Raw genomic sequence first — 42975 nt, 5'->3', positions numbered from 1 at the left:
TCGGGTCGGCAAGCGAAGTCATCCGCGCTGCACTTCGCGCCTTCCAGCGCGAGGAAGAAGAACATGCCGAGCGCATGGCGTCGATCAGGGCGCGGGTGAAAGCTTCGATCGAGGACAAGAGGCCGGCTGTTCCGCTCGACGAGGCGATCGACCGGGTAAAGAATCGGATTTCGCAGATGGCGCCTCGAGATCAGAGATCGCATTCTCGCTAAGAACGACGATGAGACGCTGGATCATCATAGTCTCGCGGATCGTCAACATTTTCTATGGCGGTCGCGACTACGAGACGCTGATGCGCGATGGCGGCTCTAGCGAACCCTCATAGCAGCCATGACGATACAGCTATTCTGCAGCCTCGGCACTTGCCGCCGGCAGCCCCGGCTTGCCGGCCTCGCCTGGATTTCGCCTGACATAGGCGGCCTTCAGGCTCTCCGAGGTTTCGCGCGATCCGTCATGGCTCCAGCCAGGCGGCTTGATCAGATAGTTCAGGCGGTCGCTCAAGCTCAGCCCGGGTGCAAAGACATCCCTGAACATGCCGATCCATTCGTGGAACGCCACTTTCAACGGATTGAAGGTGCCGAGATTCTTGACGATGCCATAGCGCGGCCGGTCTTCCTCCAATTCCGCGACGAAGGTGCCGAACATGCGATCCCAGATGATCAGCGTGCCGGCATAGTTGGCGTCGAGATAGCGCGGATTGGTGGCGTGGTGGACGCGGTGGTGTGACGGCGTGTTGAAGATGAACTCGAACCAGCCCCACATCTTGCCGATCGTCTCGGTGTGGATCCAGAACTGCCAGACGAGGTTGAAGCCGAAGGTGAAAGCAATCACCGCCGGATGGAAGCCGAGCAGCACCAGTGGCGCCTGCAGCACGAACATGAAGGTGAACAGCCCGGTCCAGCTCTGCCGCAGCGCCGTCGACAGATTGTAGTGCTGGCTGGAATGGTGGTTGACGTGCTCGGCCCACACCCAGCGCACCCTGTGCGCAATGCGGTGGTAGACATAGTAGCGCAGGTCATCGAGCAGGAAGGCGGCCAGGAACACCCAGACGGACAGGCCGAGATTGAAGACGCGGAATTGCCACAGCCACAGCAGCGCCCAGTAGGACAACACCCCAAGCAGCAACCCGGCGACGACGTTGCCCGTGCCCATCATCAGGCTGGTCAAGGTGTCGCGCGTCTCGAATGAGCCCTTGGCGCGGCCGCTGCGCACCAGCCAAAGCTCGATCAGGATCGCGGCAACGAAGAATGGAATGGCCAGTTGGGTGACCTGCGGAAAATCGTAGCTGTCCATCACGCCGCCTCCCCAGCGGAATTCAGGTGTTGGGGCTCAAGCGCTTTCAGCAAGCCTTGCGCATCAGTTGCACTGGCAAAGCTGAAGCGGCCGCCCTTCCAGGTGAAATCGGCAAGCCGAAACGAGACCGTGTTTGCATTGTCAGCAGGCAAAGCGGTGGCGTCCCGAGGCGTGACGATGCGGGTCAAAAAGCAGTCCCCAATGCCGTGCACGATCCCGATGCGCCCTCGCCCGAGATCGAGGAACGCCGTACTGGCATCCGCCGTCAGGCGCACCACCGTCACCACTTCGTCGGGAAAATCCTCGGCGAAACGGCTCAGCGCCTGATCTGTGCCGGCGAGCGTGGCCGTCTTGCTGCCGCCGGTGAAATGCACGGCGGCGACCGACAGCGCAATGCCAAGGGCGACGATCGCGACCAGCAAAGGCAAGCTCATGGATGGGTATCTCCTCCGGGCTGGCCTGTCGTCTATGGCAACAGTTTTGGCCCGGAGACTCCCTAGCATGATTGACGTTTACGTCAAAGTACAGGCCAACCCTTGCTCGCGCGACGCAGCAACAGCCAATGCCGGTGCAAGGCCGACAGCCGCGCCACACGGTCCAGCGGCGAGCCGCTCTCCATTTTCGCCAGATAGGCACGCGACAGGGCCAGCGGCAGAAACGCCTGATACAACGAGACCGGCAGAGCCGATGCGCCTTGTTCGAAAGCGGAAAGATGGTCCCGCGCCAGCGCGATCATCGCCGCCACCGCGCGCTTCGCACCAGGGCCACCATCGCCGGTAACAAACTCCTCGGGCGACGAACCAGCAGCGGCCAGGATATCGGCGGGGACAAAACATTGCCCGCGTTTGCGGTGCAGCGGCAGCAGGAGCAGCAGGCCGGTGACCGCCTGTGCGCAGCCTGCCTTGCCCGCCAATTCGGCAAAACGCGGCGCCTCGTCGGGATCGAGCACCATGGCCGCAAGCTGGATGAGCGCGGCTGCCGTCTCGCCGCAATATCCTTCCAGATCGGTGCGCGATGGCATCGGGTCGTCGTAAAGGTCGAAAATGCGCGCATCGAGCATATTGTCGAACGCCTGCTTTGGCAGGCGGCAAGCGGAAATGGTCGCCTTCAGCACGTCGGCGACGGGGTGACCGATGCCCGTGCCATCATCTTCAGCAGCAATGACATCGCGCCACCATTGCAGCCGCACTTCGCCCGGCAGCGCCTCATGGATGCGATCGCGAATGGCCGCGATCTCGGCGTTGAAGGCGTAGAGCGAAAACAGCGCGTCACGTTTGTCGGCCGGCGCGTAAAGCGCGGTGAGGTAGCGGTCGTGGTCGGCGGCGCGCACCGCGTCCATGACGATTTTGGCATTTTCAGACATGTCAATCGACGGCAATGAGCGCGGCGGCCACGGCGCGGTCTTCCGCCAGAAGGACATTGTAGGTCCGCACCGCTGCACCCGTCGACATCGGGTCGGATGCAATGCCTGCCGCCTTCAGCGCGGCCCGCAGTGCCGCCGGCAATGGCCGGAGGTCCCGACCCATGCCGACCAGCAGGATTTCGACCTTGTCGGCTTCGGCCAGCAGCCTGTCGAAATCCACCGCCGTCAGCACCAAGGGATCCGCCGGTTCCCAGCCATGGATGCCGGACGGCAGACAGAGCAGCGAACCGCGATGCGACATGTCGGCGAAGCGGAAGCCGCCATTGCCATAGGCCTCGATCGGCGCGCGGCCGGGGAAATGCGCCTCGCGGATGACGATGCCTTTGCCGGTCACCGTTCTGTCACCCCTTCGGGGCCGCGCTTCAGGTCGCGACCGCCTTGCTGCCGCCGACCGGCTTCTCCTCGTCGGCTGCAGCCTGAGGCCGCAGCTTGAACAGGATCAGCAGCGGTGCCGCGATGAAGATCGACGAATAGGTGCCGAACACGACGCCGAACAGCATCGCCATGGTGAACGAACGGATCACCTCGCCGCCGAACAGCACCAGCGCCAGCAGCGCCAGGATTGTCGTCACCGAGGTCAGCGTCGTTCTCGACAGCGTCTCGTTGATGGCGTTGTTCAGGAGTTGCGGCAGCGGCATCCGCTTGTATTTTCGCAGATCCTCGCGGACACGGTCATAGACCACGATCGTATCGTTGAGCGAATAGCCGATGATGGTCAGGATCGCCGCCAGCGAGGACTGGTTGAATTCGAGCCCGGTGATGACGAAGAAGCCGATGGTCATGACCACATCGTGCACCGTCGCTATGATGGCGCCGACCGCGAACTGCCACTCGAAGCGGAACCAGACGTAGACCAGGATGCCGAGCAGCGCGACCAGCATGGCAATGGTGCCTTGCTTGGCCAACTCCCCGGAAACCGTCGGTCCAACCACTTCGACGCGGCGGAAATCATAATTGTCCTGCAGCTCGCCCCGAACCTTGTCGATGACCGTCTGTTCGGCATTCTCGCCGCCATCCTGGGTACCGACACGGATCAGCACGTCGTTCGGGTCGCCGAACTGCTGCACCTGGACTTCGCCAATGTTGAGTTCCGAGAGCCTGCCTCTGATATCGGCGATATCGGCGTTGCCGCTCTTGGCCTTCACCTCGATCAGCGAACCGCCCTTGAAGTCGATGCCATAATTGATGTCGACGGTCATGAACAGCACGACCGACAGGACCGACAGCAGGCTCGACAGCGCAAACGTCCAGCGGCGAATGCCCATGAAGGGGATCTTCGTGCCGGGCGGAACGAAGGTCACCGGCGCCCTCGGCAATTCCTTCGGGCGGGCCCGCCTCAACCAGATCGACACCAGCAGCCGGGTGAAGGTAAAGGCGGTGAAGACGGTGGTCAGGATGCCGATGGCGTAGGTGATGGCAAAGCCCTTCACCGGCCCGGTACCGAGATAGAACAGCACCACCGTGGCGATCAACGACGTGACGTTGGAATCGACGATGGTCGCCAGCGCCTTGGTGAAACCGGTATCGATCGCCTGGATCACGGAGCGGCCGTTTCGCCGCTCCTCGCGGATACGTTCGTAGATCAGCACGTTGGAATCGACCGCCATGCCGATGGTCAGCACAATACCGGCGATACCCGGCAAGGTCAGCGTCGCGCCAAGCAGCGACAACAGCCCGACGATCATCGCCACGTGCACCGCCAGCGCGATGTTGGCGAGGAAGCCGAGGAAGCCGTAGGCAACGAACATGAAGGCCACGACGAGGATCGAGCCGATGATGCCGGCGACCTTGCCGGCATGGATGGAATCCTGGCCGAGACCCGGACCGACGGTGCGCTCTTCGATCACCGTCAGCGTCGCCGGCAATGCGCCGGCGCGAAGCAGCACGGCGAGGTCATTGGCGCTCTGGGCGGTGAAATTGCCAGAGATCTGGCCGGTACCGCCGAGGATCGGCTCACGGATCTGCGGCGCCGAAATCACCTGATTGTCGAGGATGATGGCGAACAGCTTGCCGACATTCTGCGAGGTCGCCTGGCCGAAGCGCGCAGCACCCTTCGAATCGAAGCGGAACGAAACCACCGGCTCATTGTTCTGCGAATTGTATGTCGCCTGCGCATCGACGAGGTTTTCACCCGAGACGATGACGCGGTTTTCGATCAGATAGGGAACCGGCGGATCATCCTGCGAATACAGCACCGACGAGCCGGCGGGCGGGCGGCCGTTGAGCGCGTCCTGCACCGGCATCGACTGGTCGACCATCTGGAACGTCAGCTTGGCGGTCTGGCCGAGGATTTCCTTCAGCCTTTGCGGGTCCTGCAGACCCGGCACCTGGACAAGAATACGGTCGTCGCCCTGCCGCTGCACGATGGGTTCGGTCGTGCCGAGTTCGTTGACGCGACGTTCGACCACCTCGATCGACTGCGTCAATGCCGTCGATGTGCGGTATTTGATGCCGGCATCGGTGACGTTGAACTTGAGCAGGCCGGGCTCGGAATCGTCGAGCGTCATTTCCTGGATGGAGCCACCGGTGAACAGGCCGGCAGCGACCGGATCGGTCAGCGTCTTCAGCGCCGTCTTGGCGGCATCGAGTTGAGCGGGATCGGTGATGCGGACCTGCAAGGTCCGCCCCGTGCCGGCAAGGCCGGTATAGCCGATCTTGGCGTCACGCAGCAGTGTGCGAATTTCGTCGCGCGTCGTCTCCAGCCGGTCCTTGATCAGATCGTTCTGGTTCATCTCCAGCAGGATGTGCGAGCCGCCTTGCAGATCGAGGCCGAGTGTCATCTGCCGCTTCGGCACCCAGTTGGGCAGTTGCGCCAGCGTGCTGGCGGAGAACAGATTGGGCGCGGCGAGGATCACTGTGATGGCCACGGCCACCCAGATCAGGATCATCTTGAAGCGCGAAAAATACAGCATATGGCGTCGTCCGTCAGAGCGTGTCCGCGGATCGCTCCGCCTGAAATTCGGTTATTTCTTGGCGTTCTGGTTCGCCACCGGCTCGCCCTTGACACGCACATCGGCGATCGTCGAACGCAGTGCGGTCACCTTGGTGCCACCGCCGAGGTCGATCTCGAGCTCGTTGTCGTCGATCACCTTGGTCACCTTGCCGACGAAGCCGCCGCCAGTGACGACCGTGTCACCACGACGAACCGCGGCCAGCATCTCGCCACGCTTCTTCAGCTGCGTACGCTGCGGCCGGATGATCAGAAAATACATGATCACGAAAATCAGGACAAACGGCAAAATGCTGATGAACATGTCGGGAGAAGCCCCAACGCCTTGGGCGTATGCCGGTGTCACGAACATCGAGGTACTCCTGAATTTTGAAAACAGCCGCCAAACCGTCCTGTGACCTTTGGCGGCCCCTTGAAATTTGGCCGGAATATAGTCGGTAAAGTTGCCAATGCAACTGCGTGGCCGGCCAAATCGGCTGCTTTTCCGGCCTGTTGAGCCGTGTTAGAGCATGATCGCCAACAGCACGAGCCGGTTTTCGGAAAAGATCACGCTCGAACAAAAGGTTGCAACCGGTTTCGAACCCGACTGAATCGGCACACTCCCACGTCAAAACGCGAAAAACAAAAGACTGACATGACCGACAGCAGCATTGATGCCCTCAACAAGAAGCTCGACCGCCTGATCGAAGCGGTCGGCCGCCTCGCCCCGCCGCCGGTGCCTGAAACCGACCTCGGCGAGGCCGACTGCTTCGTCTGGCAGGCCGATCCGGGCTATCTGGAGCCGGTAAGCAAGGTCAACCGCGTCGACATCGGCCTGATCCGTGGCGTCGACCGCGTCCGCGACATCCTTGTCGACAACACCGAACGCTTCGCCGCCGGTTACGCGGCCAACAACGTGTTGTTGTGGGGCGCGCGCGGCATGGGCAAATCGTCGCTGGTCAAGGCCGTGCATGCGGAGATCAACGCCAGGGCCAGGTCCGACCTGCCATTGAAGCTGATCGAGATCCATCGCGAGGACATCGACACGCTGCCGAAGCTGATGGGCCTGCTGAAGGCCGCGCCCTTCCGCTTCATCCTGTTTTGCGACGACCTCTCATTTGACCACGACGATACCTCCTACAAGTCGCTGAAGGCAGCGCTCGAAGGCGGCGTCGAGGGCCGCCCGGCCAATGTCATCTTCTATGCCACCTCGAACCGCCGCCATCTGTTGCCGCGCGACATGATCGACAACGAGCGCTCGACCGCCATCAACCCGTCCGAAGCGGTCGAGGAAAAAGTGTCGCTGTCCGACCGGTTCGGCCTGTGGCTCGGCTTCCACAAATGTTCGCAGGACGAATATCTCGACATGATCGACGGCTATGTCCGCCATCACGACCTCGCAATCGATCCCGAGACGTTGCGGGCAGAGGCGCTGGAGTGGGCAACGACGCGCGGCAGCCGCTCGGGCCGCGTCGCCTGGCAGTTCACCCAGGACCTGGCTGGCCGTCTCGGCAAGCCGCTCAAGGATTGACCTGCACGCAAGCAACTGAAAAAGCCCGCTCCTTGCGGGGCGGGCTGAGCCGGCGGGCCGGACTGGAGGTCAGGCGGTCCGCAAAATCGCTTCTTTTCTTCTATTCGAGATAGCCCGACTATTCGAGATAGCCAGAGGGGTCGACCGGGGCGGAATTCTTGCGCACTTCGAAGTGCAGCTTCGGCGAGTCCGTCGTGCCGCTCATGCCCGACAGCGCGATTTCCTGACCGCGCTTGACCTTCTGGCCGCGCTGGACCTCGATCGAACTGGCGTGGCCATAGACGGTGACCAGGCCATTCTCGTGGCGCACCAGCACCGTGTTGCCGAATTCCTTGAGGCCATCGCCGGCGTAGATGACGACGCCGTTCTCGGCTGCCTTGACCGGCGTGCCGGTTGGCACGGCGATGTCGACGCCGTCCTTGCCGGACCCGAAACCGGAGATCACGCGGCCGCGCACCGGCCAGCGCATCTTGCCGATGCCGGTGGCGTCTGGCGCGACAGCGTCGTCGTCCTCGGCCTGCTGAATGACCTTCGAATCTTTCTTCGGCGGCGTGTAGGACGCCAGCGTTTCCGACGGCGTCGTCTTTGCCGCGGGCTGCGTGGTGGCCGTGGTCACCGGATCGACCTTCGCCGGCTTGGCGCTGGCGACGGTCGCGGCTCCGCCGGCCGGCACCTTCAAGGTCTGGCCGATCTTGAGCAAGCCGTTCTCCATGCCATTGGCCTGCTTCAGTGCAACGGTGCCGACGCCTGTCTTCCTGGCAATCGAGGAAAGCGTGTCGCCTGACTGGACCGTATAGGTGCCAGCAGCGCCGGTCGCCTTGGCCGCGGCCATCTGCGGCGCGGGCTTGGGCGCCTTGGGCTGGTTTGCGGCGGCCGAAGCATCAACCTGAGCCGCGGACTTGCCTTCCTTAGGCTTCGGCTGCTGCGGCAGGACGGCAACCTTGTCCGGCGCGGTGGCCGGCAGGTCGTGCTTGCCGTTTTTCGCCGGCTTGGCGTCGGCGACTTTCGGTTCCGATTTGCTGGAGTAAGCATAGGCCGGGATGATCAGCTTCTGGCCGGTCTTCAGCCCCTTGGTCGCGCTCAGCCCATTGACCTTCATGATCACGTCGGCCGGCACCTTGTAGCGCTGCGCCAGGCCGGAAATCGTCTCGCCATCCCTGACGACGATCTCGGTTGCATGCGGATTGCCAGCCGCGGCGACCCGCGGTGCGTCGGGCTGCGCGACCTTGAACGGCGATGCCGCCGGAGCGACGGTGCCGGTCGTGGTGGTCCGGTCGAGATGCGGCGCCGGGGCCAATGCGGTGCGTACCGGCTTTGAAGCAGTCGCCAGTGCGGGAGCCGGCTGTGCCTGGGCAACGGGCGGAGGCAGCGGCCGTGTCGAGACCGGCTCGAGACTGGAGCGGCTGACCGACTGAGTATGGCTGCCGTCGACCGGAGCGGCCGCGACATCGCCCGGATAGGGCTGCACGGCGTCCTGCTCTTGCTTGTTGATGATGGCGCGCTGATTGTTGGTCGACGAGGTAAAGACGTCATCGACACTGTTGAAGCGTGAAGCCTGGGAGCTGCACCCCGCCGCAACACCTGCGACCATGAGGACGGCGCAACCACGCATCAGATTGCGGCCATTTGTCTTCAAAACACTGAGTTGCATCGCACTGACCCGCACATACCCGGTACAAACTAGGTATGATTAAAGCGCGTTAATGTTACTCGTCGGTTAACCTCATGGAATCCGATGCAATTTTTCTTAAAATATTAGGGGGCGGACTAAATGACGGCGGCAAGGCTGCGCAGGATCGGCTGCAGGCGCACAAGGCCGATGTCCTCGCGTTCAAAACGGCTGCCGACCTTGGTCAGCTTGGCCAGCACCTGTTCGCCCTCTTCGGGTCCGATCGGAGCGATGACGATGCCGCCGCTCGACAACTGGTCGAGCAGGAAGCGCGGCAGGCTGTCGAAGGCCGCCCAGGCGACGATGCGATCGAACGGCGCTTCGTTCGGCAGACCGCCGGAACCATCCGCATGGCGCACGATGACATTGCCGATGCCGAGCGCCTCGAAACGCTGCCTGGCCTGCTCGACAAGCGTCTTGTAGCGATCGGTGGTGACGATCCGCGCCGCCAGCCGCGACATCACCGCCGCCGTATAGCCGGAGCCGGTGCCGATCTCGAGCACGCGGTTGCCCTGCTCGATGGCAAGTGCCGCGATCACCGCCGCCTGCAGGTCGGCACCCTCGATCGCCTCGCCGCATTCGATCGGCAGCATGCGGTCCGACCAGGCGATCGAATGGAACTGGGCGCCGAGGAAACCGCGCCGTGGCGTCGCCTCGAACGCGGCGATCAGCGGCTTCGGCACCGTCCCCCTGCCGCGCAAGCGCAGCAGAAAGGCGGCAAAACCTTCGCGGTCATCGATTGGGAGGCCCTGGTTCATGCAAGTGCCTTGCTCAGCTGGTCACGGATTTCATGCGCGGTGAGGTCGAGTTGCAATGGCGTCACCGACACAAGCCTGTTGCGCAAGGCATGGAGGTCGGTGCCTTGCTTGCCTTCGACCGGCTCGCGGCCGAAGCGCAGCCAGTAGTAAGGCAGGCCGCGCCCGTCGCGGCGCTCGTCGACCCACAGGCTGTGCACGAGCTTGCCTTGCGAGGTGACCACCGTGCCGGCGACTTCTTCGGGAAGGCAGTTGGGAAAATTGACGTTGAGCAGCACGCCGTCCGGCAGCGGTGCCGCGACCAATTTCTTCAGCAGCGCCGGCGCCAGCGCCTCTGTCGTCTCATAGGGAACGACGCGATCTTCGCCGACATAGCTGTAGCCCTGGCTGAGCGCGATCGAGCGGATGCCGAGCAGCGCGCCTTCCATGGCGCCGGCGACGGTTCCCGAATAGGTGACGTCGTCGGCGATGTTGGCGCCGGAATTGATGCCGGACAGGATCAGGTCGGGCGCGCCCGGCAGGATCTTCTTGACGCCCATGATGACGCAATCGGTCGGCGTGCCGCGCACGGCAAAATGCTTCTCGCCGATCTTGCGCAGCCGCAGCGGCTCCGAGATCGACAGCGAATGCGCATAGCCGGACTGGTCCTGCTCCGGCGCCACCACCCAGACATCGTCGGACAGCGTGCGCGCGACGCGTTCGAGCACCGCCAGGCCCTCGGCATGAATGCCGTCGTCGTTGGTCAGGAGAATCCGCATTATTTCGATTCGATCTTTTCCAGACCGCCCATGTAAGGCCGCAGCACTTCAGGAATGGTTACGCTGCCATCCTCGTTCTGGTAGTTTTCGATGACGGCTATGAGCGCGCGGCCAACGGCGGTGCCCGAGCCGTTCAGCGTATGGACGAAGCGGTTGCCCTTGCCATCCTTGTCCTTGTAGCGGGCGTCCATGCGCCGCGCCTGGAAGTCGCCACACACCGAACAGGACGAGATTTCGCGATAGGCATTCTGGCCGGGCAGCCAGACCTCGATGTCATAGGTCTTGCGCGCGCCAAAACCCATGTCGCCGGTGCACAGCGTCATGGTGCGGAACGGCAGGCCGAGCCGCTTCAGTACTTCCTCGGCGCATTGCGTCATCCGCTCATGCTCGGCGAGCGACGATTCCTGGTCGGTGATCGACACCAGCTCGACCTTGTAGAACTGGTGCTGGCGCAGCATGCCGCGCGTGTCGCGCCCGGCCGAGCCTGCTTCCGAGCGGAAGCACGGCGTCAGCGCGGTGTAGCGAAGCGGCAGCTTTTCATGCGCGGTGATCTCTTCGCGAACGAGATTGGTGAGCGGGACCTCGGCGGTGGGGATGAGCCAAAACTGCTCATGAGTCTCAGCACGCTCGTAAATCTCGTCCACCAACTCAAGGAAAGAAATCTTACCCTCTCGTAGGCGTTCGATATCACTATCCGTATGCTGAGCGAGAGCCTCCTTCCCCAACTTCGATCGTCCTGGGATATCAGCTCCAATAAAAAGGTCTTCCTTAAATTTTGGTAGCTGCCCCGTACCTCGCATGGCAGCATCGTTCACCAAGAGAGGTGGGTTTACCTCTTCATAGCCATGCTCGGTCGTGTGCAGGTCGAGCATGAACTGGCCGAGTGCACGCTCCATCCGCGCCAGCCCGCTCTTCAACACGGTGAAGCGCGAGCCCGACAGCTTTGCCGCGCGCTCGAAGTCCATCATGCCGAGCGCTTCGCCGATCTCGAAATGCTCCTTCACCCAGTTCGGGCGCGTCGGCACCTTGCCGACGATGTGCTTGACGACATTGTCGTGCTCGTCCTTGCCGACCGGCACATCGTCGAACGGGACGTTGGGCAGCACCGCCAGCGCGTCGTTCAGCGCCTTGTCGAGTTCGCGTTCACGCGCCTCGCCATTCTGGATGAAGGTCTTGATGTCGCCGACTTCGGCTTTCAGCTTTTCGGCAAGTGCTGCATCGCCCGAACGCATGGCATTGCCGATCTCCTTCGAGGCGGCGTTGCGGCGTTCCTGCTTGGTCTGCAACTCGGTGACGTGTTCGCGCCGCGCCTCGTCGCTGGCGATCAGCCCGTCGACCGTGGACTGTGCATCGTCGGCCGACCACGAGCGCTTGACCAGCGCCTCGACAAGGGCCTTCGGGTTGTCGCGAATCCACTTGATGTCAAGCATGGTCTGGAAGCTCCTGCGGTAGCATGTCGCCCAAAAGCGCATGGCGGTTTTTGCGCTACGATACGCTCAAGAATAAAGCCTGAAACACATCGTCGATTTTCTCGACGCGTTTCAGGCCAGAGGGCGTAAACCGCATCTTTGATCGATGCAAGATCGGGCGTGGTGAAGCCAGGGCTCGAGCTCGCTTTAGCGCGCTTTCGACCGGGGATGGCGAGAGCCTGAAATAAAAAACCCGCCTCGGCGGCGGGTCGCTGGCGCAAATCAGCACCATACCCAAATCGATAGCATAGTTGCCGTCACAAAGCAATGATTCCAGGCCCGCCGACCCCGGCGGGGCGCCGCGCAATCGCCTATGTGGAGGACACGTCCGCCGGCTTTTCGGCCACCTCTTCCGCCGCTTCCTGCTTCTCGCGCGCCACCCGCTGCTTTTCCTGATCGCGCTCGATCAGTCGGGCAGCCCAGATGGAGACCTCGTAGAGAAGGATGGTCGGAATGGCCAAACCGATCTGGCTCATCGGATCAGGCGGCGTCAGCACTGCCGCCACGACGAAGGCAATAACAATCGCCCATTTGCGCTTCTCGGCCAGCGCCTTGGACGACAGCATGCCGACCCGCGTCATCAGGCTGGTCACCACCGGCAACTGGAACACCAGGCCGAAGGAGAAGATCAGCGTCATGATCAGGCTGAGATATTCCGACACTTTCGGCAGCAGCGAAATCTGCACCTGATCGTCGGTGCCGGCCTGCTGCATGGCGAGGAAGAACCACATCACCATCGGCGTAAAGAAGAAATAGACCAACGAGGCGCCCATCAGGAACAGGACCGGCGATGCGATCAGGAACGGCAGGAAGGCGTTGCGTTCGTTCTTGTAGAGGCCAGGCGCAATGAACTTGTAGATCTGCGTGGCGATCAGCGGAAAGGCGATGACCATGCCGCCGAACATGGCGAGCTTGACCTGCGTGAAGAAGAATTCCTGCGGCGCCGTGTAGATCAGCTCGACCTTGTGCGGATCAAGCCCTGCCCACTTCGTCGCCCATTTGAACGGGACGACCAAAAGGTTGAACAGCTTCTTGGCGAAGAAGAAACACACCAGGAAGGCGACGAAGAAGCCACCGAGCGACCAGATCAGCCGTCGGCGCAGCTCGATCAGGTGCTCCATCAGCGGCGCCGACGATTTCTCGATCTCGTCCTTTTCCTTGTCCGAAACGCTCACTTGGCGGCTCCCGCCGTCTTTTTGGCCGCCGGCTTCTTCGCCGCGGCAGGCTTCGGTTCGGCTTTCGCCCCCGTCTTGGTCGCGACCGTCTTGGCCGCCATCGTCTTGGTCGCGACCGCGGTCGGCTTCGCGGTTTTGGTCGTGCCAGACTTTGCCGCCGTCGTCACCACCGTCGCCGGCGCCTTGGATACAGGCGTAGTCTTCACGATCGCCGCTTTCGCCGGCGCGGGAGCCTTTGCGCCATTTGCCGACGCCTTGGCAGGCGCTTTTGCGGCCGCCTTTGCCGGCGCAGCCTTGGCCACTTTCTTCGGCGCAAGCGCCTTCGCCGCCACAACCGGTTCCGTCGGCACTGACGCCGTCACCACCGATTCATCGGTCATTTCCGGAAAAATCGGCGCGGCCGGCGTCGCTTCCGGCCCGTTGACGCCCGGCATGGTCGTTGCGCCGTTCTTCAACGGTTCGGCCGCCTGCAGCGTCGAAGCGGCAGGCGTTGCCGGATCATCGGCCGGCTTCGGCTTCATCACCGCGTCGACGCCGGAGCGCACGTCGGCTGCCGCCTGTTCGAATGGATTGAGCTGCTTCTTGATCTCAGCCATCGGACTGAGGCCCCTCAGCTCGTCGACCGACTTCTTGACGTCGTCGAGCTCGGCTTCCTTCAACGCCTCGTTGAACTGTTTCTGGAAATCGGCCGCCATCGCGCGCAGCTTCGCCGTCGTGCGCCCGAAGGTGCGCAGCATATTGGGCAAATCCTTGGGCCCGACGACCACGATCATGACGATCGCGATGACCAGCATTTCGGTCCAGCCGACTTCAAACATGGCACTCTGTTCCGACTAGAACCTTTTGGCTCAGCTCTTGCTGGCTTTTTCCTTCGCGGCCGAAACGGTCTCGTCGGCACGATGTTCGACGGTGCGCTTGTCTTCGGCAACGTCGTCGTCGGCCATGCCCTTCTTGAAGCTCTTGATGCCTTTGGCCATGTCGCCCATCAGCTCGGGAATCTTGCCGCGGCCGAACACCAGCAGCACGATCACGAGCACGATCATCCAGTGCCAAATCGAAAATGAACCCATAGCAAATCTCTCTCGAATGTTTTCCCTGGCGATGATCTATGCGTTTTCGCGTTGGGATTCAAACACAACTGCGACAGAGTTTATGAAAGGGTAGCGGATGTCACGCATTTTCCGCGTGATGGCCCGCTACGAATCCGCGCATCCTCGACAGAATGGCCGCCATTGCCAGTCAATCTTCCGTGACGCGCGGCGTCAGCAGGCCGAGTTCCTCGAGATCGATATCGGTCAGCGCATCCTCGTCGTCGGTCAGCGCATCGGGATCGGACGGCGGCTGCGGAATGGAGAAATTCGACGGCATGCGGCCTGAAAGCAGTCCGGCCCCCTTCAGTTCCTCCATGCCGGGAAGATCGCGGATTTCCTCCAGCGCGAAATGGTCAAGGAAGGTCTCGGTCGTGCCATAGGTAACGGGGCGTCCCGGCGTTTTGCGCCGGCCGCGCATGCGTACCCATTCCGTTTCCAGCAGCGTATCGAGCGTGCCTTTCGAAGTTTCGACGCCTCTGATGTCCTCGATCTCGGCGCGCGTCACCGGCTGGTGATAGGCGATGATTGCCAGCACCTCGAGCGCCGCGCGCGACAGCTTGCGCTGCTGCACCGTGTCGCGGCTCATCAAGAAAGCCAGGTCGCCGGCGGTACGGAACGCCCAGCCATCGCCGACGTGGACCAGATTGACGCCGCGCCGTGCATAGATCTGCTGCAGGTCGGCCATCGCCGCGGCAATGTTGATGCCGTCGGGCAGGCGTGCCGCAAGCTGCTTTTCGCTGACAGGTTCGGCGCTGGCGAACACGATCGCCTCGGCCATGCGCACGGCTTCCGCCATATGCAGCCGTTCGGCCGGGTTCTGGACCTGCTCGCCCGGTTCCTGGGAAAACAGCTCCCCGTCCGCTTCGTCGTCGACCTTGAACGGGATAACCGAAGCGTTGGCGCGTTCGCTCATGATGCCACCTCGACTGCCTTGATTGCCTGCACGCGGCCGCGCAGATAGATCGGCGCGAACACTTCGTCCTGCCGCATGTCCATGCTGCCTTCACGCACCAGTTCCAGCGTGGCCGCGAACGAGCTCGCGATCGCGGTGCGCCGCTCCTCGGGGCTGGTCATGTATTCGATCAGAAAACTCTCCAGCGTCGCCCAGTCGCGCAGCGACCCAACCAGGCGGGTCAGGATATCGCGCGCGTCCTTGAGCGACCAGACACCACGCCTGGCGATCGTCACATTGTTGATCGCCTGCTTCTGCCGCTGCTGGGCATAGGCGGTCAAAAGATCGTAGAGCGACGCCGAATAGGCGTTACGCTTTTCGACGATGACCATTTCCGGCATGCCGCGCGCGAACACGTCGCGGCCGAGCCGGTTGCGGTTGACCAGACGCGCCGAGGCGTCGCGCATCGCCTCCAGCCGCTTCAGCCGGAACTGCAGCACCGCCGCCAGTTCCTCGCCGCTTTCGCCCTCGTCGCCCGGTTGCTTGGGGATCAGCAGCTTCGACTTGAGGAAGGCCAGCCACGCCGCCATCACCAGATAGTCGGCGGCAAGCTCGAGCCTGAGCGCCCTCGCCGTCTCGACAAAGGTTAGATATTGCTCGACCAGTGCCAGGATCGAGATCCGCGCCAGATCGACCTTCTGGGTGCGGGCAAGATGCAGCAGCAGATCGAGCGGACCTTCGAAGCCGGCCACGTCGACGACCAGCGACGGATCGCCGGTGACGCGCGAATCGTCGTTCTCGGCCCACAGACGGTCCATCGGTGCGGCCTTCGCGGCCTTGCTTTCCAATGTTTCCGCCACGTCCTCTCGCTTCCTTTGTCAGGCCACCGCATCGAAATAGGTGGCGAATTCTGCACGTATCTCGGTTTCTTCAGCCGCGTCGCTTTTCCTGATATAGGTCAGCGCCCGCTTGGCGCGCTCCAGCGACTTGCCTTCAAGCCCCGTGGTCCGCGATGCGATGCCGGCCATCTCCTCGAAAACGCCGTTGCAGTGAAGGACCAGATCGCAGCCCGCCGCAAGGATCGAGGCCGCCTTTGTCGGGAAATCCCCAGAAAGTGCCTTCATCGAGGTGTCGTCGCTCATCAGCAGCCCATCGAAGCCGATTTCGCGCCGGATGATCTCGTCGATGACCTTGCCGGAGGTGGTCGCCGGGTTCTTCGGGTCGATGGCGCTGTAGACGACATGCGCCGTCATCGCCATCGGCAGATGGTTGAGCTCCCGGAACGGGGCAAAATCATGCCGTTGCAGATCGCTGAGCGATGCGTCCACCGTCGGCAATTCGAAATGCGTGTCGGCAAAGGCGCGTCCGTGGCCCGGAATGTGCTTCATGACAGGCAGCACACCGCCCGACATCAGCCCTTCGGCGGCAGCACGGCCGAGTTCGATCACCGGTCGCGGCTCCTTGCCATAGGCGCGCGCGCCGATGACGTCGCTGGCGCCTTCGATCGGCACGTCGAGCACCGGCAGGCAATCCGCCGTGATGCCGTAGCGCAGCAGGTCGAAGGCATGCAGCCGCGCCATCAGCCATGCCGCGCGGGCGCCGGCGTCATGGTCGTCGCGCCACAGCGCGCCGAGCGCACCGCCGGCCGGATAATTTGGCGCCAGCGGCGGCCGAAGGCGCTGCACACGGCCGCCTTCCTGGTCGATGAACACCAGCGCGTCCGGACGCCCGATGCAGTCGCGCATCTCGGCGACCAGATCGCGGATCTGCTCGGTCTCGCCAATGTTGCGCGCAAACAGGATGAAGGCCCACGGGCATTCATTGCGATAGAAATTGATTTCTTCGCGAGTGAGCGATTTCCCGGCACAGCCGAGGATCATGGATTTTGATTCGGTCATGCCGGGAGTTTAGGGCTTCGCGCGATCAAAGGGAATCGCCCCCGGTCGCATGCGCTTGAAGACATATCTCTTCCACATGAAAAAGCCGGCGCTGTCTGGGACAGCGCCGGCTTTGATTGGTTGGATCGGCCGCTAGCGCGAGACGAAGCAGTTGCCGCCGGCAGCCTTGTAGCTGGTGCACAGGTTGATCGCGTCGTTGCGCGACTGTGCTGGCACGCGCACACGGTAGAACGTGCCCTTGCCGGCGATCTCCGCCTTGACGATGTTGGCGGTGCGGCCGGAAAGCACGCTGCCGTAGCGGCGCTGCAGATCCTGGTAGGTCGACTTGGCGCTTTCGACCGTCGGCTGCGAAGCGATCTGCATCGACCACGAACCACCGCCGACCGCTGTCGATGCCGGATCGATGGACGCAACCTGGTCAGGCTTGACCTCGCCGACGACGTCGACCGGCTGGTCGGACGGGCGCTGCGGCGCTACCGGAACCATGGCCGGGGTGTTGGCCGACTGCGCTTTGGCCTCAGCCTTGGGCTTGGCTGTCGCCGCCGGCTTGAGGGCCGGCTCATCGTCCGCCTGGGCGGTGGCCGGCGCCACGGTGCCGGTCTGGTCCGCATCGGCCTGGGCCGACGGGGCAACATGCTGCGGCGCAGGGTCGGACGGTTCAGCGGCCGCCACTTGCGGCGCAGCCGGCGCCGGGTCCTCACGCGGCACCAGCGAACCGTCTGACTTGACCACCATGGTCCTCACCTTGCGCGGCGCAACAGCGACGACATCGGCGTTGGTGCCCTTGTCGGCTTCCTGCAGCACCTGCGCGATGCGATCCTCGGATTTCGGCGCCGGCGCCGAGGTGTCGGCGGGCGCTGCGGTGTCGGCGGGCGCCGCGCTGGCGGTCGAAGCGGCATTGCCGTCATCGGTTCCAGCTGCCGCGGCATTCTGGTCAGTCGAAAGATCGATGGCGCGGGCAGGATCCTTCGCCTGCACATCCACCGGCTCTTCAGTGTTGGTGACCAGTTTTTCCTGGACCGGTTCGGCGGGCTTCGTCCCCTTGACCACCGCGTCGTAGACCTTGTTGTCCTGGTTCGGCACCACCGTGCCGCCCGGATTTTCCGGCTTGACCTTGATCGGTGCGTTGTCAGCCTTGACGATTACCGGTGCTTCGCTGCCGCCCTTGCCGCCGAAAGACAGCGCAAAGGCGCCGAGGCCGCCAGCGATCGCCACTGCGCCGACAATGGCGCCAATGAACAGGCCACGTCCGCGCGAAGGCTTCGCGGCCGCCCGCTCTCCGAGACCCGGAACAGCCATTGCCTCGTCCAGTTCGGGATCGTAGTCCAGGTCGTCGACGGTGAAATCATCCGCCTGTGAAACCGGCTGGCTGCCAGGCAAACTATTGAGGTCGAATTCAGCGGCATCGGCATAGGCGCCCGATGCTGTCGCACGGGCGGACGTTTCCATCGGCCGCGCCGTGTAGGTCCGCGCTTCCGGCTGATAGGCCGGCTTGATCCCGTCATAGCCCGGCTTGACCGCGTCGTAGGCCGGCTTGGGCTCCTCATGTCCAGGATTGAACCCGGCATTGTAGGATTCGTCGCTATAAGAGGCGCTGCTTGCCGGAGCAGGAGCAACCTCCACTGAATTCATCTCGGTGAGAAGGCTGGAGAATTCCGCGTCGAGATCGTCATAGCCAGGCGCCGCCGGCGCGTCTTCCTCGAAGTGAAGCTCCGGAATGTCGAGATCGTCCGCCAGCGCCACGACACGCTCGGGCACATCGACTGTCTCGACATCGGGCATGTCTTCGTAGCGCGCGGACTGTCGCGGTTGCGGCTCGGATACTGGGGCAGCATAGGCGACGGTCTCGGCCGGCTCGGTCGAATGGTAGGACGGCGCTGCGCTGACTGCTGGCGCCACGGCCCCGGGTGCTATCGAAGCGGTCGGCTGGGCGCTGAATGCCGGCTGCTGCGGAACCGGCGTCACGCGGCTCCACGAGCGGGTTGGCTCCGGCGATGTCGAACGCTCTGCCAGCCAATCGCGGGAATCGCCCTGATCGTGCCGGGAAGCGGCGGAATCATCCAGGCTCTTGGCCAAAGCCGCGTCGAACGCATCATTGTCGAAATCGACATCACCTTGCGCGGAGACATCCGCGCCCAGATCGTGATCCTGAAGGTCATCGAGCAGCTGATCGTCGAGATCGGGATCGGCGGCTTGGGCAGCATCAAGGCGATGCTGTTCCTCAGGCGCGTGTTCGTCGAGACTCCATTCGAGGTCACCGACAATATCGGCCGGCTCCTCGGTGGCCGTTGCAACTGCGGCGACTGGCGGCTGGGCGGCGAAAGCCGGCTGAGCCGTGACGGGCTCCCTGGCCACCGGCACCCCGCGCGCGGTCATGGCACCCAGCAGCGCATTCAACTCGTCTTCCAGGCTTCGTTCATCCGCGATCGGGGCGTGCACCGGCTCGGCCACAATGGCGGCTGGCACCGCCGGCTGGACGGTAGCGGCTGCAACCTCAGGGACCGGCTCCTCGGCCGTCTCGGCAAACGTGTCGCCGAAGTCCAGGTCGAACCCGTCATCCGACGCGCCTTCAGGGCTGGAAATCTCGCCCTTCGCGTCCGCGGCATCGGCGAGCACATCGTGCGCTTGCGGCTCATCCGCTTCCGGCTCGTGCGCTTCCGGCTCATCGAATGCGACAGGCTCTTCCGCGCGACTGTCAAAATCCATGTCGACATCAGCCATGGCGTCGTCGAAATCACCGGTAAAATGCTCGGCGGAGATCGCCTCGACGTCATGCGCGGTCGCTTGCGCCGGCACAGAATATTCGACCGGATCTGCAGCGGTGGAGGACTGTTCCGCCGCCCAATGGTCGTCGAGCATCAGCTCGTCTTCGAGCGAGATCGCAACCGCATCGCCCAATTCAGGATCGGCGGCCGGCTCGACCGAAGCAGGCGCGTCGGCAATGGCCGCGGCGTGCTGGACCTCGTCGGCTTCCTCGTCAATCCGGAAGTCCTGATCGAGCGACGCGGCAAGCTCGTCCTCCATCGGCTGATCGTCCTCGAAGGGCGAAACGTCTTCGAGCGAACTGGCAACGGCATTGTCGAAATCAGAACCGAAAGCCGGCTCGACGGTTGGCGCGGTTTCGGCAGCGCCCAAATCCGCATGGCTGGCGACATCCGCATGACCGGAGACGGCTGCGTGGTCGTCGACATCCGCCACGTCCAGATGGAAACCGTCGTCGAACGACACCGCAAGGTCGTCGTCCACCGCGCCGGCATCAGCCGTTTCGAACGTCGGCTCATGAGCCTCGGCAACCGGAGCGGCGTCGCTGTCGTCAGCGCCGAACTCGCCCATCAGTTCCTTCTCGAGGTCAATATCGAAATCGCTCTCCTGCGCCGGCTGATCGGCGACAGGTGCCTTCGGCGGGACGGGCGCTTGCGGCTTGACCGGCTGGCGCGGGTCGAATCCCATGATCCTGGTCAGTTCCGCGAACGGATCATCGTCAGCGATGTCGTTGTTGTCGGCTACTCTCAGCTGGGTTCTGTCTGCCATTATTGTTCCCGAACTCGCACTCATTCGGACGCCATGGACGTCGCGTAGGGTTGGCCCTTACCAGCGCAATGTGGGCAAAAGGTGACAGGTTTTTTAGTCAAACCTAACGCATTTCGGTGGGCGCAGCGGCTCCGATCAACGTCAGGCCGGACGTCAGAACGTCCGAAACAGCCTGCACCAGCCCTAGTCTGGCATGCGTCAATTGTCGGTCGTTAACCTTAACAAAACGTAAGTCCGGATTATCTGTGCCACGGTTCCAGTGTCCGTGGAAACTGGAAGCCAGGTCATAGAGGTAAAATGCCAGCCTATGCGGCTCGAGCGCAAGTGCCGCGGACTCGATCAGGCGCGGGTATTCGGCAAGCTTGCGGATAAGGGCGATCTCGCCCTCGTCGGTCAGCAAAGCACCGGCGGACGCCAGGCTGTTGCGATCGAAATTGGCCTCGCCTAGCTGCTCGCTGGCCTGCCTGAACACCGAATGGCAGCGCGCCGAGGCATACTGCACATAGAACACCGGGTTGTCCTTGGACTGCTCGGTCACCTTGGCAAAGTCGAAGTCGAGCGGCGCATCGTTCTTGCGATAGAGCATCATGAAGCGCACGGCATCCCGTCCCACCTCCTCGATGACTTCGCGAAGGGTCACAAAATTCCCGGTCCGCTTTCCCATCCGCACAGGTTCACCCTCGCGAAACAGCTTCACCAGCTGGCAAAGCAGCACGGTAAGCTTCACCCTATCGCCGGCAATCGCGCGCGCCAACGCCTCCAGCCGCTTGACATAACCGCCATGGTCGGCGCCGAGCACGTAGATCAGGTCGACGAAACCGCGATCGATCTTGTCCTTGAGATAGGCGACGTCGGCGGCGAAATAGGTGAACGAACCATCGGACTTGACCAGCGCCCGGTCCATGTCGTCGCCGACGGCGGTCGAGCGGAACAGCGTCTGCTCGCGATCCTCCCAGTCGTCGGGCTTCTCGCCCTTCGGCGGCGGCAGCTTGCCCTTGTAGATATGACCCTTCAGCGTCAGGTCGCTGATCGCCGAGCGGATCTTCTTTGCATTGTCGGCGTGCAGCGTGCGTTCCGAGAAGAACACGTCGTGATGGACGTTGAGCAAAGCCAGATCCTCGCGGATCATTGCCATCATCGCATCGATGGTGCGGTCCTTGACGATGGCCAGCGCCTCGTCTTCCGGCATCTGCAGCAGCGAGCGGCCAAACTCCCTGGCCAGCGCCTCGCCGACCGGGACCAGGTAATCGCCGGGATAGAGCCCGGGCGGAATCTCGCCGATATCGTCGCCCAGCGCCTCGCGGTAGCGCAGCACGACCGAACGGCCGAGCACGTCGATCTGCGAGCCAGCGTCGTTGATGACGTATTCCTTGGTCACGTCGTAGCCGGCGAAGGCCATCAGATTGGCGAGCGCGTCGCCAACCACGGCGCCCCGGCAATGGCCGACATGCATCGGGCCCGTCGGATTGGCCGAGACATATTCGACATTGGTTTTCCTGCCGCCGCCAACCGTCGAGCGGCCATAGTTGCGGCCTTCGCCAAGCAGCGCGGTCAGATGCGCCTGCCAGAAGCCATCCTTGAGCCTGAGATTGACGAAACCGGGACCGGCAACCTCTGTGGCGGCAACGTCCTTGTCCTCACGCAGCGCTTGCGCAAGTCTTTCGGCCAGCGCGCGCGGATTCTGGCCGGTCGGCTTGGCCAGCACCATCGCCGCATTGGTCGCCAGGTCGCCATGGCTGGCGTCGCGCGGCGGTTCGACGGCAATGCGCGACAGGTCCGGCGAAACGCCATCATTGTCTTTCAGATCAAGCGCTTCGACGGCTTTTATGATTCGCGCGGTGAAATCGGCGAAGATGTTCATTTGTGTGACTCTGGAGACTGACTCTGGCGGCTTTGTAGCGAATCCGGCTTGTTGGCCGGCAAAATCGAGCCCGCCCTAGCTCAAATCCGGAGTGCGGTCAAACAAACGCCGATGTTCCTTGAGTGCGTAGGTATCGGTCATGCCGGCCAGGAAGTCGGTCACGCTGCGCGCCTTGATGCGATCGTCGGCCCGATCCAGCCCTTCGCGCCAGCCGTCCGGCATGGCGCGCGGATCGGCGAAATAGGCATCGAACAGCTCTCTGACGATCTGCTCGGCGTCGGCGCGCACCCGCATCACCTCCTCGTGCCGGTAGAGATGCTTGTAGAGAAAGGCCTTCAGCTCTTTCTCGAAGGCAGCCATTTCGGTCGAAAAAGTCACCATCGTCTCGCCCGCCGACCTCACCGCGTCGGCGCTCCGCGGTCTGATCCGCTCCAGATTGGCAGTGGTGGAAACAATGACATCCTCGACCATCGCGGTGATCTGGCGCCGCATCAGTTCATGGCCGGTGCGCACGTCATCGAGAGCCGGATAACGTGCGCGCACGCCCTTCAGGATCGTTCCCGGCAGCGAAACCGTCTCCAGCATGTCCAGCGTCAGCAGCCCTGCCCGCAGCCCGTCGTCGATGTCATGAGTGTTGTAGGCGATATCGTCGGCAATCGCCGCGCATTGCGCCTCGATGCCGGCAAACCGGTCCAACTCGAGGTCGTGCAGTTCGGAATAATCACGGATCGCCTGCGGCACCGGGCCTTTCAGACCCTTTCCGTTGGCATCCGTCAGCGGTCCATTGTGCTTGACCAGGCCTTCTAGCGTTTCCCAGGTCAGGTTGAGCCCGTCGAATTCGGCGTAGCGCGCCTCCAGCCTTGTCACGATGCGCAGCGATTGCGCATTGTGGTCGAAGCCGCCCCAGGCTGCCATCTTCTCATTCAGCGCGTCCTCGCCCGTATGGCCGAAGGGCGTGTGGCCGAAATCATGCACCAGCGCCACGGCCTCGGCGAGATCCTCGTCGCCGCGCAACGCCCGCGCCAACGCACGCGCGATCTGCGCCACTTCGATCGAATGGGTCAGACGGGTGCGATAGTGGTCGCCTTCATGCGCGATGAAGACCTGCGTCTTGTGTTTGAGCCGCCGGAACGCCGTCGAATGAATGATGCGGTCACGATCGCGCTGGAATGGCGTGCGGGTCGGGCTCTCGACCTCGTCGAAAAGCCGCCCGCGCGACTTTGCCGGATCGCAGGCATAGGCCGCGCGTGGCCGATAGCCGAATCCGATGTCGCCCAACTCGTTGGTCATGATCGATGCCGCAGTTGTCTAGTTGGCTTGGCCCGGTTGACTTGGCCGCTCGCGCTTCATACCTATCATGTGAAACCGAAAGCAAGGTGACGCCCATGGGCGCGGATGCCAAGACTGCCATGAAAGTCGACATGACCGAGGCCGCCGCGAGGCGGATCGCCAAGATTGTCTCTGGCGAGGCCGGCAAGACGGCGCTGCGCGTTTCGGTCGAAGGCGGCGGTTGTTCCGGCTTTTCCTACAAGTTCGACCTGGTCGACACACGCAACGACGATGACGTCGCCATCGAGAAGGATGGCGCCACGGTGCTGATCGACGATCTGTCGCTGGTCTATATGGGCGGCTCGGTGATCGATTTCGTCGACGACCTGATGGGCCAGTCGTTCCAGATCAGGAACCCGAATGCCGTCGCCTCCTGCGGCTGCGGCACGAGCTTTTCCATATAGAAATGCCTGCAATCGGCGCGGTCCGTCAGATCGCGTTGTCGGCCGGGCGCAACCTTGACGCTACGCTGGCCTTCTGGCGCGATGTGCTCGGCATGAGCCTGCATGCGCGCTTCGATCCGCCGGGCATCGCTTTCATCATGGCTGGCGATGTGCGGCTGCTGTTCACCGACGGCATACCGGCCGGAACCGTCTATCTCGACATATCAGGCCTCGACGATTTCCACGCCGAGGCAAAAGCCGCAGGCGTCCCCTTCACCGCGCCGCCGACGCTCGTCCATCGTGACACCGAAGGCCAGTTCGGTCCGGCGGGGGAAAGCGAATGGATGGCCTTCCTAAAGGACCCGGCTGGCAATACGATCGGCCTGGTCGAACGCCACCCGCCGCAAGAGCCCCACTGAACAGCATCGAGACTGCCATGAAAATCGTTACCTGGAACATCAACGGCGTGCGCGCACGCATCGGCAACCTCACCCATTGGCTGAGCGAGAGCGCGCCCGACATCGTCTGCCTGCAGGAGATCAAGACAGTCGACGACCAGTTCCCGCGCGCCGAGATTGAGGCGCTTGGCTACAATGTCGAAACCCACGGCCAGAAGGGCTTCAATGGTGTCGCCATCCTGTCGAAACTGCGGTTCGACGAGGTCAATCGCGGCCTGCCCGGCGACGATGCCGACGAGCAGGCGCGTTTCATCGAAGGCGTTTTCTCGACCGACAAGGGCGCGCTGCGCGTCGTCTCACTCTATCTGCCGAACGGCAACCCGATCGATGACGAGAAGAAGTTCCCCTACAAGCTGTCCTGGATGGCGCGGCTGGAGCGTTGGGCGCAGGAGCGATTGAGGCTGGAAGAGGCCCTGGTTCTGGCCGGCGACTACAACGTCATTCCCGAGCCGATCGACGCGCGGTTTCCGGAAAACTGGCTGGGCGATGCGCTGTTCCAGCCGCAGACGCGGCAGGCCTTCCGCCGGCTGCTCAATCTTGGTTTCACCGAGGCGGTGCGCGCGGTCACCGACGCGCAGGACATCTACACGTTCTGGGACTATCAGGCCGGCGCCTGGCAGAAGAACAACGGCATCCGCATCGACCATCTGCTGCTGTCGCCGGAAGCCGCCAACCGGTTTTCTTCCGCCTCGATCGAAAAGCATGTGCGCGCCTGGGAAAAGCCGTCCGATCACGTGCCGGTGGCGATCGATCTCGCGCTGCAGCCTGCCTGACGGAGAGCCCCTGTCCTGACCCCGGACACGCCTGCGCTGGACCTCATATAGCCACATTCCGGCGCATGATGAGAGATCATCATGGCGGCCGGGGTTCCCATGACTATTCGAATCGCTCTTTGTCCGATCGGCTTGGCATTTGCCATGGCGGCTCCTGCAGCGGCCCTCGCCGATCAGGAATGCCTGGCCAACGGAAAATCGTACCAGGTCGGCCAGGTCGCCTGCCTGACGATTGCCGACCAGAGCCATCTGGCCCGCTGCGACATGGTGCTCAACAACACGTCGTGGACGAAGGTCGGGGATAGCTGCCCCGAAAATACGATTGGGCCGCATCTGCATGTGACGCCGATCTCGACGCCGGCCCCCAGCATGGTGCCGACGGAACCGACCGAGAACTGATCAACATCGAAATCGAATGCTGTCGATGAGGCCAGCGCGGCCGCGAGACTACTGGTCTGCGTTGCCGCCCTTGGTGAGGATGTCGTCAGCCAGCGAGATCGCGGTGCGGCGGTCGGCTTCGCCGGCGGTGGCAAATGCCTCTTCCTGCATGCCGCGGATCCACGGCTGATCGGCCGGCGAAGCGCGCTCGAGCGCGGCGGTCATCATCGCCAGGCCGCGAACGATCTTGCCGCTCTGGAACAACAAATGGCCCAGCGTCGCCTGCGCGCCGGCATGGCCCTTCTCGGCGGCAAGCTGGAACCAGCGCCCGGCCTGCTTGACGCTGGCCTTCACGCCGCCCTCGCCCTTCAGGAACATCTGACCCATCTCGAACTGCGCGTTCGGATTGCGGTAGTTGGCGGCGGCGCGCATGTAATATTCCTGGGCCGCCACCTCGTTCTCGGTGACCGGGCTGCCGGGAATGCCCTTGCGCAGATAGTCGCCCAGCGCCACCAGAGCGTCGGAGACGTAGCTTTCCTCGGGCGAGCCGGGCTCGACATCCTGGTCGACGATCTCGGAGAAGAACTTGAACGCCTCGTAGTCATCGCGCGCCACGCCATCGCCCTCGGCATACATGCGGGCAAGCTTCCAGGTGGCGCCGATCTGGCCGTTTTCGGCGGCGTATTTATAGGCCTCGGCGGCCTGTTCCTTGTGGCCGTTCTTGTAGGCGGAGAAGCCGAACTGGAACACCGCCCATGGGCTGGATTGCGGCTTCACGCCGGTCTTGTCGTCGAACACCTTGTCGTCGAAGGCCATAGCCTGGCCCACGGCGCCAAAGGTCGCGCCAAAAGTGGCGAACACGACCAGTGCCGAAAAGACAGACGACCTCAACAACTCAGATGTCCGCATAACAGTGTGTTTCTTTCGCACCGCCCGGATGGGTCACCGCGCCATCGCGCGCCGGCCCAACCGTCTGTGCATATTTCCATATCGCGCCCGACTGATAATCGGTCGTGCGCGCCTTCCAGGTCTTTGCCCTCGCCGCCAGTTCGCTGTCCGACAACGCCACCTCGATCGTGCCGTTCACCGCGTCGATCGAAATCACGTCGCCATCCCTGAGCAGCCCGATCGGGCCGCCCACGGCTGCCTCGGGCCCGACATGGCCGATGCAGAAGCCGCGCGTCGCGCCCGAGAAGCGGCCGTCGGTGATCAGCGCCACCTTGCCGCCCATGCCCTGGCCGTAGAGGGCTGCCGTCGTCGACAGCATTTCGCGCATGCCTGGGCCGCCGCGCGGCCCCTCGTAGCGAATGACGAGAACCTCGCCTTCCCTGTAGTTGCGATGCGTCACCGCCTCGAAACATTCCTCTTCCGAATCGAAGCAGCGCGCCGGGCCGGAGAACTTCAGCTCCGACATGCCGGCGACCTTGACGATCGCGCCTTCGGGGGCAAGGTTTCCCTTCAACCCCACGACACCGCCGGTTTGAGTAATGGGTCTGTTGGCCGGGCGGACCACATCCTGATGTTCATTCCAGGCAACGTGCTGCATGTTTTCGGCCAAAGTGCGGCCAGTCACGGTCAGGCAGTCGCCATGCAGATAGCCGTGGTCGAGCAGCGTCTTCATCAGCAACGGAATGCCGCCGGCCTCGAACATGTCCTTGGCGACATATTTGCCGCCCGGCTTGAGGTCGGCGATGTAAGGCGTCTTCTCGAAGATTTTCGCCACGTCGAACAGGTCGAACTTGATGCCGGCCTCGTGCGCGATCGCCGGCAGATGCAGCGCTGCGTTGGTCGAGCCGCCGGTGGCCGAAACCACGGTCGCCGCATTCTCCAGCGCCTTCAGCGTGACGATGTCGCGCGGCCGGATGTTTTTCGCGATCAGCTCCATGATCTTTTCGCCCGAGGCGAAATTGAAACGGTCGCGCATCTCGTAGGGTGCCGGCGCACCACAGGAATAGGGCAGCGCCAGACCGATCGCCTCGGCGACGGTGGCCATTGTGTTGGCGGTGAACTGGGCGCCGCAGGAGCCGGCCGACGGACAGGCGGCCTGCTCGATTTCAAGCAGTTCGGCATCGCCGATCGTGCCGACCGAGTGTTGGCCGACCGCCTCGAACACATCCTGCACGGTGATCTGCCTGCCGCGATAGCTGCCGGGCAGGATCGAGCCGCCATAGATGAAGATCGACGGCACGTTGAGACGCACCATGGCCATCATCATGCCGGGCAGCGACTTGTCGCAGCCGGCCAGCCCAACCAGCGCATCGTAGCAATGGCCGCGCATGGTGAGCTCGACTGAATCGGCGATGACCTCGCGCGACACCAGCGACGACTTCATGCCCTGGTGGCCCATGGCGATGCCGTCGGTGACGGTGATGGTGCAGAATTCGCGCGGCGTCCCGCTGGCGGCCGCGACGCCCTTCTTGACCACCTGCGCCTGGCGCATCAGCGAGATGTTGCAGGGGGCTGCTTCGTTCCAGCAGGATGCGACGCCGACCAGCGGTTGCGCGATCTCGGCCGCCGACAACCCCATCGCATAGAGATAAGAACGGTGCGGCGCACGCGCCGGACCGACGGTCACATGGCGGCTCGGGAGCTTGGCCTTGGAAATGACTTTGGCGTCCATACTCTTCCTTGCCGCGGGCGGTGCGGCCTGTCCCATCGCCGAGCCTTTTGGCACGTATCCCGAGACAACATCGAGGTGCGCCGGGTTTATGGCGGGAAATGGGCAATTTCCTTGGCCTGACTTCTAGCGCAGGGGTTGTTCAGAAAGTGTTGCCAAAACGTCACAATCGCACGAGGCCAAAGCGATGCGGCTTATATGCAACGCAGCTTGGATAAGCGGGCCGTCAACGACGCCAACTCAAACGAAAAAGGCCGGGCAATGCCCGGCCTTTCTATAAAACTTTCAAAGGCTTAGAACTTGATCTTAAGGCCGCCCGTAATCGCCGTGACCAGATCGTTGCCGAAGTCGTAGCTGACTTCCTCGCCGGCCACATAGCCGTTCTCACCAGCCACCGTTCCCGAGTGGCCGCTGGTCAGCACGCCGATCGCGCCGGCCAGACGAACCTCGATGTTGGGCTTGGGCGTGTAGGCGACGCCGCCGCCCACGGTCCAGGTATCGGTCTGCGAGCCGTAGCCATGCGAAGTGCCGCGATCCCAGGAAAGCTGGCCGGCCGCACTCCACTCGTCGTTGAACTTGTGGCCGATGCCGCCAGTGACGGTCCAGCCGTCACGATACATCAGGTCCAGCGAGGTGATCTGGCCGGAATGCAAAGCATCACCGGTGACGCATAGCGCCGAGGGAGTGCCCTGGACGCAAATCGGAACGCTCTGCAGCAGGCTCCAGTTGACCCACTTGAGCGAGCCGAAGGCGAGCCAGCCGGGCGCAATGCCTGACTGCAACTTCAGTTCGACCGTGTCCGGCATGTACTGCGTTGAGCCATAGATCGGCAGCACTGGCATGCCAACATGCGTCAGGTCCAGCGTGCCCGAGATATTGTCGAGCTTGACCCGCGAATTGTAGACGAGGCTGGCGCGCAGCGCGATCTCGGGGATTTCATAGGCAAGGCCGGCGCGCCAGCCCCAGCCGGTGCCCTTGAGATCAACACGTCCGGTTCCCTGGAAACCCGGCACCAGCGGCGACACCAGGTCTTCCTTGAAGCCATAGACTTCCTGGTAATAGACACCACCGATGAAGCGAAGCTGACCTTTACCGGCATCCATCTTGTAGGAACAGGTGCCGGCGTAGTTGTTGCTCTTGATGTCGGTTTCCATGTTGGACTCGGCACCGGCCCACAGACCCGGATTCGTGTGCGCGCCCCAAGGCTGGGAATAGTCGAACATACAGTCGACGCCTTTGACGAGCTCCGCCTTGGCGCCGATGCGCGGCACCCAGTAGCTCTTGCTGTCCTTTGCCGTGCTGCCCAGGAACGTCAAATCGCCGTCGCTTGGGTCGGTGTCCACGCCATTCTTGAGTTTGCGTTGCGGCATCACGAAGGTCGATTCGGCTTCCGTCGCGAAAGGTGCCGGATCAAACAGCAGGTCGATGTCGTAGCCGCCGCGCTCAATGCCGCCGGCATGCGCCGAGTTCATCGCCGTCCCGATCAAAGCCAGCGAAAAGCACCCCGCCCCCAGCAGTGCTTTCAGTCGCAAAATAGTCATGAATATCCTCCCCGAATTCGAGTGCGCCAAGCTAGAACCAATTCAGGTTAACGGTGCAATAACGAATTCATGGGGCGTACATGTACACGTTTGCCAAGCGCATTTTCGACATAATGCATCCGGTGCCGTTAGGCCGAAAAACAGCCTCTGGAGCGTGTGCCGCCTTCAAAACGGGAGAAAAAAACGGCCCAGAAGGCTCAAAAATAGCAGGTTTTGGGGTTCCAGGGCCCCATTGTTACATTATGGCAACAATGGGGCTAAAACTTTCCGTTTACGTCAATATTAACGCAACGGAATGCCTATTTTCGAGGCAAAAAACCCCGATTTCGAGACGGGTCGAAGCGCCACGAATCTTCCCTTCAACCCGCGTCGCGAACCCTGGTCAACGCCACCGACAGCCTGTCTTGCGCGTCGCGATATTCGGTGAGCTTTTCACGCTCCGCATCCACGATTTCGGCCGGCGCGCTGGCGACGAACCTTTCGTTCGACAGCTTCTTGTGCAGCCGCGCGATTTCCTCGGTCACCTTGGCCAGTTCCTTCTGCAGCCGGGCCGCCTCGGCGGCGAGATCGATCAGGCTGCCAAGCGGCAGGCAGATCGTCGCCTCGTTGAGCACGATCTGCGCCGAGCCTTTTGGGGCGACATCGGCCAGCGAGATGTCGCCGACCCGCGCCAGCCGCTTGATCGCCGAGTTTTCGCGGACCAGCCGTTCGCGTGTCACGTCGTTGGCGCCGACCACGACGAGCGGCGCAATTGCCGCCGGCGGCACGTTCATCTCCGAGCGCACCGACCGGATTCCGGAGACGAGGTCGACCAGCCAGTTGATGTCGGCGGCAGCGTCGGCGTCCTCGAAGTCCGGCGACGGCCATGCGGCGTGACACAGCAGCGACGGCCGCTCCTTGCCTTCGCCAGCGGTCTGCGCCCACAGTTCCTCGGTCATGAACGGCATCATCGGATGCAAGAGCTTGTAGATCTCGTCGAGCACGAAGGCGACGCAGGCACGGCTTTCGGCCTTGGCCGCCTCGTCCGTGCCCATGAACACCGGCTTCAGCAGTTCCAGATACCAGTCGCAGAACAGGTTCCAGACGAAGCGGTAGGCTGCGCCCGCCGCCTCGTTGAAGCGGTATAAGGTGATGCCGTCGGTGATCTCGCGCGCCGCCCGCGTCAGTTCGGTGAGGATCCAGCGATTGACCGCCAGCTTGGCGTCGTTCAGCCAGAAATCGTCATTGCGCGCGACCTCGTTCATCTCGGCAAAACGCGTCGCATTCCACAGCTTGGTGCCGAAATTGCGATAGCCGGCGATGCGCGCCGGGTCGAGTTTCACGTCGCGGCCTTGCGCCGCCATCACCGTCAGGGTGAAGCGCAAGGCATCCGCGCCGTATTCGTCGATCAGGTCGAGCGGATCGATGACGTTGCCTTTCGACTTCGACATCTTCTGCCCGTTCTTGTCGCGCACGAGCGCATGGACATAGACGGTGTGGAACGGCTCCTCGTCCATGAAATGCAGGCCCATCATCATCATGCGGGCGACCCAGAAGAAGATGATGTCGAAACCGGTGACCAGCACGTCGGTCTGGTAGTAGGTCTTCAGTTCGGGCGTCTGGTCCGGCCAGCCGAGCGTCGAGAACGGCCACAGCGCCGAGGAGAACCAGGTGTCGAGCACGTCCTCGTCGCGGGCCAGGATCTCGCCCGGCTTGAAGTTCTCGAGCTTGTCCTCGACCCAGGCCTTCCACGGTCCTTCGAGCGCCAGATAGTATTCGATCGCAGCACCCAGCGCCTCTTCCTCGGTCTTCTCGACAAAGACGCGCCCGTCCGGCCCGTACCAGGCCGGAATCTGGTGACCCCACCACAGCTGGCGCGAGATGCACCAGGGCTGGATGTTTTCCATCCAGTCGAAATAGGTCTTTTCCCAGTTCTTCGGCACGAAATTCGTGCGGCCTTCACGCACCGAGGCGATCGCCGGTTTGGCGAGCTCAGCAGCATTGGCATACCACTGCTCGGTCAGGAACGGCTCGATCGGCACGCCGCCGCGGTCGCCATGCGGCACCGCGTGGCGATGCGGCTCGACCTTTTCCAGGAAGCCGCCTTCTTCCATCAGCTCGACGATCTTCTTGCGCGCGACGAAGCGGTCGAGGCCGTCGAGTTCATCCCAGACCGCCTGCCGCTCCGGCGTCACCTCGAGACCGGCAAGGAAATCCTCATTGTCCTTGAGGCTTACTGCCGCCTCGACGGTGAGGATGTTGATCGCCGGCAGCTTGTGGCGTTTGCCGACCTCGAAGTCGTTGAAGTCATGCGCCGGCGTGATCTTGACCGCGCCGGAGCCTTTCTCCGGATCGGAGTACTCATCCGCCACCACAGGGATCTTGCGGCCGACGATCGGCAGAACGATGTTCTTGCCGACCAGATGCCGGAAACGCTCGTCGTCCGGGTGAACGGCGACGGCCGTGTCGCCCAGCATCGTCTCGGGGCGCGTCGTCGCCACGGTGATGAAGGTTTTTGGATTCTCCGGATCGAAGACCTGGCCCTCGATGGGATAGCGGAAGTGCCAGAGATTGCCGTTGACCTCCTGCTGCTCGACCTCGAGATCGGAGATCGCGGTGAGCAGCTTGGGATCCCAGTTCACCAGCCGCTTGTCCTTGTAGATCAGCCCTTGCTTGTAGAGCGTGACGAACACTTCGAGCACGGCCTTGGACAGGCCCTCGTCCATGGTGAAGCGTTCGCGTGACCAGTCGGCCGAGGCGCCGAGGCGCTTCAGCTGGTTGAAGATCGCGCCGCCGGATTCGGCCTTCCACTCCCACACCTTCTCGATGAACTGCTCGCGCGTCAGGTCGCGGCGATGGATCTGCTTTTCCATCAACTGGCGTTCGACCACCATCTGCGTGGCGATGCCGGCATGGTCCATGCCCGGCTGCCAGAGCACGTTCTTGCCGCGCATGCGCTCGAAGCGCACCAATATGTCCTGAAGCGTGTTGTTGAGCGCGTGGCCCATATGCAGCGAGCCGGTCACATTCGGCGGCGGGATGACGATGGTGAAGGCTTCCGCCCCCTCCTCGGCCCCGGCACCGGCGCGAAACGCGTCGGCCTCCTCCCAGACTTTGGCGATCTTCGGCTCGACGGTTTTTGCGTCGTAGGTCTTTTCAAGCATGGGAAAATGGTCCGCGCTGTCGGGATTTTTGCTGGTCCGGTGTAAATCGGAAGGTTTTGATCAAGTCAACCGCAAGGGCTGCCTCGGGTCACTACAGGCAAATAGGCGTGGCCCTGTTCATTTCAACGCAAGGCCGTGTCCGCACCGGCACGAAACTTCGCCCCTTGGCGTGCGGTATCGCTTTGCGCGGGCGGGCAGTCAGGGTGACGGTCGGAGTGGCGAACACGCAGAAGCCAAGATGTACGGCCGAGTGTGGCTCCGATGCATTCGCGACAGCCATCGGTAGCCGGGCGCCCGATTTCTTTCCAGAGGCCATTCTTGGAAACGAACCGCCAGCGCGAACTGATCCTGCCAACAGAAACGCCGCCTCACGGGCGGCGTTTCAGCGGTGATCGATATCGGAGGCTACTGCGCCCCGCGCGCCACGCGCTCGATTTCCTCGCGCACCAGCCTTTCGACCAGTGTCGGCAGATTGTTGTCGAGCCAATCCTGCAGCATCGGCCTCAGCATCTCTTCGGCCATCTCGTCGAATGTCTTCTTGCTGCGGCTGGCAAACGCATCGGAAAGCTCACCAAAGGCGGCGGCAACCTGCCGGCCGGTGTGCTCGGAGACGATGGCCGGACGCGGCGCATCGCTGGCGGCCACCGGTCGCACCACGCTTGCGTCTGGACGAGACGGCTCGACGGCTGCTTTCTCTGTCGGCTCGTCCGTTGGCGTCTCCACCGGCGGCTGGGCGACTGGCTTGAGTACCTCGCCCTTGTCCGGCACCGCCCTCGCCTGCTCGCCAACCGCAGCGATCTCGCGCCGCCAATCGGCAACGGGGGCATCGGCCACAGGGCTCGCTGCTGGCGCGTCGGCCGTGGCCGGCGGGGTCGGCTCTGCGGCGACCCGGGCGCTGACCTCAGCAAGTGTCATCGATGGCTTTGCCGGAGCGGGATCGGGGCGCGCCGGCGTTTCCATGCGCGCAATCCCCGGCTCGGCGGCCGGCAATTGTGCCTGGACTTCCGCCAGCGTGATCGGCTTCTTGATCTCGGGGGCGGCGCGCAGGTCGGCACGGAATGCCTCGACGTCGGCGACTGGATCGGCGTTCGACGCCGGCTCCAGATCCTGGCGGAGCTCATCGGCGTCGCCCGGCTGCTTGCGGCCGCCGTCGCTGTCCTCGATGATCCTCCTGATGGAAGCCAGTATCTCTTCCATGGAAGGTTCGCGCTGTGCACTGCTTGCCGTTGCCATCGTCACATCCGCCGCCCTTGTGACCACCCATGTGGATTTCCGCCCGGCAAAGCCGGATCGAATCATGACGACAGCGTAACCGACGGATCGCCGCACGAGAATCCCCAATCTGGGGACTTGTGGGATTTCAACAGATTAGAGCGCGATCCCGAACCAAGGTCAGCGAAACCAAAAGGCATACCCGAGCTGGAAGACGGAATTCCGAGCCGAACGCCCTCAGCGGCCATCCGGTGTGCGCAGTCCGTACCACTTGTCCTTGACTGCGTTGTAGTGCTCTTCCGGCCTGTATTTCGTCACCTGCAAGCCGAGGCGGTCGACGGACAGGCGGCCGGTCGCCTGCAGGATGGCATAGCTCGCCACCACCACGTCATGTTCAAAGCTGGCCTGGTTGATCTCGGCGGTGATGACCGTCGCCTGTGCGTTGAGGACATCGAGCGTGGTGCGCTGGCCGACATTGCGTTCTTCGATGACGCCGCTCAGTGCAAGCTTCGCGGCCTCGATCACTTGCCTGTTGGCGGTGACTTGTTGCTGCGCGGCGGTGTACTCGGTCCAGGCGGCGGTCACCTGTTGCCGCACCAAGTCGCGGTTGACGTCGACCTCGATGCGAGCCTGGCTTAGCGATTCCTTGTTCTGGCGCACGATCGCCGAGGTGCGGCCACCGGAATAGATCGGGATGCTCAGCGTTGCCCCGACACTGGCCGAATTGGTCGTGCCGTCCTGCGACGCGAAGACGCCCGGCACAGTGTTGCGATAAGCGCTCGACACACCCGCACTTGCAGACAGCTGCGGCAGCAGCGCGCCTTCGGCCGACTTCACCGAAAACGCGGCGGCGTCGACCAGATGCTGGGTCGCAAGGATGGCCGGGTGCTCGTTGGCGGCCACTCCGACGGCGGCGGCGAGGCTCGACGGCAACAGCTTTGCCACCGGCGAAGCGGCTTTGAGCTTGCCCGGTTCGTCGCCAACGATCTGGCGGTAGCTTGCCGCACTTGACAGCGCCTGCGCCCGGGCGGCGCTCAGCGATGCCACGGCGGCGGCGCGCGAAGCGTCGGCCTGCGCGACGTCGGTACGCGTGCCTTCACCAACCTCAAAACGCGAACGTGCCGCGCGCGCCGTCTCGGTCAGGAATTGCAGGTTCTGTTCGGTCAGCACGGCGATCTGGCGGTCGCGAATCACGTTCATATACGCCTGGGCCGCGCTGAACAGGGTGTTCTCTTCGGTGTTGCGCAGGTTTTCGACCTGGGCACGGACTTGCGCTTCGGCGGCAGCGACATTGTTCCTGGTCTGAAAGCCGTCGAACAGCGTCTGATTGATCTGGACGCCAAAATTGCCGGTGGTCAGGGCCTCGCTTGAGTTCGTGCCATTGACGTGGCTGCTCGAGTAATCGATGTCCGCTGAGCCATTGATCGTCGGGCGCCAGCCCGACTTGGCGATGGCGACGCCCTCATCGGTGACACGAACGCCGGCGCGGGCCGAATTCAGAGTGGAATTGTACTGATAGGCCTTTGCAAGGGCACCAAGGATGGATTCCGCCGAGGCCGAGAAGGGAGAAAGCGCGGTCGCGGAAACGAGGACGGCGGCGAAAAGACTCTTGCGTATAGGCAGGACCATGTATCCCTCATTCGTTTTCCATGGGAACCACGCCGCGCCGGCTTCTCCTCTGAGAGCCGGCGCCGCGTGTTCGATGTTCCCTGCTGCCGAGCCCCAAAGCGCCCCCAGTTTGCAGATCAGCAACGATTTCAAATGCAAGCGACCATGACAAGGCCTCTCCTGCAAGGCAAAATCATTCAGAATTCGAACGCACGGATACGTTCAAATCCCGGTAGTGGCTTAATTGCCGCATTAAACGCGCGTCTGCCGGTTACAACCCCCCCGGCTTTTAAAAAAAGTCGGGCTACGCCGGAATTGCCCTGGCCTTCGACCGCGACGAGTCGGCCGCCTTCGGCAAGCTGGTCGAGCAGCGGCGCCGGCACGTCCGCGACGCTGCCGCCGATGAAGATGACGTCATAAGGCGCCTGGGCGGCATGCCCCTGCGACAACGTCCCCTGGACAACGGTCACATTGCCGCAGCCCAGCGACGAAAGCGTCGATCTGGCCGTCTCAGCCAGCGTCGAATCGCTTTCGAGCGCAACCACGGACTTGGCCAGCCGAGACAGGATGGCCGAGGCATAGCCGGTGCCGCAGCCGACATCGAGCGCCGAATCGGCAGGGCCGATCTCGGCCAGCTGGATGAGCTTGGCCAGCGGCGAAGCTTCCATGAGATAGCGCGCGCCGTCCACGCCGGCGGCAATGCGGATATCCTCATCGATATAGGCGAGATCGCGCTGGTCGGCGCCGACAAACACCTCGCGCGGCACGACAAGCATTGCGTCGAGCAGTGGCGCGCTGGTCACGTCGGTGGTGCGGACCTGACCGTCGACCATCTTGACGCGAAGCTCGGAGAAATCAGCGCTCATGTTCCAACCAATCCGCTTGCCGCGCCAGAACCGCGGTTCATTACGATCGGAACTTCAGGCCCCAGCGCTGCTGCGCGGGGCCCGGGTATTGGAGGCCTCGCCCGGAATCGAACCGGGGTGCAAGGATTTGCAGTCCTCTGCGTAACCACTCCGCCACGAGGCCTCTTTGCTCCCGGCGTTCCACCCGGTTCCAATAGGTTGCGGCGAAAATGCCGTCAAGCGGCCACCGTGCATTCCGGACGGTTTCCTCCGCGCCAATCCGGGGCCGCATCCGTCAAATCCTCAGCAGGGACCTCACGACGATACATTAGAGGATTGTTAAGCATGGCTCGCGCTCGGACGAAACTCATCCACGGCCCATACGTTCAGGACGGCAGGAGGCTAGCCATGCGTCCGACAATGGCGGCAAAAGACAAGAATGCGGCGTCCGGCCTGTCGCTGCCGCAGTGCGAAGAGCTTTTGCGCTATGCCATCGACCGCCTGTGTATCGGGAGTGCGAGCAGCCTGTCGCCGCACGACCGGGCGAAGCTCGCCTCAGCCGCGGCGATTCTCAAGCAGATCCGCGAAGCGTTGGAAGAGCACGCCGGCCGCTGAGCCCCTGCGCTATCGGCCCTCAATCCGGCCGGCGGCGCCGTTCCCACCAGACGACAAAACGCCGCCGGTGGCGGCGAACCAGGGCGAATTCATAGGACAGCACCAGCAATCCGAGCGGAACCATCCAGAAGCCGAGGATCGGCAGGAAGCCGAGGATGCCGCAGATGGTCAGCACGATGCCGATGGTGATTCTGAGCCCGCGCGAGCGCGGCATCTTGAATTCACGTCCGAAAACCGAGATTTTCCGCGCCGGCATCTGATTGTCTTGTGCTGTCATCGTCTCGAAGATTGACCCGTTTTCACCGCTCAGGAGCATCATTGAACCAAAGCCGCAGCCGCGCTTTCGGTTCCATGCCGCTGCCAAGACGGCTAATATGAGGACATCCGCGAACGATTGCGAGAAACGCCTGAGCGAAAAAGCCTCGGAAAAATACGAAATGCTTCTTTGCAAAGCGGAAAAGGGTTTGCTATAGGCTGCGCCACTCACATGAGAGCCTCTGTTCCCCGGTAGCTCAGTGGTAGAGCAACCGGCTGTTAACCGGTTGGTCGCTGGTTCGAATCCGGCCCGGGGAGCCAACATTTTCAAAGACTTAGCAATTCAGCGAAAATGCCGATTTTGGCGATAGGTACGACATAGGTACGCGTGAGATGGCTGCTTCGAGAAATGTCGTTGCCAGTTGGTACCAAGGACGCCGTGTGGAGCCGGATCCGGTTCACGGGGCTGGCATCGTGATTCTTCCATCTGCTTACTACGAGAGACACTGGACTTCACAGGCGGCACACGTGTTTGTGGACTTCTACCTCGCGCAATGGAAATGGATCATCGGGACATGCATGGGCTTGGTCGCCCTGCTGTTGACCTTCCTAAAATAGAAGGCCCGGAAGCCGAAGCCGCCGGGCGATGCCGCCGGATTGGGTTGTCAGCGCTTTTTCCATGGCGGAACCGCCTCGATCCGCGCCTTCGGGCCGAGTTCCTTGGCTAGGGCCTCCGCCGTTTCCCTGTCCGGGGTCGATATCACGTCTCGCCAGACGGGCTTTTCAGACATCGGATTTAGTCCTTCATCCTTTGTTGACCATATTAGCCCACGATAATAATCGGACATGGTAGGTAGTTCGTACATGCCACAAAAGGCCCCGGCGCATTCACCCTGGCGCCGGGGCCTTCTTGGTAAAAACCGTACATTAGAATTCCATTGAACCCTCTGCCAAAGGGATTATGAATCGCCCGTCACCATTCTGTCTTCAGCCTTGGTTGGGAGGTCGCATTATGGATAAGCCGGGTGTTTCGGTATCGTCTTTCGACTGCGATATCATTCGCAACGCCTTCATAAAGTCCGTCCTCGAAGCGAACATTCCCGAAGACCAATGGCGGGCGAAAGCCACGCTTTTGATCACCGAGTTTATGGGTAGCGCCGACATTGAACCCGAGCTACTGGAATGGATCGTGCGAAAGTAGCCAGCGGCCACTGAGCCGCTCTTGCGGGACATCTACACTCGCTAAACTAACGCGGTGCGCCTAAAAGCCCGCACGGAGTCGCAATTTTGTGCGCCGCCTCAGCAGCGAGCTATCGTTTTCTGGTTAGGAAGCGTGCCTCCCGCATAAGCGAAGGCCAATCATATCCCAAAACGGCGATAAGTTCCCGAGCTTGCTCTTCGGTGACAGGCGCCTCTTTAACGAGGCGCCTGACCACGGGGTTGTCCGGCACGCTGGGTGTTCTATCCTGTTCGTCAGCCATAGGAGAAACTCCCTTGACTGTCTAACTCCACCGTCCGGCGCTTGTTCCCTGAATTACCTTTGTTCGATAGTCGGGCGATATCGTTCGCGGCGCGTTCAGGAAATCGGTGGTTGAAAAGCGCGACGCCGAGCATGACCATCGAAGACGTGCCCTGCAGCTCAAGATATCGACCCCGAAATTATCGACTGGATCATTCGCTAAGGCGCGAACCGTATTGATGCGATGACCGGTGCGGCTGGGGCTATCTTGGGGATGCGAAAGCCGCACCGGTCACTGCGGGAGGGGGTAAGGTGTCCCCCGCGCCGCCAAAACTATGGCCATATTAGCAACTGCGCAACTAAGCCTATTGGCTGGACTAAGACTGAAGTCCCAACCCAGCCCCATAGGATTAAATGGCGGTGCCGGCGTCACTCGATGATCTGTACGACCTTGCGTTCCCTGATCAAATAAAAAAGCCCGCCACCGTGTGGGCCAAAGTGACGGGCTTCCTTCGATACCAGCCGGGGACGTTATGCTGGCCGGGGTAGTAACTTGAGCGGGAAACATCAGTTGCATCTAAAATGCAAAAAGCCCGCCACCGTGAGGCAGCGGGCCAGTCGTTTCGCTTGCGGAATGATCAGGCTCGGCCGGCAGCGTGGAGAGCGGTCTTGGTTTCCTCGGCGACGCCACGGTTCAGCGCCTCCCGCACCGGCTTGAGAATGTCCATCGCGTAGATCAGGACATAGCCGATCGCCGCCATATCCTCGTTCGAGACGTTGGTCGGGTCTGCCTCATGCGCGCAGATTGCCAGCCGTGCCACGCGGATCAGATCGAGCGCATGGTCAACCTCGTCGACGGCTTCCGAGCCGGGATACTTTGGGTTCAGGGGACGATCAGCGGCCATCTTCGTTGCCTCCCGTCATCAAGCCAGGGCCGTCATATTCTGCGCAGTCGGCTTCCCGCTCGTCGTCGCCTTCCCGCATGTCGCCGCCGTCCTGCTCGCCGTCCTCGATCCATGCGGTGTCGTCCACCTTCATGGTGAAGCGCTGGTCGATGCCAGTGGTCCAGCCGAGCGACGGCTCCCGGTCGACGTCCTCGTCGTGCGGCTCGTCCACGTCGCCGCCATGCTCGTTTTCGGCCTCGCACTCGTCATGGCTTGGCGCCGTGGCTCTGTCGCCACCCCAATGCGCTTGCGAGTTGCTGCCAAGGAGTTGAACCGTCAATTCGCCGCTGCGAGGCATGGCTACGCCCGTATATGGGTTTGTGTCTCTGGACGTGGGATGGCCCTCTATGGCCCCGTGCATAGGCTCTGCGGTGCCGTCGTCCTCGTCGTCGGAATTGTCTAGCTCCAGATCATCGAGGCAGCCTAGCGACGGCTCGGCGTCGGCGCCGTCTTCGAGGTCGCAATCGCTTTCCATCACGTCCAGCGCGGTGATCAGCGCCATCGACTGGTCGAGCAGTTCGTTGATGCGCTTCCCGACTTCCTGCCGCCATGTGCGCGGGTCCATGCCGGCAGGCATGGCGAAGGGCTTGAGAGTGACGGGCGCGTTCATTGGCCCATCTCCCGTTCGACATGCTCAAGAACACGCGCTCCAGCGTCATGGAGGGCATTGGAGAGGCGTAGGAGCCTCAAGGCGAGGTGGAGCCGCACAAGGCGCGTGCGGAGGCTCGCTGCGGCAAGCAGCATGGCTATGGCGGCGTAGGTCATGACGCCCTCCGCTGCACGATCAGGACTCGTCCGGAAAATCTTCCGATGAAAGCTATTTCCTCGGCAGCGGGCATAGCTTCGCCGGCTGCCGGAACATGGGTGTTCGGCATGATATTGCTCCTTGTATTGGAACTGTTTTCAGTGCACCGTACCGATAACACTACACCGTCAGGACATCAACAAGAAATCGGTACACTGTCACGATGCTAGCTGTGCAATGCAAGATGGCCCGGTCTGCAATAGGTTGGGGAGTTCGAGACCTGGCGCGGGAAGCGTCAGTGTCGGTCGACACGATTTCACGGCTAGAACGAGGCGAAGAATTGATGCCCCGAACGATTGAAGCCATTCGCCGCGCCCTCGAAGCGGCCGGTGTCGAGTTCATAGCCGAGAATGGCGGCGGCGCTGGCGTGAGGCTGCGGAAGTCATGACGTCTTCTCCTAATGATCGAATGCAGTTGACAACAAAAGACCAAAGGGAGCTGCGCGAGTTTCTCCTCGACGTGATCCCACGTTTTCGCGCCGGGCTGCGAAAGGGCATCAACGGCGCTGCCGCAGGAAACCTGTTTGGACTTCTTTGGGTTGCCAATAGACCGTTGGCGAAGAAGGTAGGGAATTGGCGCGGGTTGTCTTCAGCCGCTCGCGATCTTCACTTCGTCATTGAAGTCAGTAAGAACGGCGGCAGTGCGGGTGCGGTTGTCAGCGAGTACATAGATTTGCCGCCGACCCACCCCGGAAACAGGGCCGTACTATAATAGGGCCGAGTTCCTAGACGCCTTGATTTGCAAGGGTTTGCGCTTTCGCCAATCCTGGCAAATCGCCCATCCTGAAGGCAGAAACCGGCCAATCACCCGTTTTCATGCATGTCTGCGGACCGCCCTCCGGCCTTGAACCCATAAACGGCCAGAAATGACCGGCGAGAGGTGCCAATCGCGGTAACGCAGTGATCGCTATTTCGCCGGCTCTATTCGGTGGATCGCCGACCCCGAACTACTGATCGTCAGAGGCCGGCAAGATAGTGAGCCATGGCAGCGATGTCGTCGGCCGACAAATTGCGCACCAAGGTCGTCATGCTGGCCTTGTCTGGGCGCTTGTTATCGTGAAAGTCGGAGAGGGTTTTGATCAGGTAGTCCAGCTTCTGATTTGCGACGCGCGGAGTGTTGGCGCGTCCGACGAAACCCTCCTGGTGGCACGAGGTGCAGGTCTTCAGGACGTCGAGCGCTTGGACGCGGGTAATGCTCGCTGCGTCGGCCGGGTCGCGGTAGGCGGGCCAGGGCAGTGCAGAGAAGTAGACCGCAAGCGCAACCATGTCGTGGTTAGAAAGATTCTTAGCGATCGGCCCCATGACGTTGCTGGTGCGCTTTCCCTTGCTAAATTCCTGCAAAACTATCAGCAAATTGATCTTGTGCTGGCCGGCGATGATCGGCACGTTCTGAACAACCGGGAGACCATCCGCACCGTGACAGGTCGCGCAAAGCTGGACCTTGTCGGCGATCTCCGGCGGGGGTGGCGCAGCATTGTTCTGTGCTCCAGCCGGCAGCGGACCGAGGGCCACGAGAGCGGCGATGACGAACGGAGCGAGCGCGTTGCTGCAGGGCATGCGAGGCCCCCAGATCGGGACTTAAGCTAAAGTGTGATGCTGATTTTATCACGAGATGCAACCGTAGGCGAGCGGACTCCCTCGCCTCCATCCGACTTGGCTGCGTTTTTATGAGTTCACGCCCTAGGCTGAATCGACATTCATCGCATCCATAACATTGCGCAAGCGAGTTGGATGAAGCTGAGGAAATGGATGGCGCGTCGGTCGTAGCGTGTGGCTATGTGTCTGAAGTGCTTGAGTTTGTTGAAGCACCGTTCGATTAGGTTGCGCATTTTGTATGCTTCGAAGTCGTAGGGGATCAGCTTCCTGCGGGTCGGATTGCAGGGGATGACAGCCTCGGCTCCCATCCCGGCGACGATGGCGCGCAGGGCGTTGCTGTCATAGGCCTTGTCGGCGAGGACACGTTTGGCCTCGAGCCCTTCGAGCAAGGCGGGCGCTTGGGTAACATCGCCCCGCTGGCCAGGCGTCAGGATCAGTCGCAGCGGGCGCCCTCGACCGTCCACCGCCATATGGATCTTGGTAGTCAATCCTCCTCGGGAGCGCCCCAAAGCCTGGTTTTGGTCCCCCCTTTTCCTGTCGCTGCCTGCTGATGAGCCCGGACCAGTGTGCTGTCGAGCATCACGTAGTCGTTGTCCGGATCATCGATCAGATCGGCGAACACGCGATCCCAAACTCCGGCTTTTGACCAGCGGCTGAAGCGCTGATGCAGCGTCTTCCACTTGCCGTAGCGCTCGGGAACGTCGTGCCAGTGCGCTCCGGAGCGCAGAACCCAAAGCACG

41 protein-coding genes, 2 tRNA genes and 1 pseudogene (1 of these 44 only partly in view) are annotated in these 42975 nt (G+C 62.4%); 11 read left to right on the top strand and 33 right to left on the bottom strand.

Annotation, left to right across the window (positions count from 1 at the left end; translation table 11 throughout):
• On the top strand, positions 1-212 hold a 212-nt coding region (locus tag ACFSOZ_RS07070; RefSeq protein ID WP_379095240.1), incomplete at its 5' end, for a type II toxin-antitoxin system ParD family antitoxin.
• A gap of 130 nt (positions 213-342) precedes the next feature.
• Here ACFSOZ_RS07070 and ACFSOZ_RS07065 read toward each other — a convergent pair.
• From ACFSOZ_RS07065 to yajC, 6 genes are all read right to left on the bottom strand, one after another.
• Positions 343-1293: a sterol desaturase family protein gene (locus tag ACFSOZ_RS07065; RefSeq protein WP_379095236.1), complete on the bottom strand. Its 951-nt coding sequence runs from the start codon at positions 1291-1293 to the stop codon at positions 343-345.
• Positions 1293-1727, bottom strand: coding sequence for a hypothetical protein (locus ACFSOZ_RS07060; RefSeq protein ID WP_379095233.1), 435 nt, complete (start codon positions 1725-1727; stop codon positions 1293-1295). Before ACFSOZ_RS07060 ends, ACFSOZ_RS07065 begins: the two co-directional genes overlap by 1 nt.
• An 83-nt stretch (positions 1728-1810) precedes the next feature.
• Positions 1811-2656, bottom strand: coding sequence for a phytoene/squalene synthase family protein (locus ACFSOZ_RS07055; RefSeq protein ID WP_379095230.1), 846 nt, complete (start codon positions 2654-2656; stop codon positions 1811-1813).
• 1 nt (position 2657) lies between these two features.
• On the bottom strand, positions 2658-3050 hold the full coding sequence (locus ACFSOZ_RS07050) for an Mth938-like domain-containing protein (protein ID WP_379095228.1): 393 nt from the start codon (positions 3048-3050) through the stop codon (positions 2658-2660).
• 28 nt (positions 3051-3078) lie between these two features.
• The gene (gene secDF / locus ACFSOZ_RS07045) at positions 3079-5628 is read right to left on the bottom strand and encodes a protein translocase subunit SecDF (RefSeq protein WP_379095225.1); all 2550 of its coding nucleotides are present in this window, start codon (positions 5626-5628) and stop codon (positions 3079-3081) included.
• 51 nt (positions 5629-5679) lie between these two features.
• Positions 5680-6018 carry a preprotein translocase subunit YajC gene (gene yajC / locus ACFSOZ_RS07040; protein ID WP_008876289.1) on the bottom strand — a complete coding sequence of 113 codons (339 nt, stop codon included), beginning with the start codon at positions 6016-6018 and terminating at the stop codon, positions 5680-5682.
• Between the two features lie 282 nt (positions 6019-6300).
• Here yajC and ACFSOZ_RS07035 point away from each other — a divergent pair, with 282 nt between their 5' ends.
• The gene (locus ACFSOZ_RS07035) at positions 6301-7176 is read left to right on the top strand and encodes an ATP-binding protein (protein WP_379095222.1); all 876 of its coding nucleotides are present in this window, start codon (positions 6301-6303) and stop codon (positions 7174-7176) included.
• Between the two features lie 118 nt (positions 7177-7294).
• Here ACFSOZ_RS07035 and ACFSOZ_RS07030 read toward each other — a convergent pair whose 3' ends face one another.
• The 13 genes from ACFSOZ_RS07030 to ACFSOZ_RS06970 form a co-directional block, all read right to left on the bottom strand.
• Positions 7295-8827 (bottom strand): peptidoglycan DD-metalloendopeptidase family protein, encoded by a 1533-nt coding sequence (locus tag ACFSOZ_RS07030; RefSeq protein WP_379095219.1) that lies wholly within the window; start codon positions 8825-8827, stop codon positions 7295-7297.
• Positions 8828-8943: 116 nt separating this feature from the next.
• On the bottom strand, positions 8944-9603 hold the full coding sequence (locus ACFSOZ_RS07025; RefSeq protein ID WP_379095216.1) for a protein-L-isoaspartate(D-aspartate) O-methyltransferase: 660 nt from the start codon (positions 9601-9603) through the stop codon (positions 8944-8946).
• Positions 9600-10358, bottom strand: coding sequence for a 5'/3'-nucleotidase SurE (gene surE / locus ACFSOZ_RS07020; protein WP_379095213.1), 759 nt, complete (start codon positions 10356-10358; stop codon positions 9600-9602). Before surE ends, ACFSOZ_RS07025 begins: the two co-directional genes overlap by 4 nt.
• Positions 10358-11788: a serine--tRNA ligase gene (gene serS / locus ACFSOZ_RS07015; protein WP_379095210.1), complete on the bottom strand. Its 1431-nt coding sequence runs from the start codon at positions 11786-11788 to the stop codon at positions 10358-10360. Before serS ends, surE begins: the two co-directional genes overlap by 1 nt.
• A 350-nt stretch (positions 11789-12138) precedes the next feature.
• Positions 12139-13002: a twin-arginine translocase subunit TatC gene (gene tatC, locus ACFSOZ_RS07010; protein WP_379095207.1), complete on the bottom strand. Its 864-nt coding sequence runs from the start codon at positions 13000-13002 to the stop codon at positions 12139-12141.
• On the bottom strand, positions 12999-13820 hold the full coding sequence (tatB, locus tag ACFSOZ_RS07005) for a Sec-independent protein translocase protein TatB (protein WP_379095204.1): 822 nt from the start codon (positions 13818-13820) through the stop codon (positions 12999-13001). Before tatB ends, tatC begins: the two co-directional genes overlap by 4 nt.
• Before the next feature lie 30 nt (positions 13821-13850).
• Positions 13851-14072: a twin-arginine translocase TatA/TatE family subunit gene (locus tag ACFSOZ_RS07000; protein ID WP_095087696.1), complete on the bottom strand. Its 222-nt coding sequence runs from the start codon at positions 14070-14072 to the stop codon at positions 13851-13853.
• A 169-nt stretch (positions 14073-14241) separates the two neighbouring features.
• On the bottom strand, positions 14242-15006 hold the full coding sequence (scpB, locus tag ACFSOZ_RS06995; RefSeq protein ID WP_379095201.1) for an SMC-Scp complex subunit ScpB: 765 nt from the start codon (positions 15004-15006) through the stop codon (positions 14242-14244).
• A complete protein-coding gene (locus tag ACFSOZ_RS06990; protein WP_378923894.1) occupies positions 15003-15803 on the bottom strand; it encodes a segregation and condensation protein A in 801 nt (266 codons plus the stop codon). Before ACFSOZ_RS06990 ends, scpB begins: the two co-directional genes overlap by 4 nt.
• Before the next feature lie 60 nt (positions 15804-15863).
• Positions 15864-16883, bottom strand: a complete 1020-nt coding sequence (gene nagZ, locus ACFSOZ_RS06985; protein WP_379095198.1) for a beta-N-acetylhexosaminidase — start codon at positions 16881-16883, stop codon at positions 15864-15866.
• Between the two features lie 132 nt (positions 16884-17015).
• On the bottom strand, positions 17016-20414 hold the full coding sequence (locus tag ACFSOZ_RS06980) for an SPOR domain-containing protein (protein ID WP_379095195.1): 3399 nt from the start codon (positions 20412-20414) through the stop codon (positions 17016-17018).
• Between the two features lie 103 nt (positions 20415-20517).
• Entirely contained in the window at positions 20518-22275 is a 1758-nt protein-coding gene (gene argS, locus ACFSOZ_RS06975; protein WP_379095192.1) for an arginine--tRNA ligase, read from the bottom strand.
• Positions 22276-22350: 75 nt separating this feature from the next.
• Complete coding sequence (locus ACFSOZ_RS06970; protein WP_379095189.1) at positions 22351-23565, bottom strand: deoxyguanosinetriphosphate triphosphohydrolase; 1215 nt, start codon at positions 23563-23565, stop codon at positions 22351-22353.
• Positions 23566-23660: 95 nt separating this feature from the next.
• On the opposite strand from ACFSOZ_RS06970, the gene erpA reads away from it, so the two are divergent.
• The 4 genes from erpA (at position 23661) to ACFSOZ_RS06950 (ending at position 25617) form a co-directional block, all read left to right on the top strand.
• Positions 23661-24008 carry an iron-sulfur cluster insertion protein ErpA gene (erpA, locus tag ACFSOZ_RS06965; protein WP_027024881.1) on the top strand — a complete coding sequence of 116 codons (348 nt, stop codon included), beginning with the start codon at positions 23661-23663 and terminating at the stop codon, positions 24006-24008.
• Between the two features lie 2 nt (positions 24009-24010).
• The gene (locus tag ACFSOZ_RS06960) at positions 24011-24406 is read left to right on the top strand and encodes a VOC family protein (RefSeq protein WP_379095186.1); all 396 of its coding nucleotides are present in this window, start codon (positions 24011-24013) and stop codon (positions 24404-24406) included.
• A 17-nt stretch (positions 24407-24423) separates the two neighbouring features.
• On the top strand, positions 24424-25218 hold the full coding sequence (gene xth / locus ACFSOZ_RS06955) for an exodeoxyribonuclease III (protein WP_379095183.1): 795 nt from the start codon (positions 24424-24426) through the stop codon (positions 25216-25218).
• Between the two features lie 81 nt (positions 25219-25299).
• Positions 25300-25617: a hypothetical protein gene (locus ACFSOZ_RS06950; RefSeq protein WP_379095181.1), complete on the top strand. Its 318-nt coding sequence runs from the start codon at positions 25300-25302 to the stop codon at positions 25615-25617.
• 48 nt (positions 25618-25665) lie between these two features.
• Here ACFSOZ_RS06950 and ACFSOZ_RS06945 read toward each other — a convergent pair whose 3' ends face one another.
• From ACFSOZ_RS06945 to ACFSOZ_RS06910, 8 genes are all read right to left on the bottom strand, one after another.
• Complete coding sequence (locus tag ACFSOZ_RS06945) at positions 25666-26505, bottom strand: tetratricopeptide repeat protein (protein ID WP_111547387.1); 840 nt, start codon at positions 26503-26505, stop codon at positions 25666-25668.
• Positions 26492-28216: a dihydroxy-acid dehydratase gene (ilvD, locus tag ACFSOZ_RS06940; RefSeq protein ID WP_379095178.1), complete on the bottom strand. Its 1725-nt coding sequence runs from the start codon at positions 28214-28216 to the stop codon at positions 26492-26494. Before ilvD ends, ACFSOZ_RS06945 begins: the two co-directional genes overlap by 14 nt.
• Positions 28217-28506: 290 nt before the next feature.
• Positions 28507-29754 (bottom strand): outer membrane protein transport protein, encoded by a 1248-nt coding sequence (locus tag ACFSOZ_RS06935; RefSeq protein ID WP_379095175.1) that lies wholly within the window; start codon positions 29752-29754, stop codon positions 28507-28509.
• 359 nt (positions 29755-30113) lie between these two features.
• A complete protein-coding gene (locus ACFSOZ_RS06930) occupies positions 30114-32897 on the bottom strand; it encodes a valine--tRNA ligase (protein WP_379095172.1) in 2784 nt (927 codons plus the stop codon).
• 405 nt (positions 32898-33302) lie between these two features.
• Positions 33303-34130 carry a PopZ family protein gene (locus ACFSOZ_RS06925; RefSeq protein ID WP_379095169.1) on the bottom strand — a complete coding sequence of 276 codons (828 nt, stop codon included), beginning with the start codon at positions 34128-34130 and terminating at the stop codon, positions 33303-33305.
• A gap of 216 nt (positions 34131-34346) precedes the next feature.
• Positions 34347-35738 carry a TolC family outer membrane protein gene (locus ACFSOZ_RS06920; protein ID WP_379095166.1) on the bottom strand — a complete coding sequence of 464 codons (1392 nt, stop codon included), beginning with the start codon at positions 35736-35738 and terminating at the stop codon, positions 34347-34349.
• Between the two features lie 176 nt (positions 35739-35914).
• A complete protein-coding gene (locus tag ACFSOZ_RS06915; protein ID WP_379095163.1) occupies positions 35915-36583 on the bottom strand; it encodes a protein-L-isoaspartate O-methyltransferase family protein in 669 nt (222 codons plus the stop codon).
• Between the two features lie 89 nt (positions 36584-36672).
• A tRNA-Cys gene (locus ACFSOZ_RS06910) sits at positions 36673-36746 on the bottom strand.
• A gap of 224 nt (positions 36747-36970) precedes the next feature.
• Here ACFSOZ_RS06910 and ACFSOZ_RS06905 point away from each other — a divergent pair.
• A complete protein-coding gene (locus ACFSOZ_RS06905; protein WP_379095160.1) occupies positions 36971-37177 on the top strand; it encodes a hypothetical protein in 207 nt (68 codons plus the stop codon).
• 19 nt (positions 37178-37196) lie between these two features.
• Here ACFSOZ_RS06905 and ACFSOZ_RS06900 read toward each other — a convergent pair whose 3' ends face one another.
• The gene (locus ACFSOZ_RS06900; RefSeq protein ID WP_379095158.1) at positions 37197-37454 is read right to left on the bottom strand and encodes a PGPGW domain-containing protein; all 258 of its coding nucleotides are present in this window, start codon (positions 37452-37454) and stop codon (positions 37197-37199) included.
• A 224-nt stretch (positions 37455-37678) separates the two neighbouring features.
• On the opposite strand from ACFSOZ_RS06900, the gene ACFSOZ_RS06895 reads away from it, so the two are divergent.
• A tRNA-Asn gene (locus ACFSOZ_RS06895) sits at positions 37679-37753 on the top strand.
• 344 nt (positions 37754-38097) lie between these two features.
• Here ACFSOZ_RS06895 and ACFSOZ_RS06890 read toward each other — a convergent pair.
• On the bottom strand, positions 38098-38223 hold the full coding sequence (locus ACFSOZ_RS06890) for a hypothetical protein (RefSeq protein ID WP_379095155.1): 126 nt from the start codon (positions 38221-38223) through the stop codon (positions 38098-38100).
• Between the two features lie 221 nt (positions 38224-38444).
• On the opposite strand from ACFSOZ_RS06890, the gene ACFSOZ_RS06885 reads away from it, so the two are divergent.
• Positions 38445-38633, top strand: coding sequence for a hypothetical protein (locus ACFSOZ_RS06885; protein WP_379095153.1), 189 nt, complete (start codon positions 38445-38447; stop codon positions 38631-38633).
• Between the two features lie 896 nt (positions 38634-39529).
• Here the strand turns inward: ACFSOZ_RS06885 and ACFSOZ_RS06880 are convergent.
• Positions 39530-39796 (bottom strand): hypothetical protein, encoded by a 267-nt coding sequence (locus ACFSOZ_RS06880; RefSeq protein ID WP_379095150.1) that lies wholly within the window; start codon positions 39794-39796, stop codon positions 39530-39532.
• Positions 39786-40445, bottom strand: a complete 660-nt coding sequence (locus ACFSOZ_RS06875) for a hypothetical protein (protein WP_379095146.1) — start codon at positions 40443-40445, stop codon at positions 39786-39788. Before ACFSOZ_RS06875 ends, ACFSOZ_RS06880 begins: the two co-directional genes overlap by 11 nt.
• Positions 40446-40803: 358 nt before the next feature.
• On the opposite strand from ACFSOZ_RS06875, the gene ACFSOZ_RS06870 reads away from it, so the two are divergent.
• Positions 40804-41028 carry a helix-turn-helix domain-containing protein gene (locus tag ACFSOZ_RS06870; RefSeq protein WP_379095143.1) on the top strand — a complete coding sequence of 75 codons (225 nt, stop codon included), beginning with the start codon at positions 40804-40806 and terminating at the stop codon, positions 41026-41028.
• On the top strand, positions 41025-41351 hold the full coding sequence (locus tag ACFSOZ_RS06865; RefSeq protein ID WP_379095140.1) for a hypothetical protein: 327 nt from the start codon (positions 41025-41027) through the stop codon (positions 41349-41351). Before ACFSOZ_RS06870 ends, ACFSOZ_RS06865 begins: the two co-directional genes overlap by 4 nt.
• Before the next feature lie 245 nt (positions 41352-41596).
• Here ACFSOZ_RS06865 and ACFSOZ_RS06860 read toward each other — a convergent pair whose 3' ends face one another.
• Positions 41597-42196: a c-type cytochrome gene (locus ACFSOZ_RS06860; protein ID WP_379095138.1), complete on the bottom strand. Its 600-nt coding sequence runs from the start codon at positions 42194-42196 to the stop codon at positions 41597-41599.
• A gap of 140 nt (positions 42197-42336) precedes the next feature.
• A pseudogene (locus ACFSOZ_RS06855) lies at positions 42337-42975 on the bottom strand (IS5 family transposase) (it continues 116 nt past the right edge of the window).

It is taken from the genome of Mesorhizobium newzealandense (genome assembly GCF_042682145.1).
In the GTDB taxonomy this organism is placed as follows: domain Bacteria; phylum Pseudomonadota; class Alphaproteobacteria; order Rhizobiales; family Rhizobiaceae; genus Mesorhizobium; species Mesorhizobium newzealandense.
This window is presented reverse-complemented; position numbering and strand designations above follow the sequence as displayed.

Bases quoted from the DNA above. Each gene is read 5' to 3' on its own strand.
- ACFSOZ_RS07065 (WP_379095236.1), bottom strand. From the start codon at position 1,293: ATGGACAGCTACGATTTTCCGCAGGTCACCCAACTGGCCATTCCATTC.
- ACFSOZ_RS07060 (WP_379095233.1), bottom strand. From the start codon at position 1,727: ATGAGCTTGCCTTTGCTGGTCGCGATCGTCGCCCTTGGCATTGCGCTG.
- ACFSOZ_RS07055 (WP_379095230.1), bottom strand. From the start codon at position 2,656: ATGTCTGAAAATGCCAAAATCGTCATGGACGCGGTGCGCGCCGCCGAC.
- secDF (WP_379095225.1), bottom strand. From the start codon at position 5,628: ATGCTGTATTTTTCGCGCTTCAAGATGATCCTGATCTGGGTGGCCGTG.
- yajC (WP_008876289.1), bottom strand. From the start codon at position 6,018: ATGTTCGTGACACCGGCATACGCCCAAGGCGTTGGGGCTTCTCCCGAC.
- ACFSOZ_RS07035 (WP_379095222.1), top strand. From the start codon at position 6,301: ATGACCGACAGCAGCATTGATGCCCTCAACAAGAAGCTCGACCGCCTG.
- ACFSOZ_RS07030 (WP_379095219.1), bottom strand. From the start codon at position 8,827: ATGCAACTCAGTGTTTTGAAGACAAATGGCCGCAATCTGATGCGTGGT.
- ACFSOZ_RS07025 (WP_379095216.1), bottom strand. From the start codon at position 9,603: ATGAACCAGGGCCTCCCAATCGATGACCGCGAAGGTTTTGCCGCCTTT.
- surE (WP_379095213.1), bottom strand. From the start codon at position 10,358: ATGCGGATTCTCCTGACCAACGACGACGGCATTCATGCCGAGGGCCTG.
- serS (WP_379095210.1), bottom strand. From the start codon at position 11,788: ATGCTTGACATCAAGTGGATTCGCGACAACCCGAAGGCCCTTGTCGAG.
- tatB (WP_379095204.1), bottom strand. From the start codon at position 13,820: ATGTTTGAAGTCGGCTGGACCGAAATGCTGGTCATCGCGATCGTCATG.
- ACFSOZ_RS07000 (WP_095087696.1), bottom strand. From the start codon at position 14,072: ATGGGTTCATTTTCGATTTGGCACTGGATGATCGTGCTCGTGATCGTG.
- scpB (WP_379095201.1), bottom strand. From the start codon at position 15,006: ATGAGCGAACGCGCCAACGCTTCGGTTATCCCGTTCAAGGTCGACGAC.
- ACFSOZ_RS06990 (WP_378923894.1), bottom strand. From the start codon at position 15,803: ATGGACCGTCTGTGGGCCGAGAACGACGATTCGCGCGTCACCGGCGAT.
- nagZ (WP_379095198.1), bottom strand. From the start codon at position 16,883: ATGACCGAATCAAAATCCATGATCCTCGGCTGTGCCGGGAAATCGCTC.
- ACFSOZ_RS06980 (WP_379095195.1), bottom strand. From the start codon at position 20,414: ATGGCAGACAGAACCCAGCTGAGAGTAGCCGACAACAACGACATCGCT.
- argS (WP_379095192.1), bottom strand. From the start codon at position 22,275: ATGAACATCTTCGCCGATTTCACCGCGCGAATCATAAAAGCCGTCGAA.
- ACFSOZ_RS06970 (WP_379095189.1), bottom strand. From the start codon at position 23,565: ATGACCAACGAGTTGGGCGACATCGGATTCGGCTATCGGCCACGCGCG.
- erpA (WP_027024881.1), top strand. From the start codon at position 23,661: ATGGGCGCGGATGCCAAGACTGCCATGAAAGTCGACATGACCGAGGCC.
- ACFSOZ_RS06960 (WP_379095186.1), top strand. From the start codon at position 24,011: ATGCCTGCAATCGGCGCGGTCCGTCAGATCGCGTTGTCGGCCGGGCGC.
- xth (WP_379095183.1), top strand. From the start codon at position 24,424: ATGAAAATCGTTACCTGGAACATCAACGGCGTGCGCGCACGCATCGGC.
- ACFSOZ_RS06950 (WP_379095181.1), top strand. From the start codon at position 25,300: ATGGCGGCCGGGGTTCCCATGACTATTCGAATCGCTCTTTGTCCGATC.
- ACFSOZ_RS06945 (WP_111547387.1), bottom strand. From the start codon at position 26,505: ATGCGGACATCTGAGTTGTTGAGGTCGTCTGTCTTTTCGGCACTGGTC.
- ilvD (WP_379095178.1), bottom strand. From the start codon at position 28,216: ATGGACGCCAAAGTCATTTCCAAGGCCAAGCTCCCGAGCCGCCATGTG.
- ACFSOZ_RS06935 (WP_379095175.1), bottom strand. From the start codon at position 29,754: ATGACTATTTTGCGACTGAAAGCACTGCTGGGGGCGGGGTGCTTTTCG.
- ACFSOZ_RS06930 (WP_379095172.1), bottom strand. From the start codon at position 32,897: ATGCTTGAAAAGACCTACGACGCAAAAACCGTCGAGCCGAAGATCGCC.
- ACFSOZ_RS06925 (WP_379095169.1), bottom strand. From the start codon at position 34,130: ATGGCAACGGCAAGCAGTGCACAGCGCGAACCTTCCATGGAAGAGATA.
- ACFSOZ_RS06920 (WP_379095166.1), bottom strand. From the start codon at position 35,738: ATGGTCCTGCCTATACGCAAGAGTCTTTTCGCCGCCGTCCTCGTTTCC.
- ACFSOZ_RS06915 (WP_379095163.1), bottom strand. From the start codon at position 36,583: ATGAGCGCTGATTTCTCCGAGCTTCGCGTCAAGATGGTCGACGGTCAG.
- ACFSOZ_RS06905 (WP_379095160.1), top strand. From the start codon at position 36,971: ATGCGTCCGACAATGGCGGCAAAAGACAAGAATGCGGCGTCCGGCCTG.
- ACFSOZ_RS06900 (WP_379095158.1), bottom strand. From the start codon at position 37,454: ATGACAGCACAAGACAATCAGATGCCGGCGCGGAAAATCTCGGTTTTC.
- ACFSOZ_RS06890 (WP_379095155.1), bottom strand. From the start codon at position 38,223: ATGTCTGAAAAGCCCGTCTGGCGAGACGTGATATCGACCCCGGACAGG.
- ACFSOZ_RS06885 (WP_379095153.1), top strand. From the start codon at position 38,445: ATGGATAAGCCGGGTGTTTCGGTATCGTCTTTCGACTGCGATATCATT.
- ACFSOZ_RS06880 (WP_379095150.1), bottom strand. From the start codon at position 39,796: ATGGCCGCTGATCGTCCCCTGAACCCAAAGTATCCCGGCTCGGAAGCC.
- ACFSOZ_RS06875 (WP_379095146.1), bottom strand. From the start codon at position 40,445: ATGAACGCGCCCGTCACTCTCAAGCCCTTCGCCATGCCTGCCGGCATG.
- ACFSOZ_RS06870 (WP_379095143.1), top strand. From the start codon at position 40,804: ATGCTAGCTGTGCAATGCAAGATGGCCCGGTCTGCAATAGGTTGGGGA.
- ACFSOZ_RS06865 (WP_379095140.1), top strand. From the start codon at position 41,025: ATGACGTCTTCTCCTAATGATCGAATGCAGTTGACAACAAAAGACCAA.
- ACFSOZ_RS06860 (WP_379095138.1), bottom strand. From the start codon at position 42,196: ATGCCCTGCAGCAACGCGCTCGCTCCGTTCGTCATCGCCGCTCTCGTG.